Genomic DNA, 57,671 nt, shown 5'->3' with positions numbered 1-57,671 from the left:
TCAAAAAATCAACTATGATAAAGTGTTGCGTAAAATGATTGTAAATTGGACGCGTAACGAAGAACGTCCGAGCATTTTATTGCATAGCTGTTGTGCACCTTGTAGTACTTATACATTAGAATTTCTGACAGAACATGCAGATGTTGCAATTTATTTTGCAAATCCAAATATTCATCCGAAAAATGAATATTTGCGTCGTGCGCGTGTACAAGAACAGTTTGTAAAAGACTTTAACGAACGCACGGGTGCGGATGTAAAGTATATTGAAGCACCATACAAACCACACGAGTTTATGAAAATGGCAAAAACACGTGGTTTGACGGATGCACCAGAAGGCGGCACACGTTGCTCAGCTTGCTTTGGGATGCGTTTAGAAATGGTGGCAGAAGCGGCTGTCGAATTGGGATATGATTATTTTGGTAGTGCGATTACGCTGTCGCCGAAGAAGAATGCACAATTGATTAATGAAATTGGCTTGGATGTACAACAACTTTATGATGTGAACTATTTACCGAGTGATTTTAAGAAGAATAAAGGGTATGAACGTTCGATTACAATGTGTAATGACTATAATATTTTCCGCCAATGTTATTGTGGCTGCGTTTTTGCGGCACAACAACAAGGCATTGATTTTAAAGAAATCAATCAGCAAGCAAAAGCGTTTTTAGATGCGCTCGCAGATAAAGAAAAAGTCGAATCATAAATAGCGAAAGCACCACCTGACTCATAAGTTGGAGGTGCTTTTTCTTGATTCTCATTCAGTTGAAGTGCGCGCGGCTTCACGTGCTTGGACATCATCAATAATTGTATCTATTGTGACGTTCGCGAATACTTGCTCTAAGGCATGCTGTGCCATATAGAATATAGGTTCGATTGTTGCTTGGATATTACGTCCTACCTCACAATTAGGGTTTGGATTATCGTGCATATTAAAAAGTGTATCGTCTTTCACAGCATTAACGGCCTTATATATATCTAATAGAGTAATTTCCGTTAAATCTTTAGCGAGCCGTGCACCAGCGACACCTGGACGTACATCAATGAGTCCTGATTTTTTTAACATACCCATAATCTTTCGTATCATTGCGGGATTGGCATTAACGCTACCTGCAATATATTCTGACGACGCCACTTCATCTTTGGTTGTTTCTATTAAAGTTAAGATATGAATACCGATGGAAAACCTACTGCTGATAGACATAGAACCCCTCCTTTTATCTTTAGACATGTAATCTTTTTAGTTACAAGTTTAGTATAACGTAAAATGAAATAAGAATAAAATAGTTTTTTCTTGTTGACAATCTTCCGACCTGTAACTATAATGGTTACAAGTAAACAAATAAATTACAGGTAAAGCTGTTAGGAGGAAATAACATGAAATTAGGTATTATCGGAGCAAGTGGAAAAGTAGGTCATCTTGTGATGGAAGAAGCATTAGGTAGAGGACATGAGGTTACTGCGATCGTACGTAATAAAGCGAAAATTACTGATGATAATGTAGCAGTGATTGAGAAAGATATATTTGATTTAACAAAAGAAGATGTTCAAGGTTTTGACGTTATTGTGAATGCATTTGGTGCAGCTCCTGGTGAAGAACAAGCACACGTGGATGCTGGGAATGCATTAATTGAAGCCGTTAAAGGCACAAACGTTAGAATCATTGTTGTAGGTGGTGCAGGTAGCTTATACGTTGATGAAGCTAAGACAACACGTTTAGTCGATACACCTGACTTCCCAGATGAATATAAACCAACAGCTAAAGGACAAACACGTAACTTAGAAGCATTAGAAGCAACAACAGATGTGACATGGACATTCTTAAGTCCTGCAGCTATGTTTGATCCAGAAGGTAAAAGAACAGGTTCATATCAATTAGGTAAAGACAATGTGATAGGTAATTCAAAAGGCGATAGCTATATTAGCTATGCAGACTATGCAATTGCAATGGTAGATGAAGTGGAACAAGGTCAATTTTTGAATACACGTTTTGCAGTTGTAGGTGAAGCAGAGTAAGCAGATAAAGTACAACTAAATATTTCTGATAATGACTACTTATTTTTGTAATATAAGATAAGTAGTTTTTATTATGCTTATACTGCGAAAAATTTTTTAAATGGCATGATTAATGATAAAATAAAAAGATAAAAGAAGGAAAAATGACGTGATATAAGGTGTGTTCAATAATAAAAATACGTTCGTTTTCAGATGTCTTTTACTGTGAAAACGACAATGGAGTTTATTGTGTCGCCTTTCGCTGAGTGGCATGATATGAAATGTTGTTCGTCATTTCAAAATACGCTTAAAGGAGTGGAATCATATGAAATTATTAATAACTGGTGGCGCAGGTTTTATTGGCTCACATATTGCGAACTACTATTATGAAAAGTCTCATGAAGTATTTGTATTAGATAATCTAGTAAGTGGCTATAGAGAAAATATTCCGTTTATTGATGAGAAACATTTTTTTGAAGTAGATGTTTGTGACACAGCAAAGGTAGAAGAAATTATTAAAACATATCAATTTGATGTGGTCATTCATTTAGCAGCGGTGGTAAGTGTTGTTGATACAGTGAATGATCCCTTGATGTCGAGCGAAGTGAATATTAATGCAACCGTTAACTTATTAGAAATCAATCGTCTATACAATGCGCAACTGCGTAAATTTATCTTTGCATCTTCAGCGGCTGTATACGGTAACGATCCACAATTACCAAAATCGATCCACAGTATGATACAACCAGAGTCGCCTTACGCGATTCAAAAATATGCAGGGGAACAATATACGAAACTGTATCATCATCTGTATGGTTTACCAACGACAGCACTGCGCTTTTTTAATACATATGGACCTAAGCAAGACCCGAACTCACAATACGCAGGTGTTATTTCCATTATAAAGCGTAAGTTTGAAAATAATGAAACTTTTACGTTCTTTGGAGATGGGGAGCAAACAAGAGATTTTATGTATATTAAAGATTTGATTCAAGGGCTTGTGTGCGTGATTGATAATGACTGTACGAATGGTGAAGTGTTGAACGTAGGGACAGGTAAACAAACATCATTGAAAGATATTTTTCATGCTTTTGAAGCAAGCTATAATAAGAAGATTGAATATCGATTTGAACCAGAAAGAAAAGGTGATGTGAAGCATTCTGTTTCGGACATTACAGAATTAAAAGATATTGGCTATAATCCCCAATATACAATTAGCAGGGGCTTAGAAGAATATTTAAATAGTTAAAAGATGATATCAGGATGAGGTGTGCTCGTTTGAATAAAATAACAAAGATTTTATTGAATCAAATTAAACGAAAGTACAAGTTTGCTTCTGATCCGCTAAGAGCAAGGTTGAGAAGTGAACATGTCGATAAAGTGACAAAGTATGCATCGTATTATAAAAAAAATGCTGTTGTATCTACACACATTGTGTATCAGTCACGAGATGGGAAAAGTATGACTGACAGTCCGTACGCAGTCTTTTTATATTTACTTAAGCATGAGCAATATCAAGGATTCACACATTTTTGGGTGGTGGATTCTGAGCAGCAGAAGCGTGCATTTGAACAAGCATACAAGCATCAAGATAATGTGAAATTTATTTTAAAAGAAAGTGACGAATATTTGCATGTTTTAACGACTGCTAAATATCTTTTGAACAATTCAACATTCCCAGGATATTTCACTAAAAAAGAAGAACAAGTTTATGTGAATACGTGGCATGGTACGCCAATTAAAGCAATGGGGATAGATATTGAAGATAATTTACTTGGCTCTCAAAATGTTATTAGAAATTTCTTGAGTGCCGATATATTAGTAAGTCCAAATGCACATACAACATCTATTTTTAAGAGAGCTTTTACTTTAGAAGGGCTTTATAATGGGCGATTGTTAGAAATGGGTTATCCGCGTATTGATTTGACGTTGAATAGTGTTCGGAAGCAGGTTATTGATAAACTAAAAGCAGAAAATATTAATATGGGTGAGAAAAAAGTATTGTTATTTGCACCGACTTGGAGAGGTCAAGACGTCAACAATCCGGAAGATAGTATTGAAAGTATCTATCAAACGATTATGGAGCTTAAAGATACAACAACTTACCAAGTGTTAGTTAAAGTGCATCCGTTTGCGTACGAGATGGCGTTACAACATAAAGGGCTCTTACCATATTTGGTGCCAGATACATTTGATACAAACGAATTGTTGAGTGCTGTAGATTTGTTAGTGACTGATTATTCAAGTATTTTCTTCGATTACTTGGTAACTGATAAGCCAATTATTTTTTATGTTCCAGATTATGAAGAGTACAAGTATAATCGCGGTCTATATATTGATATTGATAAATTACCGGGTCCGTCTGTTGATAATGTAGCAGATTTGATTGTACAAATTCACAAAGCACAAAATAATGATCTGGACTATAAAGAGAATTATGAGAACTTTAAAAAGTTGTATGTCCCTTATGATGATGGACACGTAACTGAGAGGTTAGTTGAGTCAATCTTTAGTGACGAGAAAGTCGAAATGCAATATGCCAAAAAGCATATTCTAATGTATCCAGGTGGTATGAAGAACAATGGGATTACTACGTCAGCAATTAATTTACTTGAGAACATAGATTATGACAAATATGATGTGACGATTTTCTTGGGGAATAGCAAAAACGATGATGTCTTAAGTAATTTGGCGCAAGTGAATAAAAATGTGCGAATCATTTTAAGAAAAGGCCCATTACTGGCGACGACTGCTGAGACATATCAAAATACATTTATTAAAAATAGAGGTCTTCAATCTCAACTAGAAAAGAAATTGTATCCAAATGATGTGTACAAAAGAGAATTCAGAAAGATATTTGGTAATGCAAAATTTGACTATGTTATTGATTTCAGTGGTTATTCAATGTTCTGGTCTAAAATCTTACTAGGCACAGAATCTAAGAAAAAGTTAATCTTTTTGCATAGCGATATCCAAAGCGATATGAATCGAACAATCGATGGGAAGAAGCCGCATTATTTGAACTTGAAAGGTGTCATTTCCATGTACCCGCAGTTTGATCACCTTGTCAGCGTCTCAGAAGAAACATCTAAGTTGAATATGCGTAACTTGAGTCAACCGAATATCAGCAATAAATTCACTTCAGCTATGAACACTATCAATATTAACCGTATTGAAACACTTAAGAATGATGAGAGTGATTTCTTTATTAATCATGATCAAAAAGTGCTTGCAATTCTGAAAAACAATCAAATCAAAGGTATCGAGTTCAACGATACAGATTTTAAAGTGATGGCAATGGGACGTCTGTCTCCTGAGAAAGGGTTTGACATTTTAATTAAAAGCTTTAAGCAAGTTGTTCAACAAAATGCGGATGCTAAGTTGTATATTTTAGGAGAAGGTCCAATAAGAAAAGAATTGGAAAACTTAATCCGCTCCTTGAAGCTTGATAACAATGTCTATTTAGTAGGGCAAAAAAGTAATCCGTTTAATATTATGAAACAATGTGATTTATTTGTATTGTCTTCACATTATGAAGGTCAATCAATGGTGTTATTAGAAGCGATGACTATTGGAACCAAGGTACTTGCATCAGATATTCCTGCCAACCGTTATGTGCTCGATTCAGGTAAATACGGCATGCTGGTAGACAATACACCTGAACATGTAGGACGAGGTATTCTTGATTTTATGAATAATAAGGCACCAATATATGAAAAATTTGATGCGCAACAACATAATGAACAAGCTTTAAAACAATTTTATCAATTGCTGCGCTAAGCGGTGATGATATGAGACGAGGGGCTAGGACATTAAATAGAGAACACGATCCAAAGTGAGAAAAATGTTGTAAAAGACAGCGGCTGAGCAGAGGTGGGACAAAGGAATCTCTTTAGAAAAATGAGATGTCTGTCCTACCTCTTTTATGTGGATTTATATCATAAAGAATTGGAGAAAGTGTTTTACATTGAATTTGTGTGAATGGTATTCTTTGTATGTAAATATGAGAAGAGGTTTGTCTATGAAAAATCAACTAACTATGATTGTTCCATTTTATAACGCAGAATTATATATTGAAGCCTGTATCATGTCTATTGTTCAACAAACGAATCAAAATTTTGATTTATTACTATTGAGTGATGGATCAACAGATGCATCAGTTACGATTGCGAAGGGATTATTGGAACAGTACCAAAGACCTTATCAGTTGGTCACACTTGCACATAATCAGGGGCATAGTGAGGCACGTAATAAGGCGATGAAACAAGTTGATACGTCTTATTTTATGTTTTTAGATGCAGATGATACATTAGCACCTTATGCGGTTGATAGCTATTTAGTGTATTTGGATGGGACTTTAGATACGTTAATTGCACCTATTTCCTCTTTTACTGTGACGCCTCAGACGAATTATCACGTAGAAGACTTGCAAGTTAAACATGGAGAGATGCGTACGTCACCTGCTGTACTGTTGGAACATCAATCTGTATGCAATATTGTATTTAAGACGTCAATTGCTCATGAAAATCATTTACTGTTGAACACCTCCTTAAATATCTACTCGGATATCTCATTTTTAATTGATTATAGCTTGCATAGTCATCGTTTTGTGCGGTTGTCAGGCGTCTCATTTTATTATCAGGGTGAAGTCTATGATCCGTTTGCGTCATCACAGTTGACTGAACGTCCAATCAATGTTCGCTTTGATGACTATATCAGCAGCTTTAATGATGCATTTCAACGTACTCAGGGTCATCCAGAGATGCGTTATAGTGTGTTGGAAGCAATGCGTACATTTATTCGTCAGGAATTTGAACCAAGTTTATTTGATATTGAACAGCGTTATCAGACATATGGGCAACGGTTAGCACCGATTGTACGATTATTAAAACCAGTGTTAAAGAAAGAAAAGAATTTATTATTTCGTTTAGAGTTGTTATTACTGAGCAAAAAAACGGTGAAGCTTGCCCGTTTTGTGAATAAGAAAAGATATCAGAGCCGATTTATTAAGGATTTGTTGTTTTGTCCGAACAAGCGATCATATGCTAAATATATGTTATTTAATTCTGAGCGTGCCGTTAAAAATGATGTCATAGTATTTGAATCTTTTGGTGGAAAAACGTATAACGATAGTCCTAAATATATATATGAGTATATGAAACAGCGTTATCCAGACTACCAGTATTATTGGATTTTTCAAGACATCAATGACACAACATTGCCAAGTGATTGCCACAAAATAGAGAAGGGGAGTCCGGCATATTACGATATATTTAAAAAAGCACATATTTGGGTGTCGAATGCCCGCGTGCCATTATTTTTAAAGAAAAAATCTAATCAGTGTTATGTTCAAACATGGCATGGTACGCCGTTGAAGCGTTTGGCGAATGATATGTTAAAAGTTCGCATTCCGAATACGACGACGGTTGATTATAAGCAACATTTTTATTGGGCAACACGTCGATGGGATTATCTTGTTTCACCTAATGCCTATTCAACAGCAATATTTCAATCTGCCTTCTGGATGCAGCCAGACCAAATTCTAGAGGTTGGTTATCCAAGAAATGATGTCATTGTGAAGCGTCAAAATGATGAAGGATATCTGCAAACAATTCGTCAAAATCTAGGCATTCCTAAAGATAAAAAAGTTATTTTGTATGCTCCGACATGGCGTGATGATCAATATACTGATGCTGGATTGTATCAATTTGACCTCAAGTTAGACCTTGCAAAATTTAAGCAGGTACTCAGTGAGGATTACGTTATTTTATTGCGTCTCCATTATTTTATTGCGAATAAAATAAATTTATCCGGAATGGATGATTTTGCATATGATGTCTCAGAATATAAAGATGTTTCTGAGCTGTATTTAATTAGTGATGTATTAGTGACGGATTACTCTTCTGTAATGTTTGATTTTGGCATATTAAAGCGACCGCAACTGTTTTATGCATATGACGTAGATAATTATGACAAAGATTTGCGTGGTTTTTATATTGATTATTTGAAAGATTTACCGGGGCCTATTTATCAAACATCTGATGATTTATTACAAGGTTTACAGAATTTAAATAGTATACAAGTGGCGTATCAAAAACAAATTGAAGCTTTCTACCAACGTTTTTGTTCCTTAGAAAATGGTAAAGCTGCTGAATATATCGGTGAATTGATTCATCAGGAAATACAAAAGAATACTTAAAAAACGACCGCAATGTCGAGGCATTGTGGTCGTTTCCTTATAGAATTTATAACTTGAATTGTGTGCGAAACGCATTGATCACACTGTCTAAGTCATCAACGTTTAATGAGAAATAGAGCTTCATTTTTGGTTCTGTGCCAGAGGGTCTCACTGCGATAAATCCCTCTGAGAAAATCATTTTGATAAGGTCTGTTTGTGGTAAGTGGAGCTTTTGTGTACGACCAGTATTTACATCAAATGATTCACATGTACGATAGTTTTCGATATACAATGGTGTGAGATTTTCAATATTTATGGTTTCAAGTTGTTCGAATGTCTTCATAATTTCACGTATTTTTGTGCTACCTTCTGCACCAGCAAATGTCGGTGAAAGTGTCCGATCTTGATAATGTCCATACGTTTGATAGATGTCCATTAATACATCTTTAAATGTTTTATTTGCTTGCGTAAGTTGTTCTTTATATTTGATTAATAATGGTGCAACTTGAATGGCATCTTTATCTCTGGAGAAATCTTGTACCAAATAACCGTGACTTTCTTCATAGGCTAAGAGTAACTGAGTTGATGAGTGTTCTAGGTGTTTCAGCTGATCAGAAATGTATTTGAAGCCAGTTAAGACATTGATAACCTTGATGCCGAGTGATTTAGCGACTTTCTCACTTAAAGCACCTGTCACAACAGACTTAATTAGAAACAGATCTTGCGTGTGATTAGATAGCATATCATACCTCAATTTGATGAGGAGCAAGCCGATTTCATTTCCGTTAAAATAGCGTGTTGTACCGTCTGTGTATCTTTCAACAAAACCTAATCGATCAGCATCTGGATCGGTTGCAATAATCAATTGTGCATCTTCACGTTCTGCTAACACCTTAGTCACATCAAAGGTATCTTCAGATTCTGGATTGGCAGTATGCACCGTTGGAAAGTCACCATCAGGAGTCGATTGTGCCTGGGCGATGACATAATTTGTATAACCAACGTCGTCTAAAATGTTTGCTAGCAAAGGTAAGCTTGTTCCATGCAAACTTGTTAGAATTGTTTTGGTTGATGCTGTTGAAATGGTACCGACGAGATCTTTCACTTTTTGTCGATAAGCATGGGTCGTGGCTTCATTCAACGGCATGACAATATTTTGTTGTTGCAAGGTTGCCAATTCAGTTGTTGGGATATTTAATGGATCTTTTACTGAATCAATATATTGACTGAGTATCATTGATGGCTCTGTTAACAATTGTCCGCCATCTGAATCGTATACTTTAATACCATTATAATTTTTAGGATTATGGCTAGCCGTTATCATAATACCTGCTGTTGTTTGAAGATGTCGAACAGCAAATGATAGCTCTGGCGTAGATTTGAATGTATCTGGCAAAATTACGCGCGTACCATTTGTACCTAAAACTTTGGCAATCTCAATTGCAAATGCATGAGATAGGTGGCGTGTATCAAAATGAATCACGACTGTGGGATTAGCAGTGTATTGTTTTAAATATTTTGCTAATCCTAGTGCAAACTTTTGAATGGTAAATTTATTCAGGCGACCAGAGCCAAGGCCAAACGTACTTCGAATGCCTGCTGTACCAAAAGCTAAAACATCTGAAAAGCCTTCAGCAATTTCTTGTTCAGATTGTAAGCGGTAAAAAGGTTCAACGAGACTCTCAGAAAGTTTTGCTTCCCATTGTGCTCTCAAAATGTAAGCCTCCTTGCTTTATAGATTTAATGATTGAATATAACGTTTAATTTCAGCTTGCATCTCTTCATCTTTTAATGCGTATTCTATCGTTGTTTTAACAAAACCTATTTTTTCACCGACATCATAGCGCATCCCCTCAAAGTCATAAGCGTACACTTTTTCGTTTTGATTTAAACGCTCAATAGCATCTGTCAATTGGATCTCACCGCCACTGCCTTCCGTTTGTGTTGCGAGATAGTCAAAGATTTTTGGTGATAGTACATATCTTCCCATAATTGCAAGGTTAGATGGAGCAGTACCTTTTTCAGGTTTTTCAACAAACTTTGCGACGTCATATAGGCGACCATCTTGAGATTGTGGTGCGATAATACCATAACGGTGTGTTTCGGATTCTGGGACAGTTTGAACGCCAATTACGGATTGTCCTGTTCTTTCATACTGTGTCATCAATTGCTGAATAGCAGGTGTGTCTGATTCCACAATATCATCGCCTAGTAATACAGCGAAAGGCTCATTGCCAATGAATTGCTTTGCAGTGTAAATTGCGTCACCTAGCCCATTTTGTTCTTTTTGTCTGACATAGAAAATATTTGCAAGGTCAGTTGGATATTGAACTTTTTCAAGCAACTCTAACTTACCTTTTTCATAGAGTGTGGTTTCTAGTTCTTTTTGTATATCGAAATGGTCTTCAATGGCCCGTTTATGCTTACCTGTCACAATAATAATGTCTTCAATGCCCGCTTTAGCAGCCTCTTCAACAATATACTGAATCGTCGGTTTGTCTAAGATTGGAAGCATCTCTTTAGGCATGGCTTTTGTAGCAGGTAAAAATCGTGTGCCTAAACCTGCTGCAGGTATGATTGCTTTGCGTATTGTCACTTTGCTCACCTTTCTTTGTGAAATGTTCAATGCCAAAAACATTTTGGATTCCGACAGCCAAAATAAAGCGGCTCATTCATATCGTACCATATTATTGAGAGTTATAATGTCTGTAATTTAGATAATCGTTTATAGTTCTAATTGGCGCTCCATTTCATCAGCGACTTGTTGGACATGCGTACCAATAATAACTTGAGTCGCATGCTGACCATTCTTCAAAATACCCGCAGAACCTGCAGATTTGAGTTGTGCTTCGTTTATTTTCGTATTATCTGCCAGCTCAAGGCGTAAACGTGTTGCACAGTTTGTCAGAGATGTAATATTTTCTTTACCACCAAGTCCTTCAATAATTGTAGTAGCAGTTTGTGCGTATTTGCTTGCTGAAGGTGTAGATACAGTATCAGCAGAGTCAACTACTTGTGAAGTTGGAATGTTTGTACCACGTCCTGGTGTATTGAGATTGAATTTCACAATAAGGAAACGGAAGATGACATAGTACAATACAAAGAATACAAGTCCTTGAACAACGAGCATCAATGGATGGTTCGCAAATGGATTGATTAACGATAATACAAAGTCAATCAGTCCAGCACTGAATGCAAAGCCTGCTGTCCAATGGAATAATGCTGCGATAAAGAGAGATAATCCCGTTAAAAGTGCATGTACAACATATAATAATGGTGCAACAAACATAAAGACGAATTCAATAGGTTCTGTAATACCGACAATAAATGCTGAAATCGCACCGGCGAACATAATACTACCAACTTGTTTTTGGTATTTTGTTTGTGCTGTGTGGTACATTGCTAATGCCGCAGCTGGTATGCCGAACATCATAATTGGGAAGAAACCAGCCATATATCGACCTGTAATACCTTTTGTACCTGTTTGTGCTTGGAAGTTAGCAACATCATTGATACCGGCAATATCGAACCAGAACACCGCATTTAATGCATGATGTAAGCCGAGTGGAATGAGCAATCGGTTTGCGACACCATAGATACCAGCACCAACTGCGCCTAGGTCAATAATACTTTTACCGAATGCAACGAGCGCACTGTACACGAACGGCCAGATGAATAACAATACAAATGCTAAAATTACCGAGAATAAAGCCGTCATAATGGGCACGAGTCGTTTACCACTGAAAAAAGCAAAGGCATCTGGTAACTCCACAGCTGAGAACTTGTTGTAACAAGATGCGGCAATCAAGCCAACTGCGATACCTACAAAGACATTACCAAAGCCGATATTAGTGAAGCCCGGGTTGACAGCTTTTTCAGCAATACCTAAATAGACCGCTACGTTTTCAGGATCTAACATCTTATCAACAACTAAAAAACCAACAATGGCAGCAAGTGCTGTGGCGCCATCGTTTTTCTTTGCCATCCCGATGGCGACACCAATAGCGAAGAGAAGACCTAGATTTTCTAATACACCCATACCTGCGTTAAAGAAAAATGCATAGGCAGCATTTTGACCGATTGTAGCTGCAATGATATTCGCAATCGCAACTAGAATAGCGGCAGCGGGTAATACAGCTACAGGCAACATCAATGAGCGACCAATACGTTGTAAATAATTGAGCATAATCAATACCTCTTTTCATGAATGATATAAATTTGCGAATGGCTAAGTGTCATTTGTAATATTATATAATAATGCTCTAATTGGTGAAATATTATTTTTGAAGTATTTTTTAAAATTGTACTTTAATAACAAAAAAACCTACACAAACCTAATATTAGTTTATCAGGTTCGTGTAGGTTTCTGGCATTAGTCATTTAATTTGTTTTCAATCAGCCATCCAGAGAATAACAGCCCAACTGGAATGCCTAAAAAAGGTGTCATAATAGAGCTTGCAAAGAAGGTGATTAAAGCAGTGATGATGATATTCTTTGCATTAATCTTCATATTCAACAAATCGTAATATGCATTTGTAACGATATCTTTTAAACGCATGGTACTCACTCCTAAGCAGTTTATTTTATTAATTGATAATTTAATCATAAATAGTTCGCGTGGTAAAAACATCCGTCTTGCGATGGATATGAAGTGGGTCATTTAATGAGGGAGGTAATGATTTTTAAAACAGTTAGGCATCCAAACAATACAGTTAGGGAATATTAGTTTCTATGATTATTTAATCTGTTACATTATATGTAAACATTTTATATAAGAATAGGAGATGAGGGAATGAAAAAGCAGAGTCATATATTTTCGATTAGGAAGTCCGTATATGGAGCAGTATCAGTTATTGTAGCGACTGGTTTATTTATCGGGGAAGCGCATAGTGTACACGCGGATGAGATATCGCCTGAACCTTTAGAACAACAAGCATATGAGACAACCGCAATAGTGCAAACGGATGAAGCTGCAGTCGAATCAAGATATATTGCGAGTGAGATGACATCACAACAAGAAACGGGTCAAGCAAAGGAGAAGTTGGGTCAACAACAGGCTAAAGTGTATGCACCAATCGATACACGTCTTTCTGAAACAGTATCAGAGCGTGATTATAATCAAACAGTTGATGCTGCGAATGCCTCCTCAATGCCTGTTTCTGTATCAGAGAATAGGGAGATAGTTACATTACAGAAAAATGATATGCAATCTAACACGTCTACTATAGAAGTATCTGAAGAAGACGTCAAAGAAGCAGAAAAAGGACTTGCACAGAATACAAAAGCAGTAGAAGTGCATGAAAAGGAACAGGCGTCGATACAAGAGAATGGCGATAACAAGACAGCGGCAGCAACTTTAAAAAAAACAGCATCACCTGTTGTGACAGCAAATCCGGAACAACCACTCAATCAGCATCCTTTTGTATTTGTCCATGGTTTTATGGGGCTTGTTGGAGAGGTTGCGCCTAAAGGCATGAACTATTGGGGTGGTACGAAAGCGAATCTACAAGAACACTTGCGTAACAAAGGATATGAAATGTACGAAGCGAGTGTGAGTGCGTTAGCAAGTAATCATGAGCGTGCGGTAGATTTATATCATTACATTGTTGGAGGACGTGCAGATTACGGTGCAGCACATGCGGAGAAGTATGGACATGAACGTTATGGTAAAACTTACAAAGGCATCTATCCTGACTGGCAACCGGGGAATCCCATTCATTTGATAGGTCACAGTATGGGTGGGCAAACGATTCGTCTGCTAGAACATTATTTGCGAAACGGCAATCAAGAAGAATTGGTGTATCAACAGCAACATGGTGGAACGATTAGTCCTTTATATCAAGGAGGACATGAAGATATGGTGACATCCATCACAACAATAGCTACACCACATAATGGAACACATGCAGCAGATCAGTTAGGGAACACTCCTTTTATTCGTCATCTATTATATGGTTTTACACGTACATTTGGTAATCATGCAGGTACAATCGATTTAGGTATGTATCATTGGGGATTTAAGCAGCGTGTGGGTGAATCACTCATTGATTATGGTAAACGTGTTGCACAAAGTCAATTGTGGGATTCTGAAGATACGGCGTTGTATGACCTTACAACAGCTGGAGCTGAACAGTTGAATGAAAAGGTATCTGTGAATCCAAATATATATTACAAAACATTCAGTGGACAAGCGACACACAAAACACTATCGGGTAAGCATATGATTGATTTCGGTATGGCATTTGCGCACGTATTGACTGGAAACTTGATTGGTAGTGTGGCAGAAGAGATTTGGCGTCCGAATGATGGCTTAGTGTCTGTTGTTTCGGCACAGTATCCCAAAGGAGAAGCACATGTAGATGTAACCACTGATGCGCCACTTCAAAAAGGTGTGTGGCAAGTGATGCCAACGATGGCTGGCTGGGATCATAGTGATTTTATCGGTAATGATACGTTGGATTCTAAGCATAGTGCAAAGCAATTGACTGACTTTTACGATGAACTGACTGACTATTTAATGCGCATTGAAGCAGAAAAAGAGATAGCGACAGCATAACATAAGAACACCCATTTACGACGATTATATGGCAGCGTGAATGGGTGTTACATATTCGAGTAAGTGAAAACACAAGTGTTAGATTTTGCTCGAGTCTTAAATACTTATCTCATATCTTTTCTTAAATCCATTGAATGACGTCTTCAGCAGGACGGCGTGTTTTCGGGCGGGAAGGCTCTGCGTCTCGATAGCCAAATGCGACCATAACAGATGGCCAAAATTCATCTGTATCGAGATAACCTCTGTCTTCAAGGATTTTGGCAACGTTCTCGTATTGGAAGCCCTCAATAGGACATGAATCAATGCCTAAAAAGGCTGCGGATGTCATCATGTTGCCGAGTGGGATGTACGTTTGTTTACTCGCCCAATCCCATAAAGCACGATCATTGTCATAGACGCGTAAGTTGTCGCGCTGGAAGTTTGTTGTCTTTTCAACCATTGCCGATACCATTTCTTCTGACATATGTCTAATTTCACGCACATGGTATTGGAAATAAGGAGATTGAGGTGTTACGTTTTTACGTGCCAAAATAATGACAAAGTGGCTAGCTGTATCAAGTTGTCCCTGTGCGCCCCAGCTGATTGGTTTGAGTGCTTGGCGTAACTCTGGGTCTTGTATAACAAGAAATTTCCAAGGTTCTAAGCCAAGGGAGCTAGGCGAGAGACGACCTGTTTCTAAAATTGTCTCGAAGTCTTTGTCGTCAATTTTTTTATCGGCATCAAAGCGTTTGGATGCAAAGCGATAGTTAAAAGTATCCATTAATTGTTGGCGTTTATCAGTCATAAGACATGCTCCTTTGCAAAATATTATCGATAAATTAAGTATATCGAATCATATAAAAGTTTAAAAACAATCTGATTAGTCGGATAAGGAAGAGGGTATATTGCAGTTAAGACTGTTGATAAGGGGGTTAGAATATGAAGCAACAATGGTATCAACAGTTACCAATCGATGGTATCAAAATAGTCACACCAGTTAGTGGTGGCGATGTGAATCAAGCTTTTCGTATAGAAACGACAGAAGCAACATATTTTTTATTAGTGCAATCACAACAGTTTGCTGACTTTTATGCAGCAGAAATTGCAGGACTTAAAGCATTTGAAAAAGAGGGTATTACAGCTCCCAAAGTTATTGCGAATGGATGTATCGATGGAGATGCCTATCTACTATTAACGTATTTAGAAGAAGGTGCATCGGGCAGCCAGCAGGCATTAGGTCAACTTGTTGCAAAGTTACATCAAGTGAAGAATCCGAATGGTCAATTTGGCTTTAGCTTACCTTACAAAGGAAGTGCAATTAGTTTTGATAACCAGTGGCAGAATTCATGGCATGATTTATTTCTACATCAACGAGTTAACCCGCTAGTACAACGTATTGAAGCGGAGGGGCTATGGACTGCATATGATTCAGAACGCTTTCAACGCGTCTATGACATCATGATTTGTGTATTGCAAGTACATGAGAGCGAGCCATCTTTGTTACACGGAGATTTATGGGCAGGCAACTATATGTTTTTGACTGATGGAACACCTGCACTTTTTGATCCATCACCGCTATATGGAGATCGTGAGTTTGACTTGGGTGCAACCAAGGTGTTTGGAGGATTCTCATCAGATTTTTATGAAGCGTATCATCAGACGTATCCACTTAAAGACGGTGCACATGACCGCATTCAGTTTTACGAACTTTATTTGTTACTCGTGCATCTTGTTAAGTTTGGTACGATGTATTTATCAGCAGTGAGAGAGAAAATGGAGGAGATAACGGAATCTTTTTAGAAACTGAGATTCCGTTGTCCCACTAATATGATGTCATGACGTATCTTAGTGTATAAAAACTGATGTGGTAAATAGAAATAAGCCAATAAAATGATTTTTATTTAGTGGTAAAACAATCTTTGCAATAAATTTTTTGCATAGTTGTCCAGCTTTTTAAATTTGTTATGCCTTTTAATGCAGACACTTTTGTTTTAATGACTACCTCATCTTGTTTGGTTAGTTTCTTATTACAATTGCTACATTTTAATTCTACTAAAAACATAATGTGCGCTCCTTTAAATTGGATATTATTTGTTTCTATTATTTTTAAGCAAACTTAGAACTTCTGTTTCTTCTAATAATGATATGACATAATTTAGTATATTAAGTGTTTAAATTGCTAAAATTACTTTTACCGCATTGGGTATACTAAGTGACTTAAATGTAATAATATTAGTCTCGTTTATCACTTTTTATATAATCTCATGTTATCAATTTTTTAAAGGTTTGTTATTGATATTGCCTAACTGTTTAGTTTCAGCGCCTAAGTGTTTAAGATAGATAGTCTCGAGTGTTATATTACAACACAGGCGTGCATGTTATGTGTTACAATTTTGCTTTTAGTTTTAATGATTTGTGAGTACTCGTCATTATAATATCTATAAAATGATTGATTTGAGCATAATAAATAATAGTCACAAAAAACCCAAGAAAATGACATAAGCCATTATCTTGGGGGATGATTTCTTTATTAAATAAGTGCAAAAATTAATGGTAATCCGATAAATAATACGAGATAAATCGCTGTAAAAATCCATGACCAGCGTTTGTCAATCTGCATTGTTGAATGAAGTGTCACACCGAACAACCATGCCGAAACAAGTGTTACTAGATTGATAACACCCAATATCTCGTTATCTGGATTAAATGCATTGAGTGATGTAATGTTTACTTGTGTTGAATCAAGTCCTACAATCCATTGAATTATGAGTGCCACAAGCTGAATGGCATAGACAACAATTGCACGTAGTAGTACGGCTGAAAAGACACTTTTTGGACGTGTTTCAGATTTGAAAATCTTATCTATTATAAAAAGGACGAGGAAAATAAAACCAACTGAAATAAGTGCGCCTACAAAGCCACCGATCATAGCACCGTATTTTGTAAAGGTTGCAATTTGTTCAGCATCTGCACCTTGAACCGTACTGTTTTCTGAAATGAGTGCAGAAAAATCAGTGGTGAAACTAGTGATAGTAATAGTAGCCACGACTAACAACAAAAAGACAAGCATTTTCAGACCTACTTTAGGCTCGAATCGCTGTTTTGCAAAAATGTCAATATGTAGTAATTTAGAATAATCCATCAGTTTAACACTCCTTTATAAGTAATAAATCAATTATAGCATTACACGAGTGTCTTATAAAAAATTTTTAAAAGAATTTTCTATAAATTAATTATAAACAAAAAATCCATTATTTTAGATTAACTAGAGGTACGATACTTATCCAAACCTAATACAAAGGAAAATACATTGTAGGCAATTTTACTATTAAATGATTATTTAGGTAATGTATTTCACCTATAGATTTTTGAAAGAGAAGCATTCGTGAAAAGTCTGATATAGAGCGTTATACGAGGAAGCTAAATATAAGCATTTTTATTAAATGACTGTTATTTTCACGCCAGTCAGTTACTGCCTTTTACAGCATTTTCTTACTTGGGATAGCGTTTTCTGTTAATGTCCCAGCCCTGCTTTTTGGTTTAATAATATTCATTTTATTTCAGAATATTCAGCGTCAATTTATGTGACAAAAGTGATAACAATATTAAAGAAATTTTTTTGAAAGTATTTGTAATCGTATACAGATGTACGTTATAACTAATGTATAGGGAATGTATAAAAATTTTTAAAAAGTAACTAGGAGGTTATTCAGTTGAAAAAGCGTACGCTTATTATTTTATCGATTGTTGGTTTTGTCCTGTTATTAGGCATTGCTCTGGCAGTCAAAGTATTTGGTGATGGTAAAACAGAGAAGGATGGTTATAATACATATCAAGTGAAAGCAGATAATCCAATTCGTATAACAGGGAAAGTCTCTCCAAATACAATAAAAACATATCAAAATAATTCACAGCTTGGGGATTTTGTAAGTGTTCAAGTTGAGGATGGTCAGTATGTTCAACAAGGCACACCGTTAATTAATTATGCGATTGATTGGACACAGCGTCAATCGCTCGTTAATCAAGTGAATCAAGCAGAAGCGGATGGCGATCAAAATGCAATTAATAAAGCATGGCAACAATTGAATCGCTATGATGGTCAAGTGAACAACAGTATTTATGCAACATTCCCTGGGACAGTATCGCTACAAAACATCAAAAATGTAGGCGAGGGTGAAGCAATCTTACAATTAATTTCAGACGAACCTGAAATTCAAACAACAGTTTCTGAATATGACTTGGACAAAATTAAAGTAGGCGACAAGGTCAACATTCAAGTGAATAGTACAGGCAAAAAAGGAACAGGGAAGATTATTAAGATTAGCCAGTTGCCAACAAGCTATAAGCAAGAAGGTAGTGCAGCACAAGCGAGCGCTGCAGGTGTAAGCGCACAAGCAAGCAGCGGAGAAGGCGAAGAAAATGGCACGTCATTAACGACGAATAATCCAATTCAAAACAACCCATCTGGCGGTAACAGCAATGAAACATCGAAATATGAAGTGATAGTGGGAGATTTAGACTTTAAAGTACGCAATGGTTATTCAGTAGAGGCGGCTATTCCACAAGATACGTTGAAGCTACCTAAAGAAGTTTTGACTAAAGATAATTACGTATATGTGGTAGACAAACAAGGTAAAGCACATAAAACAAAAGTAGAGTATGATGAAGAAAATGGCACACTGATTGTTAAAAAAGGTGTGAAGAAAGGTGACAAGCTCATCAAAAATCCTGATAGCAAAGTGCAAGATGGCAAAAAAGTTGAGGTGTCTGAATGATAGAACTTGTAGATATCAATCGTCACTTTAAGAACGGTAACGAAACGAATCATATTTTGAAAGATATTAATTTACGCATTGAAGCGGGTGAATTTGTTGCCATCATGGGGCCTTCTGGTTCAGGTAAAAGTACATTGATTAATATTCTAGGTTTTATCGACAGAGGTTATGATGGTGATTATTTATTCGGCGGAGCTAACTACAAAACAAAATCGGATAATGCGCTTGCTGAAATTCGTAATGAAACGGTAGGATTCGTATTTCAGAACTTTAAGCTAATACAGAACAATACGATTTTAGAAAATGTTAGTATTCCATTGTTGTATGCGGGATTGGGTGCACGTGAACGTAAACAGCGTGTTATCGATATTTTGCATCGAGTAGGGCTGTACGACAAGGAGAACCTTGTGCCGAACAAGTTATCTGGTGGTCAGCAACAACGTGTAGCGATTGCACGGGCGATTGTTAACAAACCTAAGTTTATTATTGCCGATGAGCCAACAGGTGCCTTGGATTCCAAAACATCTCAAGATATTATGGAATTGTTTTTACAGCTGAACAAGGAAAGCCATACAACAATGATCGTCGTAACGCATGATCCAAAAGTAGCCGCACAAGCAGATCGTGTCATTCATATTTTAGACGGTCGTATTCAACGAGAAGAGGTGAATCAACATGAATAGTTTGGCGAATATCATTCATGTCTCACTTTTATCTATTATGAAGAACAAACGGCGTAATATTTTTACAATGATTGGGATTATTATTGGTATAGCAGCTGTTATTACGATTATGTCGTTAGGTAATGGTTTCAAGCAGTCAGCTAATAAAGAATTCAGTAATGCTGGTGCTTCAAAAGGGGCAGCACTTATTGATTATTTGCCTCAAGATTTTAATGCGACGAACAGAAATCCATTTACAGATGCAGATATTGACCTTGCGCGCCAAGTTAAAGGCGTAAAGGATGCACGCATCAAAGAAGATGATACATTCGGTCTTTCTTCTAAAGCAAGTACAGAGAAAAAAGAAGCGAATATTTCTGTTGTGAAAAAGAAAGCGGTAGAAAGTCCAGAGAAAGGATCGGGCTTTACAGAAGACGATAATATGATGGAAAGTCGGGTAGCGACGATTTCATCATCAGTGGCAGATGAACTTTTTAAAGGAGATGCAATAGGCAAGACGATTTATATCGATGGGATGGGTTTTGAAGTTGTAGGGATATCAAATCATGCACAAATTCAAAATATAGTGAACATCCCGACAAGAACGGTAAAACATTACTTGCCGAATCTTAAGTCTGGCTCTCCACAGCTCGAAATCTTGTTTGATGAGAAAGAAAATAAGAAGACCATCGCGAATGACGTTGCAGATAAGTTGAATCGCAGTGGTTCTGCATCGGGGTTTGGTGAATATCAATACACAGACTTAGAGGAAATGATGAAGAGTGTCGGCAAAATCTTTGACTCGATTACGTATTTCGTTGCTGCTGTGGCAGGTATCTCACTTTTCATTGCGGGTATCGGTGTTATGAATGTGATGTATATTTCTGTGGCAGAGCGTACCGAAGAAATTGCGATTCGTCGTGCTTTTGGTGCGAAGAGTCGCCATATTGAGTTTCAATTCTTAATTGAGAGTGTCATACTCTGTTTGATCGGTGGTATTATCGGTTTGATTCTCGGTATTTTAATCGCGTCACTTGTCGATGCATTGACACCAGAATATATTAAGAGTGCTGTGAGCCTTGGTTCTATTATACTTGCAGTGGGGGTTTCTACATTCATTGGTGTCGTATTCGGTTGGATTCCAGCACGTTCAGCATCTAAGAAAGAACTTATTGATATTATTAAATAAAGTGAATGTTAGATAATGTTTGCTATATCAATACGTAAATGAATAGCTTGCATGAATCTATGGGAGAGTGGACTGAAAATCAGTTTACTCTCTCAAATTATTTTTGACACATAATTGTACGAGTAATAACTCGCTTTGTGCAGTATAGATTGTAGTATAGTGAGAAAGAATAGAAGGAGAGGGTATTATGGTAAGACATCAATATTTTCATCACGTAGAGCATCGCAAACAACAGAAACATTCTAAGTCAACATTGTGGCTCTCACTAATCATTACACTATTATTTACAATTGTGGAGTTTGTCGGAGGACTTATTTCGAATTCTTTAGCGTTATTATCCGATTCATTTCATATGTTGAGTGATGTCGCTGCACTTGGATTATCCATGGTTGCTATCTATTTCGCAAGTCGTCCACCGACCTCACGATATACATTTGGCTTTTTGCGACTTGAAATATTGGCGGCATTTTTGAATGGTTTAGCACTGGTACTTATCTCATTGTGGATTTTTTATGAAGCGATTCTCCGTATAATCTATCCGAAATCTATTGATAGTACTTTGATGTTTGGTATAGCAACGATTGGGCTTCTCGTGAATATCGTTCTGACGATAATTCTCGTACGCTCACTTAAAGCGGAAAACAACATTAATATCCAAAGTGCGTTATGGCATTTTATGGGAGATTTATTGAATTCAGTGGGTGTGATTGTAGCAGTAGTTTTAATTCATTTGACGGGCATACAATTAATAGATCCAATCTTAAGTATGATCATTGCGCTTGTGATTTTGCGCGGAGGTTATAAAATTATGCGTAATACATGGCACATACTTATGGAAGCTGTACCTGAAGGATTGGATATTGATGAAATTATAAATGCGATGACTTCTGTTGAGGGTGTCTTAGATGTGCATGAGTTTCATCTATGGTCTATTACAACTGACCATCATTCAATGAGTGCGCATATTGTATTAGACAGTCGTTCTAGCGAAGATGCTTATCGGACAATAAATAAGCTGGAGCGATTGCTTAAGGAACAGTATCACTTGTCACACACCACATTGCAAATTGAGCACCTTGATGTGAACCATCTGGATGCACAATATTTTGAACATGTTCGAGCATCTCAATAAGCATATAAAATGAAAGTATGATTGGGAATGGGATAACGGAATCTCGTTTTTCTAAAAAGGTTCCGTTATGCCACCCTAGCTAGGCTGAGATAAGATTGTGAAAGGCGTGCTTAGGGTTTGAGTAGAATTCGAGCACTGCACAAAATTGATTTAAACCTAGGCAGTAGCTGATTGATACATGATGACATTTTCATCTTGTAACATATCTCATTATCCCTGCAGGCGTACTACTATGAAGTATTTATCAATAAGCCCAAGTTATGCTGAAACGCCTGCTTTTTGACTACTAGTATTAAGCGTGAAAAAGGCTTAAGAAAGCACTTTTTACTTCGATTATGTACATACCTTTATCTTATTTTTAATAGCGTTTTCTCAGCTACATTTTTAAATTATCGACGGTGTTTTATGTTGTATAAACGATAAAGAAGTGGGTGGATAGGCTTGATGAAGTCACCTACAAGTTCTTCAATATAACCACCGAATCCTTTTTTGAAATCGAGAACGCCGTAATCTTCAGCATCACGTGAGAAGACACCTGTCACACCGTAAAAGTTATAACGGGTATGTCCTTGTTCTAGGGCATAGCGAATCATTTCCCATTGCAAAGTGTAGTTCCCCATATATCTGTTGAAAGCAGGATTAGATCCACTGTACATGTAGACGAGCTCATGTTCATTCTCCACAAAGATAGCCCCTGCCAAATGAAGTATGTTGCCATGTTCTGCTTGGAGCGCTTGAGCTTCTGAATAACGTTTTTTAAGACTTTCACAAATAATTTCTTGTTCTTTCAATACATTGCGGCGCTTTTTGGATTTTGGTGCTTCATCTACAGCTTGTTGTAATGTAGTACGTCGGTGTTCAGCTTGTTTAAGTTCTATTTGTAAGTTTGCCATATGTTCATCTAAGTCGAGATATGCCAACTTCATCATACTTTTTGTCGGATACATATCTAAAAATTGTTCGATATAGTCTGGACTAAAAGTGGAGAAGCCATGTTTTTCTTCGGCCATTTTATATAGTGCATGGAACGTAGCTAACTCATCACGAGTAAGGTCACGAACTTGAACCCCCATATCACGAGACTTCTTGATACTACGAGCAGTATTATAGTCCATTGCCTTCAATAAATCTTGTTCTGTTTTACCTTTCAGAGGCAAGACAGATAGCCAACGCCCTTGACTTAGGTCACTGTATCCAGTTGTTAACCCTTGGTATTGGTAACCAAGTTTTGTTAGCTGTGATAACAATGATTGTTGATCATGTTGTACGATAATATGCCCATTATGATCGCGTTCATTTAGGGGAATATAAGGATCGATTAAGGCAAAAATGCAACGTCTCCAGCGAAGATAACGCGTTAACGATTCGAAAAAGTATTTCACTAATGTGGCGTTATTGTAATCCATTACAGGTCCTCTATGGCTATATACATAATTGAAAAAGCGCATAATTGGTGCAGCAGTAAATAAACCAGCTGCGATAACTTCGCCTGAGTGGTCTTTTACCCCAAGTAAATAAACAGTTTTACCGTGTTTGTGGCGATAACGATAATGTTCAATAGATTGCGAAAATTGCCTAAAATGTTGTTTGATGAAGTTACGATACTCCTGTTCCGTCAGTTCTGTAAATTGCAATGTATACACACCTTTGTTAATTGAATTTGTAAAAAGATAAAATTAAAACATATTATAGTTATTATTATAAACAACTTTTTGATTATTAGATAGTTGATATTGTGAAAGGGTGAAAATGTTAAGAGAATTGATAAATTTGTGGAAGCGTTTTAAAAATGGTAAAATAAAGGTGACATAGATAAGCAACAAGATTCAATAGTTAGCGCTATGATTATAGAGCACGTAACAACTGAGGAGGCATTGCTATGTATAATAAAATTCTTGTACCATATGACTTTGGCAACAGTTTTAACAATGTACCTGAACAACTCGTGAAGCTATCAAAAGCAGATGACACGAGCAGCATTGTAGTTTTCAATGTTGTTTCTGAAACAGAACTTGCGAATTATGTGCGTTATCAAGGTAAACATTTCGATGATGTTGTGAAAGAGAAGGAAGAAGAGCTTCAACCATTCTTAGATAAGTTAGATGAGTTGAACTTATCGTATGAAGTGAAGTTTAAAGCTGGCTCAGCAACAAAAGAAATTGTCGCTGAAATTGAAGAAGGCGGCTATGATGTGGTTGTTATGAGTAATAAACGTTCTGAAATGGATATTAAGCATGTGTTAGGACACGTTACACATAAAATTGCGAAACGTGTTAATATTCCAGTGCTTATCGTTAAATAACTATATTACCCGAAGTTGTGAGAGGACTGTTTAGGATATGCGTGAAGTCAGAGTGATGTGTAAAATAACTTTGATGTTTTATTGAATTACGGAGTTTTGCCCAAGGCGCTGCTTCTCGAATACTGACAGTCAGTTTCTCAGTACACAAATTCATTGTGTTTCGTTTTTATAACTATTATTGTTCATCATATATAAACTAAGCGTAGTAAAGGCTTCGTAATAGAAGTACTGATACTACGCTTTTATCATATCGTTTTCTAAACGGTCACGTAAGATAGCGACATGTTACAGGTTGTGTCTTTTGCGACATATAATAATATCTTCTTTAGTTATTACTACAATATTTGCAAGTTGCTAATACGCTACATGTTGTAGTATTTTGGAGTTCAATGACATACTTTCTTTAAAGGCTTCAAACTATTGTGAATCATGGTTGAAACATTTTCAGAATGGTAGGGTAGAAGCGACCTCATCAAGATTAATCACTGCTTTTGCAATATCATATCGTGACAATCAACTAAATATGTATCTCTTCGCTTGATTGTTTATTATAGATGCGTGCTAGTTTAAAAACTTACTATGTGAAAAAGTCATGTATTTGGTACCTTTTTATAGAATATTTTGATGTACAATAGTCTCAAGTGAGGTGGATCATATGGATATCAAACAAATGACGTATTTTGTTGAAGTTGTTAAAGAAGGTGGAATGACACGAGCAGCCGAGACATTATATATTGCACAGCCGACGATTAGTAAAGCCATCAAAGAACTGGAAGCGGAGTTAGGGGAACCGTTATTTGATCGTACCAAACGACAATTGAGCTTAACAGATGTTGGGCGAGTTTTTTATGATAAAGCAGCCGAGATTTTATTGTTATACAAAAATTTACCTAATGAAATCCAAAGTATCGTAAATGTTGAGACGGGGCACATCACAATCGGTTTGTCCGCTATTATGGACATGGCACGTTTTACAGAAGTACTGGGGTTGTTTCATCAACAATATCCCAATGTCACCTTTAGTCTGGTAGAGAACGGTGGTAAGACGATAGAAGCGCAGATTGATAGCGGTGAGATTAATTTGGGAGTGACATCCTTGCCGGTGGATAGTGCAAGATTTGATGCATTTCCGCTATATGGAGAGCGTTTTGAAGTTGTGATGCATCGCTCGCACCGTTTAGCACATAAGGAGACGGTTTCGTTATTAGAACTACAAGATGAAGATTTTATTTTGTTCAATGAAGATTTCTATTTGAATGACCGTATTGTAGAAGCATCAAGGAAAGCAGGTTTTGTACCGAATATTGTGTCACGCATTTCACAATGGCATTTTATTGAGCATTTGTTAACAGCAAAAATGGGCATTAGCATTTTGCCAGAAACGATTGGGCGTATTATTCGCCAAAACGATGATATACGTGTGATTCAGCTTCAAGATGAGATGTTGCACTGGGAAATGGGTGTTATCTGGAAGAAGGATACACCGCTCAATCATGCAGCAGAAACCTTTTTAGATTATGTTAATATTCACCTCCCATTAACTGAGGTACCTTATACAGATGACCTATAACTAAAAGTAATAGGTTCTATGAAAAACCTGTATTTTTATAATAGGTCAATAGAGACTATAATGGGTTTATCGAAACGAAGAGAGGTGAGTAGGATGACAGTAATGAAGTACTTGAATGTGATATGGCAAATTTCCCTGATTTACGGTATCACACGTCTAGGTAGTTGGCTTCAAACATTTTTCCATATCCCTTTAGCAGGAAGCATTGTAGGGTTGGTATTGTTCTATACTTTACTGCAACTCAAAATTGTTCGTGTTACATGGGTGAAAGATGGTGCAAGTTTCCTACTCGCGACAATGGTGTTTTTCTTCGTTCCATCTGTGATAGGTGTGATGGATGTTATCACTGAGATTGATATGAACTTTGTAGTCTTTTTCGCATTAGTTGTTATCGGAACATTGCTCGTTGCATTGACTTCAGGAATAGTGGCTGAAAAAATGACAATGGGTAAAGTATTCTCTAAAGAAGGATCTAACCGACATATATGACAACGCTACAGACGATTACAATGATTGCGCTCACAATTATAATGTATATCGTTGCGAAAAAACTCTATGACAAGTTCAAAACACCAATACTGAACCCCGCATTGGTAGCATCTCTTGGTGTGATAGCAATACTCCTTCTGTTCCATATAGACTATCATACCTACATGGTTGGCGGTAAATGGATTAATCATTTGCTGAGCTCTACTGTAGTGTGTCTGGCATATCCCCTGTATGTAAACAGACACAAGATTGTGAAAAACTTTAAGATTATTTTTATGAGTGTGGTAACGGCAGTTATATTGAACTTTTCCCTAATTTTTTTCTCTCTCAAACTGCTCGGTTATCACCGTGAAGAAATTGTGACATTACTGCCGCGTTCAATAACTGCTGCGGTGGGTATTCAAGTGTCACATCAACTCGGCGGTGAAGACACAATGACGATTATGTTTATCATCGCAACTGGCTTACTAGGAAGTATGTTGGGTGCCCTACTCATCCGTATGACGCATTTCGAGTCTGCTATTGCACGTGGTATGACATTTGGTAATGCCTCTCATGCTTTTGGGACTGCCCGAGCCCTAGAGATGGATATAGAGTCTGGCGCATTTAGTTCTATCGGCATGATATTGTCAGCCGTACTGAGCTCCATTATGCTTCCTGTATTATTAATGCTATTTTATTAATTCTATTCATTTACGTCATGGCATTCCCCCAAGGTGCTGTGGCGTTTTTTTATACCTCTAAAAAGTTAATATTCTGTTTTGGGGGAGCAGTAAATCTTTAAAAAGGCGAGAATTTATGAAGGTGATCATTCGTCACAGTTAGCTATGATTTAAAACAGCATTTCGTTACATTGAACTATGACAAATTAATGGATTTATTTGAGTGATATATGCAAGATAAAGTCATTTCTAAATTTATCCGTAGAAGTCTACAAGCTAGTGCGACGGATCTTAAATATAAAGCAATATGTTATTAGATAAAACTAAACATATGTCTATACTATGAGACTTTATTCATGCACATACAGACATTTTATTGCACATCTTTAAATGATTTTATGTTAAGATAAGCGTGCGAAATGACACTAATGGAGGTGTATGGTCAACATGAATGTGTTGTTGATGATATTAGCGATTGCAGTTATCGTGAGCTGGATCATTGCCATTCGTGCATTAAAGAGTAGTAATCAAGGCAATAGAGCAACGAACACCATGATTATCGCAGCTGTTCTAACAACGTTATTTTTGATGTTGTTATTTATTAGTCGTGGTTAAGAAATTGTATAGAGTGTAAGAGTGTGTGACTGGTTATTCAAGTATGCGCAATCTTACGCTTTTTTATTATTAAAATTAAATATTCTTATTCAAAAAAATTAGATGAAATTCAATTGATAAATGTAACTAAAGATGATACACTCTTATTGATAATGATTTTCAATTGCATTGTCGTTATCATCGTTTGTTTTAATAAAGGAGACAGAGTGATGCGCTATTTAATGAATGGTTATGTGTTGTTTGCAATACTCTGTGTTCTAACTGTGTGTTCTTTGTTTATCGGTGTAAGTAGTGTACCGATTCATGCACTTTTTTCACTAGATGAACATCAATTGAATATTTTGTTCTCCAGTCGTATACCTAGAACGATTAGTATCTTGATATCAGGAAGTACATTGGCACTTGCAGGTCTTATCATGCAACAAATGATGCAGAATAAGTTTGTGAGTCCAACAACAGCGGGGACGATGGAATGGGCAAAACTCGGCATTTTAATTTCATTGCTCTTTTTTCCATCACAACACATCCTTATCAAGCTTGCTTTCGCTGTAGCGTGTAGTCTAGCTGGAACATTTCTCTTTGTTCAAATGATTCAGCGTATTAAGTTCAAAGATGTCATCTTCGTCCCATTAATTGGGATTATGCTAGGTGGCATTGTATCGAGCTTTTCAACATTCATTGCACTGCGTACGAATGCGGTTCAAAGTATTAGCAATTGGTTGAATGGTAACTTTGCCATTATTACAAGTGGACGTTATGAAATCTTATATTTAAGCATACCACTGCTAATACTTACATATCTTTTCGCCAATCAGTTCACCATTGCAGGAATGGGGAGAGACTTTAGTAAGAACTTAGGTCTGAATTATGAAATGATTATGAACATTGGTTTGTTTATTACAGCGACGATTACAGCACTAGTTGTTGTGACGGTAGGAACATTACCATTTTTAGGTTTGATTGTACCGAATATCGTGTCGATTTTTCGCGGAGATCATTTGAAACATGCATTGCCGCATACAGCATTATTAGGAGCTATCTTTGTCATGATTTCAGATATTTTAGGTCGCGTCATTGTATACCCATATGAGATTAATATTGGTTTAACGATTGGTGTGTTTGGTACACTCATCTTTATCGTTCTACTAGTAAGGGGGCGACGTCATTATGTCCAATAATCCTTTGCGTAAGTTATTAATCTTAGGTGTTGTTACGATCATTGTGGCAGCGATGTACCTCTTAATCGGCATTGACTTCGAAATCTTTGACTATCAGATTACAAGTCGCTTGAGAAAGTTCTTCTTAATCATTCTTGTTGGGGCAGCGATTGCAGCTTCAACGGTCGTGTTCCAAGCTATTACAGTAAATCGATTACTGACACCCTCTATTATGGGATTAGATGCTGTGTATCTCTTCAGTAAGGTATTAATTTTGTTTGTATTTGGAACGGGTTCTGTGTTCATTACAAACCTTTACTTGAACTTTTTATTATCACTTGTAGCAATGGTTGTGTTTGCCTTACTGTTGTTCGAAGGTATCTTTAGAGTCGGTCAGTTTTCTGTATATTTCATCCTCTTAATTGGTGTGATACTCGGAACCTTTTTCCGGAGCTTGACAGGATTTCTAGAATTACTCATTAATCCGGAAGACTTCTTAGTTGTTCAGAGTAACATGTTTGCGAACTTTGATGCGTCTAACCCCCGATTAGTCATGGTATGTGGCGCGGTGTTGGTCGTGTTGCTCATCATTTCATTTTGGATGATACCGTACATGGATGTTTTATTACTTGGTCGTGCGCAAGCGATTAACTTAGGTATTCATTACAACCAACTGACGCGTTTGTTACTCGTTTTAGTGGCGCTAATGGTCGCTATTGCCACGTCATTAGTTGGACCGATTACCTTTCTAGGCTTATTGACTGTGAACTTAGCACATGAGTTGATGAAAACATTTGAACACAAATACATGTTACCAGCAACGATGTGTATCAGTTGGATTAGTTTATTTTTAGCACAGTGGATCGTAGAGAATCTCTTTGAAGCAACGACACAGGTGAGTATCTTGATTAACTTAATTGGTGGTATGTACTTTATTTACTTATTGATGAGAAGGAGGACGACAGCATGATTCGTATTCGCGGGTTGAACCAATCGATTGATAACAAACAGATCTTGACGGATATCAATGTTGATGTTCACAAGGGGCGGTTGACCTCACTCATCGGACCAAATGGTGCAGGGAAAAGTACCTTACTGTCAGCGATAAGTCGATTGAGCGATTATGATTCTGGGGATATTCAAATTGAAGGAAAACGCATTGAAGACTATAACAGTAATGACTTGGCGAAACAACTATCAATTTTGAAACAAACGAATCATACAGAATTAAATATCACAGTTGAGCAACTTGTGAACTTTGGGCGCTTTCCATACTCTAAAGGTTATTTGAAAAAAGAGGATAAAGAGAAGGTTAACGAAGCGATTTCACTGCTTAAGCTGGATGAGATTCGTCATCGCTATTTAAAAACGTTATCTGGTGGTCAATGTCAACGCGCCTATATTGCAATGACGATTGCTCAAGATACTGATTATATTTTGCTTGATGAACCATTGAATAACTTGGACATGAAACATTCCGTTCAAATTATGCAGACATTACGAGAGTTGGCAGCTTTTCATAATAAAACGATTGTCATCGTTATACATGATATTAACTTTGCGTCTGTTTATTCAGATGATATTGTGGCATTGAAAGATGGCAAGCTGATTAAGGCGGCAAACAAGCGAGAAGTGATTGATTCAGCAATACTGAAACAACTTTATGAAATGGATGTCAAAATTGAAACGATTCGGGGACAACAAATCTGTATTTACTTCGATGAAATACCGTGTATGTTTCATCAGATTCAAAATAAAACATTATCTGAAATAACAGGAGGAAAATGATGAAAAAGTTAGGATTATTTATCGTTTTAGCTATGATGCTTGTATTAGTAGCATGCGGAAATAGCAATGAAAGTGAGAAAAAATCAGAAAGTAAGGACAGTAGTGAGCCAAAAACAGTTGAAGTGAAAAATGATTTCATAATGTCGGGTGAAGCCAAAGATGGTAGCGAAGACAAGGAATACAAAGATACAGTTAAAGTGCCTGTAAATCCTGAAAGAGCAGTTGTTTTAGATTACGGTACGTTAGATGTTATGAAAGAGCTTGGATTACAAGACAAAGTATCAGCATTACCAAAAGGTGAAAATGGTACAACATTACCGGACTTCTTATCAGATTTCAAAGCAGATAAATATGAAAATACAGGTAACTTGAAAGAAGTTAACTATGATGCAGTTGCAAAAGTAAAACCACAAGTCATCTTCTTATCACCACGTACAGCGAACCAACAAGTGATTGATGAGTTGAAGAAAGCAGCACCAGATGCAGCACTTGTATATATGGGTGTAGACTATGACAATTATGTTGATTCAATGAAAACAAACGCTGAAACAATCGGTAAAATCTATGATAAATCAGATGAAGTGAAAAAACTGATTGATAAAATGGACAAAAAAATTGCTAGCATGAAAGAAAAAACAAAAGACTTAGATAAAACTGCAATGTACTTATTAGTGAATGAAGGCGAGTTATCAACATATGGCGCTGGAGATCGTTTCGGTAGTTTTATTTATAATACATTAGGTTTCAAACCTGCTGATGATAATGTTAAATCAAGCAAACATGGTCAAAACGTAACAAATGAATATGTGAGTGAGAAAAACCCAGATATTATCTTTGCGATGGATCGTGGACAAGCAATCGGTGGCCAATCAACGGCGAAACAAGTATTGAGTAATGATGTCGTTAAAGACGTTAAAGCTATTAAAAATGGTGATGTTGTAGAAGTGGATCCTAAATTATGGTACTTTGCTTCTGGTTCAGTCACTACAACAACAAAACAAGTAGATGAACTTGAAAAAGGTTTAAAATTAGATAAATAGTTATCGTCATAAAAGAAGGTAGGGCACTATGCTTTGCCTTCTTTTAGTTTATCTAGATTTTTGATATAGGGTGGAATAATATTGACTGAAGTATAGTACGTTTGGGCAAGCTTTTTAATTAATATAAGAGCGAGTAGAAGCGAGTCTAACGAATAATTTTGCTATAATGATAGTAATTGATAAGAAATGAGAGTGTGAGAGCGATGGCAAAGATTTTAGTTCTAACTGATGGTCATTCCTATACAACGCGTTATGTAGCATCATTACTAGCTGAAGGATATGAGGTTTATGTACAAGTTGCACCAGGAGTGACACAAACAACAGAAGGTCATACAAAAACAATTGACTTATTTGACTTAGCTGATGTGCAGCAAGCGGTGAAGAATATGGACTTTATTAGCATTATAGGCGATCCAGTCCATTCCTATACATCGTTGACACAAGGGAGTCGGCATGTTTGCGCGACGCTTGTATACCATAACCTAGCAGTAGCAATCAATCAGTCGAATGTGAAGCATATCATGGTAATTCAAACCAAAACATCTCCATTATTGAGAGAAGCGTTTGAACTTTTTGATTTTCCAATTACTTATAACACACTTCGTACGCAAACTTTGGATTTTAAACCAGGTATCTTATCTCAAGTCACACAAGATATTCATTCAGTTCGATCTATTCAAACGCTTAACATTCCCATAGGTATTACAATGGAGGGGGCTTTATCGCTGTATGGACGATTTTTAAGAACACTGCATGGGCGTCTTATCAATGGTGTATATGATGGTGAAAATTTCACCATCTTGTTGTCACCGTTCAATATTCCACTGATTAAAATGCGACACGCCAAACATAGTGAACGTACTTCAAGGGTCATTATGAATATAACAGGTGGTTTATTAGTTGGTTCGAGCGCACGTCAATCGCGCTTTGAAATTCGTCGGTTAGGTCATGATACAGCGGCGTGCATGATTGGGCTACACGACTTTGTGCCGAGACTGCCTTGGTGGCTATACCGTATTGTACAAGCACCTTTACATGTTATTGTGTCGCAATTGTTCCGCAAATACTGGGAGAAGTTTTAAATACAAAAAGCATTGTACTGTATAAAGGACATACGCGTACAATGCTTTTATATTATAAATTCTATTTTTGATTGTCATGAGATATTGTCGTTCTATATGGAAAGTTTCGACGGACAAAGCGATCTAAAATATTAACAAGTGTGTCTACGTCTTCTTTATCAATAGTCATTTCTTGCCCGACATAACAAGAAATATTTTGTACTTTGTGTTTTAATGCTTTGCCTGCCGGCGTTAGCGAGAGTTTCAAATTACGCTCGTCTTCATCATCACGGCTTTTCGTAATTAAGCCTTTAGTGACGAGCTTTTTAATTAAAGGTGTAAGTGTTCCAGAATTTAAATAAATACGGGTTCCGAGTTGTTTAATATTGAGGACTTCATCATCACCAAATGCAGAAAGAGTGATATACCCTGTGTAAGTGAGATCGTAGTCTTTAAGATGTGCGGTATAACTTTTAATGACTTCTTTAGAAGAGACATAGAATAGGAAACAAAGTTGCTGGTTTAAATTTCTATGATCATTGTTCAAGTGCATCCCTCCTTTACTTATATCTAGTATAACACTTAAAACTTGAATGGCTATGAACGATAAAATATAATTAAATAGCGTGTGATTAGATGAATTTCTAGTAAATAGAAAGGAAGTTAGCATAATGATAGTAAATAATGATTTTAATAATGTATTAATGGAGCGACGCTCTGTAAAAGTGTTTGATCCAGATGTTAAAATTCCACATGACGAAATGGATGAAATACTTCGTCGTGCAACGAAAGCACCATCTTCAATCAATATGCAACCATGGCGTTTTGTAGTTGTTGAGTCAGAAGAAGGTAAAGATAAGTTACGTGGATTAGTGCAATTAAATACGCGTCAGAATGATACATCTGCTGCAATGATTATTATATTTGGAGATATGTTGAACTACGAATATATAGAAGATATATATGGTGCGGCAGTCGAACAAGGTCTTATGCCACAAGAGGTGAAAGACGATTTGGTTAGTCGCTTTGTCGGTATGTATAAGCAACTTACACCTGCACAAATGAATGATATTGTTAAAGTGGATAGTAGTTTGGCGGCGATGCAGTTGATGCTTGTAGCACGTCAATTCGGTTATGATACGAATCCGATTGGTGGCTTTGATCATGAACATATTGCAGAAACATTTGGACTAGATCCTGAGCGTTATGTACCTGTTGTGATTGTAGCAATTGGTAAAGGCGTTGAAGAAGGAAAACGCACGTCACGTTTACCTGTAGAGAAAATCCGCAGTTATCATTAGAGATGCAATCTCATTGAAAAGTCATTAGGGACAATACCCCAGTCATCTAATGACTTTTTGTTTATGAAGAAATAACAAAGATTGCCATCGTTTGTCATAACATAGTAAGCTAGAATAGAGTACATAAAAGTTTGGAGTGAGTCTCATGTTTGTTGAAAAAACAGCACCACTTAATATTGAAAACTTAAAAAAAGAAATTGCGGCATATACCCATCAAACCTTAGAAGTGTCGGATAGTTTGGACAAGGTGTTACAATTCGTTGAGCTAGAGCATCTTTATAGTGCAGCGTTAGAAGAGATTAGTACGAAATTGCGCATTCTTGATGAAGATTTCCAAGTTAAAACGGCACATAATCCGATTCATCATATGGAGCGCCGTGTGAAAAAGTTACCAAGTCTTATCCAAAAGCTTAAACGCAAAGGTCTAGAGTTAAGTGCAGATGCAGCGAAAGCAAATATATATGATATTGCCGGTATTCGTGTGATATGCAATTATTTTGATGATATTTATACTGTTGAGCGCTTATTATTACAGCAGTCTGATGTCAATCTCTTAAGGCGTAAAGACTACGTAGAATCGCCAAAAGAGAATGGTTACAAGAGTTTACATCTTGTTGTGACAGTGCCATTATTTTTAACAGACGGTGTGGTTGAGACACCTGTAGAAGTGCAACTGCGTACGATTGGTATGGATATGTGGGCAAGCTTAGAGCATAAGTTACATTATAAATCTGTCAAGAATACAGATGATTATCATGAATTATTAAAAGAGTGTGCAGATGATATTGCCAATGTAGAAAGTAAAATGCAACGTGTGCATCTAGACATTCAGCATGATGAAAAATAGCGAAATCCCTCTCCAGCGAATAGGAACTGGAGGGGGATTTTGTCGTCATTCGATATGGAACAGGCTATATTGCTTATCTGGGAGTTTCTCAATAAATGGTTCAGGGTCTATAGCGTTAGCGTTGCCGATAGCTCCTTCCATACGTTGAAAGTGTAAATGAGGACCAGTAGTATATGCACCTGTGTTGCCTGAATGACCAATTACGTTGCCTTGTTTAACAACTTGACCGGCTTTAACATTGAAATGATTGAGGTGCGCATACCATTGATAATAGGTATTGTTATCTTCACGTATTTCAATGACTTTTCCAGCGTACTGGTTATGAAAAGTGCGTGTTACCACACCGTTAGAAGCAGCAAGAATAGGTGTATCTTCTGGTAGATGATAGTCAACGCCATAATGACGGTTGTCACCATTAAATGACAGCCCATTTTTATAACGTCCAAATGGTTGGGTTTGTCGATCCATTTGGAATAGGTGGCGTCCTTTGTCCTGATACCAATCTGAAGAGGATTTTAAAAATTGTTGCGTATGCGTATAGCCAAAGTATAGTATGATGGCGACTAATGCTATATAAAAAGTTATTTTGAATAAACGTTGCATATGTTTTCCTTTATCGTTTGTTATGACTAACGTCATGATTGTCGTATTTTGATGTGTACCATTGTAGATGGACATGTCATAAGATACAAGTAAACGGCTTGAATGACGCAGAAGAGCAGCGTAAAAAACAAGATTTAGGATAAACAACAAAAAAAGAGAGTGAACGAATCACTCTCTGTAATATCTATTATTCAAATTAGTGGATGTAGTTGTATCCAGCTGCTTGACTAGCAGATAAAGTACGTGTGCTTACTTGACCAACACCTGTATAGTTCATTTCTGAAACTGTTACAGAACCGTTAGCCGCAACGTTTTCAACGTAAGCAACGTGACCGTAACCACCAGCTGTTGTTTGCATAATTGCACCAGCTGCTGGTGTGTTGTTTACAGTGTAACCAGCTGAACGTGCTGCGTTTGCCCAGTTATTTGCATTGCCCCAAAGTGAACCAACACGACCACCTGAACGATTATATGCATAGTATGTACATTGTCCAGCAGTGTATAGGTTACCTTGACCACCACTTGTGTAAGTTAAGCCAGTTGCTACTGGTGCAGATGTAGTAGTCGTAGTTGCAGTTGTTGTATAGTTGTAGCTTGCATTGTTGTTTGTAGGTGCAGCTACAGGTTGTTGTGTATAGTTAGTGTTTGTTGTGTAAACATAAGGTACAGCATCTACATAGTTTGTTGATTGTGTATTGTAGTCGTAATTATTGTTTACAACTGGTGTAGCAACAGTTGTGTAGTTAGTTGCATAGCTGTAATCTACATTATCAAATGTATAGTAATAGTAGTCGTATGTACCGTTTTCATCAACTTCCCAGAATTTGTAGCTTTCGTTGTTGAACATTGTTGGATCCCAGTTACCATCTAAAGTGTGGTGTTTGTTACCATTTGCATCAACAGTTACGTAATCTCCTGTAACTTCTGAGTATGTAGTTGTATATTGTGAGTAAACGTTTAGTTGTTCAGCAGCAGATGCGTCACTTGCTGAAGCAACACCCAATGTAACTAAGCCTAAAGTAGCGATTGTAGCAGTAGTTAATTTTTTCATAATTAAAAAGTCTCCTCTGTTGTTTCGTTTTTCATATTGTCTGAAAGAATCATAGCATATAAAATATCCGAAATGAATAGCTGTAAACATTTTTACGTCTGAATGTAACATAATTGAAATAAAAGATAATGTGCCGACGTATTCTATATACGGTTGTCATGTGACGTTTAGATGAATTGAGTTATGCGAAAGGCTAATAGGGGAAGCCACACAAAAAAAGAGCCTCTAACAAAGAGACTCTTTTTTCAGTTGTAAAGTTTACTTTAAAAGCCCCAAGCACTTAAACCTTGTGCATTATATGCTCTCATAGCAGCTGCGATTTGTTGATCATAAGTGTTTGTTGGACCCCAACCTGGCATAGTTTGGAATAAACCTGATGCACCTGATGGGTTGTATGCGTTCAATTGACCGTTAGATTCACGTGCAATGATTGCTTCCCAAGTTGATGCAGATACACCTGTACGTGCTGCCATATCTTGTGCTGCACGTGAACCATAAGCACCTGCAGTGTTACCATTTGCTAATCTCACACTACCACCACTGTAAGAAGTTTGGCTAGTGTTGTAGTTATAGTTGTATGATGGCGCAGCTTGTGTAGCTGGTTGGTAAGAATAAGATTGTTGTTGTGTTTGAACGTATGATGCATTATTGTACTCTGATTGAGTCATTGCAACGTTGTTTACGTCAGCAATTGCAGTTGGTTGAACAATTGAAGTCGTACCGTTTGCATTGTATTCATAACCGAAATATACGCCGTCTGACCAGAAGTGGTAGTTCACACCGTCTAATGTGAATTTGTAGTCATAAGCACCAGCGTGAATAGCGTGTTCGCTTAATGAAGCGTCGTTATTTAAAGCTAATTGTGCTAATTCTGCTTTATTGATTTGTTCTTCTGCTGCGTGAGCGTCTGTTGTATGTGTAGCAACTCCTGTTGCACCGATTGCTAAAGCTAATGATGAAGCTAATAATGTCTTTTTCATAGTAAATAAGTCCTCCATAATAATTCCTTATTTTCTCTCATTTTCAAAAGTTGTATCAAAAAAATTTAACAACCACACTCTATCAAGCGAAAAGGTATTTGTAAATGTCCAGCAATTAACAAAAGATTACAGTATGATTACAATATGCGTTTTTGTAATATTTTTGTTATATAAATGGGCGCAAAATTTTGATGTGTGAAATGTAAAAAAGCTTTATATAAAAGGGATATGTATAAATATTTACAAAATCTATTGTATTACAAATGTTACATCTAACATTTAAACTGTAATGCAAAAATGTTTAAAATGAACGCTGTTATTGGGCATTTGTCAAAAGTGCAAAATCATCGTACATTGATTTATTGTTATGTTTCAGTAAGCAGTAAGAAGCATATCTTATTTCAAGTCATCACATTTTTCGTTCTAATATTGATAAGAAGAAATTTCATTCAGTATAATAGAAGTAACAGGGGTGAGAATATGAACGAAAAATTAGAACAATTGCAGTTACAAGCAGCAGAGTTAACGCGTAAAACACATGCACTAGGGATTCCAGTAATGATTGTTTTTGAGGGTGTACCAGCTTCAGGTAAGACACGCCTTGCGAACGAATTATTGCTCACATTGGATGCTAAGTATACACATTTTATTGCCACAAAGACGCCGTCTGATGAAGACTTACGTTACCAATTTTTACAAACATTTTGGGAAACATTGCCATCAAAAGGGGATATTAATATTTATTTCCGCAGTTGGTATGCACATTATATCGACTATAAAGTACATCATATCAAGCAAGAGGTATTGAAAGATTATGATACCCTATACCACGATATTCAGGCATTTGAGGATATGTTGATAAATGATCAGCATGAAGTCATTAAATATTATATCGATATAGATGAAGAAAAGCGTCAAGAACATATTGCACAGATGAAAGATAATCCACTGACGAATTGGAAAGCACAAGAATATGAAGACGTTGTTCCAGCAGATGTTTATCAAGATTCGTTTGCTACGTTATTAGATAAGAGTTGGAAAGTGATTGATTATACAGAACGTGAAGTAGCTGTTGAACATATGTATAACCATCTAATTAAGCGTCTGAAAAAAGCGATAAAACGAAAAGAACAAAGCAAACGTGATGTTGATGGTTGTTTTACAGAAGGTTTTGCAACAGATATGTTCAACCCATCGACGACAAAAATTAAGAAGCGCACATATGAAGAAGTTGTAGAATCATTGCAGTTGCGTTTGCGTGAGTTGCAATTTGCCTTGTATGAAAGAAAGATTCCGTTAGTACTTGTTTACGAAGGTATGGATGCGGCAGGTAAAGGCGGTAACATTAAGCGTGTACGCCAGTTGCTCGATCCAACAGGCTATGAAGTGAATACAACGAGTGCCCCAACAGATGTAGAGCTTAACCATCATTATTTATGGCGCTTTGCGAAAGTGATGCCGAAGAGTGGGCATATTAGCATCTTTGACCGTAGTTGGTATGGACGTGTACTTGTTGAGCGTGTAGAAGGTTTTGCGACACGTGATGAATGGTCGCGTGCGTATGAGGAGATTAATACGTTCGAAAAGATGTGGACGCATGATGGCGCTATTGTCTTGAAGTTTTTCTTATCATTGGATAAAGATGAACAATTGAAGCGTTTTGAGGATCGCCAAAAAGACCCGAACAAACAATGGAAGATTACTGATGAAGATTGGCGAAATCGTGAGAAGTGGGATGTATACTTGGAAGCGAGTCACGATATGATTGTTAAGACAGATACACCATATGCCCCATGGTTGATTGTGCCAGCAGATCATAAGAAAACGGCACGTATTCAAGTGTTGAAATATATTATCCAAAAGTGTGAGGAAAAGTTATGGGGTGTCAAACAATATTAAAAATTACAGCTATAGTAGCATTCTCAAAGTGACGTATATCTACTATAATATATACATGTAATATATTTATCGGAAATAGATTATATATAGAATGGTATGAGGATAGTTTATGTCACTAAACAATTATGAACAAACGATTATGACATTAGTAGACCATGACAACACACAACTCGAAGTTGTGACGATGGGAGATAGCAAGTCAGACCGTGCTGTTGTATTGATTCATGGTGCAATTATGACATATAAGATTATGACGGTTTTTGCTAAGTATTTACACGGTGTACGCTTGATTTTCATCAATTGCCCTGGACGTGGTGAGAGTACAGAACTAGATCGCATGTCTCATAGTTTAGTCGATTATGCAACGCGAATTAATGAAGCGCTTGTATCAATCGTGAACGATGCAAAGATTCAAGAAATGGCTATTATCGGCTACTCAATGGGTGGTTTGATTGCCACAAAACTTGCTGCTTATAACACGTTGCCAATCAAACATTTGGTGTATTTGAATAGTGCGGCTAAGATTGACTTCAAAGAATTACGTATATCCAAGCTTTTGATGGAATTGGTCAAAGATATGAATTCCGATAACCAAGATGGGATGATTAAAAGCATTCCTGAGCTTATATTAGATCAAGGTATTTCAAAAAAGCAGCAAAACACATTTAACTTTACAGAGTACTTTGCACCAGTTGATGCGATGGTCACTGATTTGTTGTATACATTGCGTTCAGATTATCTTGCTGACTTGGATGAGATTGCACAAATGCCTGATGTACTTTTTCTTTTAGGAGAAGATGACGTTATTTTTCCTAACAAAGACTCCAAAGAAACGATGGAAAAGTTTGAGGCATTAGGCGCGAATGTGCGCAGTGTTATTTATCCAGAAGTTGGGCATCTCGATTTCTTGCGCGTGTTGGATAAGCCACATGATGGTGAATTACGTAGTATTGAATCGAATATTAATGAGTGGCTTAGTATTGAGGAATCAGATGTAACAGAGTAATGAACGATAGATAGGGCGTGGCAATAAAGTCGAACAACAGATTTTATTGTCATGCCTTATTTTTTATGGCATATTTTGCAATTATCATAGAAGTTTATGTTGTCAATAATTGCTCTGGCAGTTACTCTTATACATAAGACAATTGGTAGGAGGAGTGATGATAATGTGGATCGATATTACACACACGCTATCTGATGCAATTGCCCCATGGCCGGGAGATACGCCATTTGCATTGCGTTTCTTCTCAACAAAAGATGACAATGGTGTTGCGAATATTGGCGAAATCTCTGGTAGTAATCATATAGGTACACATATCGATGCGGCAAAACATGTAGCGAATGACGGCTGGACGGTAGATCAACTTGATATACAACGTCTGATTGGCGATGCGACAATATTGACGTTTACAGAGACAACAACAATCACCCGAGATGATTTACAGCAATGTTCGATAAAAGGAACGATTGTATTGTTGAAGACACGCAATATCGCAAATCCTATGGTGTTTCCGTCTGACATCACAACATTAACAAGTGATGCCATTGATTACTTAGCAAATCTTGGTGTACAAGTATTAGGTGTTGATGTACCTTCAGTAGATCCGATTAATTCAGAAACGTTAGATAACCATCATCGTTTGGTACAGCATCACATGTATCATCTTGAAAACTTATGCTTAGACGATGTTACCGATGGATACTATCGTTTTATTGGTTTACCGCTTAAAATTAAGGGTGCTGATGCAGCTTATATACGTGCGGTTGTTGAAAAAAAGTAAGATAAAAGCTTTGACATTATAGAGAGATATGGAGAAAAGTTATATGACAAAGACAAAGTTAGATTTATCTCATTTATCATTTATTATTTTATTAGGGGCGATGACAGCGTTTGGTCCGATGTTATCAGATATGTATAGCCCTGCATTACCATTGGTTCAACAAGATCTAGGTACGTCGACATCCCAAGTTCAATTAACCTTATCTATTGCGATGATTGGAATTGCATTTGGGCAGTTTATCTTTGGTGTGATTGCTGATCGCGTACCTCGTAAAACATTAGTATTAACAATTTTAGCGTTAGTCATGATTGCTTCATTAGCCAGTGCGTTGAGTAGTAGTGTGAGTCTATTTATTATGGCGCGCCTTGTACAAGGGCTTGCAGGTGGTGGTGCGATTGTGATTGCACGTGCAACAGTTGGTGAATTGTATCAAGGCGAAATATTGAGCCGCTTCTTTACAGCATTGATGGTTGTAAATGGTATTATCTCTATTTTAGCACCATTAGTGAGTGCGCTTATATTAACAGTGACTGAATGGAGAGGGATCTTTGTAGCATTGGCAGTTATTGGTGCGGTGATGTTTTTAGCCGTACTCACGCACCCAAAGATGAAGACATTGAATGCAACATATCAAACGCATGATAACTTTGGAGATATTTTCAAAGATTTTGGACGTCTACTAAAAACGCCACACTTTTTAGTCCCAATGTTTTTACAAGGCGTTACATATGTGATGATTTTTAGCTATGGCGCAGGTGCACCATTCATCACACAAAATGTCTATGGATTATCGCCACAAAATTTTAGTATGCTAATGGTATTAACAGGTATTGGTTTGATTATTTCGAGTCAAGTGGCGAATATTTTATTACGCTTCTTCAATCAGTTGAGTGTGTTAGCTGGATTGATTGTTGTACAAGTGTTAGGCGCTGCGTTAGTAGTTGTAGTGTTATTATGCCATTTACCATTACCGGTTCTAATCGGAGGCTTTATACTGTGTGTGGCGCCGGTGACAGGCATTGGGCCAATTGCATTTTCACTCGCTATGCAAGCACGTACTGGTGGGAGTGGTAGTGCATCAAGTTTACTTGGATTGTTCCAATTTGTGCTTGGTAGTTCTATTGCACCATTGATTGGGATACAAGGGCCTGAAAGCGTTGTGCCATATAGCATCGTATTAAGTGTAACAATGATTTTATTACTCGTGTTGATGGTGCTCACTCGTATTTTATTAAAACCCGCACTGAATAAAGAATAGATAAAAGCCATATACTTTGACGAGATAAGTCAAAATATATGGCTTTTTCATTTACAGCAGGTCAGAAGGCATAATCTCTTCTAACTCAAAGTTTTCAATGGCTTGCATTGTTTTACTATTCAAGAATTGTTGAACAGGCTCTTGCCTCATTAAATAATCTTTACTTTCTGTGATGGACATGGGCTTATCTTGTGCTAAGTAGTTTGCCACAAGTACCATAAGTCCAAGTGCAAGGATGACTCTCCCAATTAAACGCATAATTGTCACTTCCTTTCTATGATGTGAATTTATTCTACGCGATATGGGGTTCAATTACATTAGTCTAGAGTAGCGAAAATATATCAAACTTTAGATGTAACTTGCTAAATTTTACAAAATAATCATATAAATCATCATACTTGCATCGTTTTATTCATAAAATGCGGGTGTTTTGGTAACATATCATTATAATACTATGAATGAATATTAATGTGGAAAGGGATGATAGAAAAGGTGGAGTTTGAAAGAAGAAGTCAGTATGGACTGCGTAAATTAAATATCGGAATGGTATCAGTTGTTTTCGGTACATTATTATGGATAGGGCATTCTAGCAATGTGCAAGCAGCGGAAGATGAAGGAATAACAAATATTTCAAATCAACCAGAGACAACGGCTAATACATCTAATAACGAAGCGGCTGAACCTCATCAAGAAGACGTAGCAAATACGGCAGTGTCAACAGAGCGCTCGAATGTATCGTCAGTGGAAGCACCAAGTAATGATTTGCAGGGGGCAACAAGTAGCACAGCAATAGAAACAGAGAGACAAGATAATGGGATAGAACGAAGCGACACACCAGACGAGATAAGTCCTTCAACAGGGTTTCGTAGCGCAAATGACACACATGTATCAATGGATATGGAACCTAAAGTACGTGAACAACTAGTAGATGGTGAGACACAACGTATTTATCAGAAACCGGTAGCAGTACTGAAAAATTCAAATAGTGCCCAGTCTATGGGAATGCAACGTGGCACGTATCAAGCGAGAGATAGCTTAGGAATTATTGTTCCAGCGAATACCAAGCTATACATTCAGCAAGCGGGGGCTGAGAGGTCGACAGATTTGCGTGTGAGTTTGATGACGAATGATGGTCACTACAACAAAAACAAAGTGATTCCGAAAACAGGGGAATGGGTGTCTATTGAGACAGGAATAGATAGTGCGGCATTTGTCTATATGCCAAGAGGACTTACGTATTTACCGAATGTAGTATATTATGTTGAGCAGCAAAAAGACAAAGCATTACCGACATATCGAAAAGGTCAAAATCAAGCAGCTTTTGAGCAGCAGTGGATTGATCAAGATTCAGCCTATGCGTATGTGGATGGTACGCATCATGCAATGTTAATACCACGTCAGGATAGAGAACATGTTCTATCAATGAAAACACAAACAAATAAAGCATCATTTAAGTCATTAGATGAGATGATAGACTATTATGAAGATGTGATCAGTCATTACAATCAATGGACAGGATTTGTTGATGATGCGATGTCAGTTAACTTTAACATTGGGAATAAATACTTTATTGTAGCGAATAAAAATGGCTTTGGTGCTGCCTATTGGTCTACAGATCATACAGGGACGAATAGTCCGTCCATTGCACCTTATTTACAACGTGGTTGGTTAGTGCTACACGAGATTGGCCATGGCTATGATGGTTGGATGAAGCAAGATGATCGTATGGGATTAGGCGAAGTTATCAACAATGTCTTGGCAAATCAATATGAGCAAACCATTCAGCACGAACAAAATGGCTGGTTGTATGGTAAAAATCAACAAGGGTTTCAGCAAGATATTCATGAAAAATTGCTATCATCAAACAATAAGTTGGAATTCAGTACGAGTGGCTTCAAAGGCAAATTAGATTTTATGACGCGTTTAGTTAGGTTGACGGGGATTGATGGTATGACACGTATGTACCAAGCGATAAGAGAACAAGCAGCACAAGGGAATACTGCAGTTGATGTACCTAAATGGGTGGCTAAAGATTGGTTAGCAGCACAGGGCGTGAATGGCTTGGCATATTTTGATCTGTATAATATTGACATTTCACGTCTTTTGAGAGACGAAGTGAATGCGTTTCGTCACTCATATGCTTATCCGTTAGCAATGCTTATTGAAGATGAGATAGAACGTCAAAAGTATATGGATCGTCTAGGTTTGGCGACAGCATACGAGCTAGTGAAATCAATAGACCTTAAAGATACACGTATTCAGACACAAGCAACTGTACACATGAATCTGCAAGGGCAACAACTTCGTGACAATGCGCAAGTTGTGTTGTTAGATGGGAATGAAAAAGTTGCAGAAGCGGTAGTTAATAATGGAATAGCACAATTTAAACATTTGCGTGTAGGTGTGTATCAAATAGTAGCCCCTGCAACATTGAATAATGGGCTACCAGAGCATGCGTATCTTGTAGTGCGTGAAAATGGTTCTAATCAAATCACTTTAAACTATCCATCAAGTGCGCAACCGCAACAATTCGTTTCACAACAAATTCTTTTGAAAGGACTTGGAGATGAGGTGTTTGCGCGCATGGTATATAAACCGCAAACGGGATATTTAAATTACCAAGAATATGCCAAAAAACCACATGAATATTTTTCTGATGAATATGCGCATGTGACTGTGCGTACCCGTGATGGTCGAGTGCTAGTAGACAAATCTATGATAGGTAATCAATCAGGTGAAGCAGTAACTATGTATCGAAAGTTACAAGTAGGAGATACAATCACTGTGACACATCGAGAGCCTCGTCAACGTCGTGTCGTTCAACGTATTGAAACGGGTGAAACAGTTGCAATGAAAGATGCGGATATGCAAACAGTCACTTATACACTGACGGATAAAGGTTTTATTGTGAATAATGAAACACAACAAGATGCAAATAGACGCTATGTTCAAACATTAGAAAAAGATGTGGAAGCTTGGTTAGCAAAGAAGGAATCACTCCCTGAAAGTGATATGCGTGTGCCGCTGTATCGACTTGTTCAAGCACTTCAGTTAGTTCATAGTCCGGAGAGTGAACGTCTGATTGCACGTTTGACTCCATACTTAGATCCACAGACACGTTTGGCATCACCGTATATCGAGGACGTTCGATATGGCGCGGGGCAGCTTCAAGGGACATCTGTAGCACGCGCTTCGTTAATGGTGACAGTACCATCAGGACAGACTTACCAAGTGACTGCTGATAATAACGGTAAATGGTCATTGGAACTTAGAGAGACTGAAAGGTTGAATATGTCAGGAGAAGTGACAGTTCAAGCGTACAAAGAAGGGTATAAACTTTCAGAGCTTGTACGTCAGACAATTGTGATGCCGCCTCCACCGTCAACGCCAGAGTTTGAACAGTTTGATGAAGTAAGAAATCGCATATTGGGGCATAGTGATGCGGGAGTACGTGTACAAGTTGGCTTGCCTAATGGTCAGATGTATACAGTACAAGCTGATGAACATGGGGCATGGTATATAACGTTGCCTGAAACTGTCGAATTACAGAATCAAGATATTGTGCGAGCTGTAGCATTGGATAAGGCTGGTCAAGTCTCAGATAGTGCACAGTTACAGATTAAGAGATTAAACGATGAAGCGCATACAATTGAGACACCGGTCGATAACGAAGTGAATGATGCTACACACAGTACAACATCACAGACGATAACGCCACCAGTGTCCATTGATGACAAACCCGTAACAACAGACGAGAACACTGAATCACTCGATGCTGAAATGCAACATTCAGATGTGGTTGAGGAGTCTGTCATAACGGCGGAACAGCCACCAGTAACGAAAACAAACATGAAACAACCGATTATAGCGTCAACTGGCGTCGTTATAGATTTGAAATCGCGTGTTCAAAAGGCACATTTGACGAAGGGTAACTCAGTAAGTTCATCATGGTATCAGTTAAAAGACGTTGGAATAAACGATAAGACTCCAATGATAATGACGAAAGAGCCACAAGAGATAAGCACGAAATATTTACGTAACCATACTGTTAATGATGAAAGGGCGTACCATGCATTGACGCAACAGCTAGATGATAAGTTGTCAAACAATCAAAAGGTATTGTTACCTGAGACAGGAAGACATGAAGGTGTCATATCGTCTCAACTGCATACAATTGGTAGCTGGTTAATTAGTATGTTGGGTGCACTGATAATTTTGGGCAGATTTAAATGGAATGCCAAAAAGCAGAGTGAATAATAAATATTTTATATCAGTAACGATTGTGAACATTTATCAAGTTATTTGGTATTCGTGTTGATGATTGCTGCAGTTATGCACTGACTCAGGAAGACAATTTACTTTGTTTTTCTGAGTTTTTTTGGTACGTTGAGCATGAACAATCAATTGAGAAATGAGGTTTTAGTATGTCAAACAAAAATCCATTAACACAATATTTTCATGACACATATGAACAACAATTACAACCTTATCCAGGGATTCAACGAGATATGACACCCGTACCAGATTGCGGTGAAACATCATACCGCGGTGCTGAGAAGTTGGTAGGCAAAAAAGCACTTGTAACAGGTGGTGATTCAGGTATTGGGCGTGCAGCTGCAATTGCTTATGCGAAAGAAGGCGCAGACGTGGCAATTGCATATCACCCAGATGAACAAGTAGACGCAGAAGAAGTGAAGCAAGTGATTGAAGCAGCTGGGCAAAAGGCGGTGTTATTACCAGGAGACTTACGTGTTGCAGATTATGCACGTCAAATGGTTAAAGATGCCTACGATCAGCTAGGTGGTTTAGATATCCTTGTATTGAATGCAGGAATGCAAAGCTTTGAATATGATATTCAAAAGTTAGACCCAAAACAATTAACAGATACATTTGAAGTGAATGTTTTTTCAACGGTATATTCAATTCAAGAGGCGCTTAATTATCTAGAGGCAGGCGCAAGTATTATCTTAACGTCATCTATCCAAGCGGTAAAACCGAGCCCACATTTATTGGATTATGCAATGACGAAATCATGTAATGTATCATTAGCCAAAGGATTAGCAGCTCAACTTGGGCCTAAAGGTATTCGTGTCAATGCAGTAGCACCTGGGCCAGTTTGGACGCCGTTACAAATATGTGGTGGTCAACCACAAGAGCGCATTCCAAACTTTGGTAAGAATCAACCATTACAACGTGCTGGACAGCCTGTTGAACTTGCGGACATCTATGTCTTACTAGCTTCTGAGAGTGGAAGTTTTATTACAGGACAAGTTTATGGTGTGACAGGTGGTTCACCAATCGTATAATATACGTCCACATCTTATATATGATAAATGTCATCTATCTTAGTTATTAGGTAGATGGCTTTTTTTCGTGCGATTGCGTAATAATGTGAGGAGGTTCAGTCTTGCAATGTAAGGAGACATCCTTTATTATAAAACGTAATTATTTCGATTTACAATAGAGGAGAGATATTATGTACGAATGGCTTATCATCGGTGGTGGCGTGCATGCAACGACAATTGCGCTACAATTACGTTATTTAGGGTTGCCAGCGAAACAGTTAAGAATAGTAGATCCTAATCATGCATTAATGGAAAACTTTAAAATGCAAACAACACGTTTGAGCATGCCATATTTGCGTTCACCACTTGTTCATCATTGTCATCCAGAACCTTTTGATCTGAAAAAATTTGCAAAAAAACATCAATATACACAAGCGATGATGGGACATTATCAACGCCCAAGATTAGATATGTTTTTCGACCACACAGATTATTGGATACAGCGATATGATTTATCATCTTGTCATATTCAGCAACGTGCGAGTGACATTGCGTATAGAGATGGACACTGGCATGTCCGCTTAGACAACGATACACTTTTGACTGCGCAACATGTCATCTTGGCTATGGGAACGCATCATACACCTTATATTCCAGATATGTATGTCAATCAACCAGATGTTCAACATATTCATCAGCCAGATTTTAATACACAAACAACTGCATCACATGTTGTTGGGAGCGGAATTTCAGCTGCACATTTAGTGTTGAAGTTGCTCGCTGAACAGCGCTCAACACCGATTCATTTGTGGTTGAAAAAGCCATTGGAAGTCTTTGATTTTGATGCAGATCCGGGTTGGTTAGGCCCTAAAAATTTACGCGGTTTTCACTGTGAGGAAGATTTGAAACAACGTATTGCTATCAACCGTCATGAACGCCATAAAGGATCGATGCCTAAAGAGATGTATATGAAACTCATGCGTGCTGAAAAAGAAGAGTGCTTAATGATTCACCAAACACCGGTTGATGCACTTGAGGCACACACAATTGTTAGCGATGGGAAGAAAGTAGTCTATGATGGTATTTATTTAGCAACTGGCTTCAAAATAGACTTAATGCAACAGCCACTGATCCAGTCGCTCGTACAGCGTCATGGTGCGAAGTTAGTTGAGGGCTTTCCTGTTATTAATACATCACTCGAATGGTTGCCAAAACTTTTTGTGTCAGGAATGCTTGCTGACCTTGAATTAGGACCGTTTGCACGCAATATTATGGGAGGGCGTATGGCGGCTCAACGTATAGGTGAAGTCTATCGACAAGCTCAAGATAACATCAAGAAAGTGATTTAAAGCAATAAGTGATGTTGATAAAAATAGAGAAGGACATGTCGTGATGTGCGTATAGTTTAAAGTTGGTTCAAGTAAACAGTAGAGAGAAACTATGCATTCCTAGTAGTAAAATTGAACAAGGTGAGTCTTTGGCAAGTTTACTAATCGGAGAGATAAAAGAGCACTTCAGCAGAACTTGTGGCACTACAGAAAAATTTGTTAATGCCTCATTGTAGTACCTTTGCAAAAATGATTATATAAGTAGCAAACTAAAAGTATCAACACATATCAATTAGCTACTGTTCATGTTTGACAACATCAAAAAGCGATTAAGTCCAGTTGCTATTGTTAAAAATTATGATAAAAAAGGCAGTTATGCGATAGAGCATTTTATGTGAAAAAAAGAATATTTTTAATTGGGTTACTTTATTTTATCATTGCTATCATCTCCGTTATAAATAGAAAGACAAAATTATGAATACATATTTAATTTAGCTCAATAAAATGGTAAAGAAAATGGAGTTTAAATAAAACCCAAAAGTAACATTATGTCTGTTTTATTGTGCGAACGACCAAAACGTGGGTGAACGGATAAACGCGTACAATGAGTTCCAATCAGAAAAGTGAAATGAGGTCTGAAATCTTAGTTTGTGAATATATATTAAAATAAGAAGATGCATCTAACAAGTAAAAAAATAACAGATGCATCATTCTCCTATGAGGTATAAAGCGTAATCATGGCAACAGATTTTTTGGGGAGATGTGTTACATAAGCACCATCATTAAAGTCGTGTTCATCCACATTCAAGTGTGGTGTATTACATTGACTCAGTTTATATCTTAGTGAATTTGGGAAATGATGTTTATCTCTAACGCGAGCGCAAATCATACTATCTGCATCGCCGTGGTCACTGTTGAGTATTTCTGTTGAGACAAGTGTTTTTGAAGTAGTATGTTTATCAGGTAGTGTGATATAAAAGACTTGTTCGATTGATTGTGCATTATACAAAAGTAAGTTATAGCTATATTTCGTACGTGTCAAAATATAATTTTCACCATAATAGCATGGATATACAGAGAAGTTAAGCATCATAATACCAAGAAAATAAATAGTTGTTTTATTTTCAATGCTATCAAAGAGTGCGACATGATGTTTTTGTGTCGGTGATTGTATTAGACCAATGGTAGCACCTGCAAGATAAGGTTGAACACTTAATAATTTTTTTAAAAACAAGCCAGTGTTACTCAGAACATCAGGTGTATAAAATACATCATAATTCAAAAAGATTGCCTTATCTTTCTTAATCTGGGTTTTCAAGAATCGATATAAAGATGTTTGTAGCTCACTATATGTTTGTTGTGTTGTAGCTTGATAATGTGTTTTAACTTTCTGGTAATCTAATACGAAATAGTCTGGATTAAGTTCATAGACAGTCTCGTCAATCGAATGACCTTCGAGAAAATAATCTGTAACATCTAAAGCAATCGCAATGCGTATACCATATATATTACGTTTAATACGTTTAATATCATTGACGTTAAAATGTTTTGAATCTAACAATAATAGTAACTTACTGTCATAAAATGGTGCAGCAGGTAGATGCGCACTTTCTAAAAAATGTAAGTCTTCAATTGCTTTAACGACGTAATGATAGCTTTGAATATCGTTTAACTTTATCGCAATAGAGAGCTTCATCTGAAACAACTTTCTCAACTTCAAGATAATCTTTTGCATATTATCTGTGATGATATGTTCAATAGGTTCATTAATATAGATATAAGATGTAGTTTTATAATTCATGAAGTCATTGTAGTAAAAGGTTGGTGTATGGATCATTCTGTCTATATTGTGGTAAAACCCGATGTCAACGAGATTAAAGAACGTCAAGGGAGGTTGGTCAATGGATGTATCATCAATAAAAATCGTTGTTTGATGTGTATCATTAGCTGAGTTAAGATATAAGCGTTTTAGAGTAGACATGTCCGATGTAATGTTCGGTACGTCTAATTCATATTCATCTAATGATAGAGACTTGTATTTTTTGGGTGTTATGCCCATGTATTTTTTGAAATTAATAATGTAGTTTGTTGGACTTGGATAGTGCCAAAATGCTGCAATAGTTTTAATTTTTGTGTCGTCAATTGAGAGTAGTTCTAAAGACTTCGCAATTTTTAGCGAAGCAGTATAGTCATAAAAGTTTATATTTAAATTCTGCTTAAACAGTGTCGATATATAGGATGGTGATACATTGAATTTTTTCGATAACACATCTAATGTAATACGTTCTTGTAAATGATTACGTATATAGTTAATCATTTGATGTAGCATATAATCTATGGAATGTGAACTTGTTGTATGTGTCAGATGTTTAAACCCTTTGAGGATATGTACTATAAGGTTTTGTGCGGGAGATTCATCTTGTTCACCAGCTTGGTAATACTTGAAGAGTAAGAATAAATCAGCGCGCAGTACGTCATGTTCTCGAATCGCAAAGTCAGCACTAAAAATATTGATGTCGATGGCTTTGAATAATCTGCTTGGCAAGAAAAATAACAAAGCATCGTGTGTATTAATTTCATAGAGATCCGATTCGTTAATTAAATAAACTTTTTCGTTGCTATATGTGGTACCTTCCTTTTTAATAACAGTTGCGTCTTGATTGAGTGGTAATACAAGTAGGATACCATCAAAGCAACGAGCAGGTTGCATCATGGGAGTGTCTAAATGATATATTTTTGGGAACACAGTTGTAACCTCCACACGTAATAAAGTTATGTTCATAAAATTTAATCCATATAATCGTATATGTACTATTAAATTTTATATACAATTTTTTTGATTTTGTCAAAAAATAATTGGAAATTAACATTAAAGGTGAAGAAAACATAAAATTAGTAGTAATGAAAGGGTTTTTAATAAAGCAATGTATTGCTATTAATGAGGTTTTGTACGATATAAACATTCTTTTCATAAAATGCGGGTAATAAATTTACCATAATATATATACTATCTTTATATAAGAAAGTGTAAGATTTAATTGTTATCAATTTATAAGAAAGTTGTTTTTAAAGTTATTTTTATAGAAGAAAATGAACAGATGGAAATCTCTAGTTTTTCATGAAAAATATCTCAAGACTTAGAAACAAGAAAATCATTTTGCGAATAAAAAAGTATATATTCTGAAGATGAACGCATGCTAGTTTGTTATATATTACATAAAAAAAGTTGTTAAATTCCTAAAGTGGAAATTAACAACTTTTACTATATGAAATGGTATAATTGTACCTTTATTTTAGTACATGATAAGTGATTAGCGTGTTTTATAGAGATACTGTGCAATGCGCAGTAAAACAATGCCATCTATTGTATTTAAGTCCCAACCAGTGATTTCATGAATTTTTTTAATGCGATAATTTAATGTGTTGCGATGAATGTAAAGATCATTTGCTGTTTTAACAAGCTTACCGTGGTTTCGGAAGTATGCTTCTACTGTTTCATTAAGATATTTATCGCCACCAAAAGAAGCAAGTTTTTTATAGTTTACAATTAATGAAGCTTCTTTGTCAGGAGAATACTTACGGATATTTTGACATATCACTTCGAATTCATAATCTTTATAAGTATAGAGGCCTTCTGTTTGGTTCATTGATAACACCAATTTTCTGAGTGACTGGGCTTCGTTATAAGATTGAATCAAACCTTGAATACCTATGTTGAAATCACCCACAGTAATAAGCGTTCGTTCAAAAATATCTAGAGAGATTGAATGAGCGATAAACTGTTTTAATTCTTCTAGTGTCTTACCACGATTTGAATTTGTTTTAAAAACAAAAAGTAAGTCTTGGGGTGTTAATTCTAGAATGTCATCATCGTAGAGTTGCCAATTGCTGAGCGTGTTTTTAATGGAACGAATCTTTGTTTTGCTAGTTGTATTAATGAATATAGATGCAACAGCTACTTTGGTATTCAAGCCAAGAAAGTCAATGATTTGTTTACGGCTGTAACTATGTGAGGTCATATCTTTATTGAATAGTATATTAGATAACATTTGTGTACGAGATAAAGAGCTTTTAAATTTAGCTGATCGCTCAATTTCTTGCTCGATAATAAATTCTGCAGTAACTTTCAGTAAACGAGAGGATTCTCGTACTTCTTCAGGTGTTCCTGAGATTATAAGTGCTCCATATGTCGTATCTTGATATTCGAAAGGTAAGATAACTGCTGGTGATTTCACCTTCCAAAAATTCATATCTTCTTCTTCTATTTCTATAGGTAGGTTACGTTGAATAGAATGTAGTGCAGCTTGATGTATATCACCAAGCTGACTTGAGTTTGATGATGCAATAATTTGACCGCTTTTATTAACTACTTGCACATCCTTTTTTATAATTGACGCGATTTTTTTAACAACCATTTGTGCCCAATGTTGATTTACCATTTCATTACTGCTCCCTCTGAAAATCCAAATCACCATTTTCTATGATGTTCCCTACATCTGGATTTGACTGGATCATCCTCTTAATACGTATCAATGTGGTTTATCAAATACGATTAACCAAAATTTTTAATTTACGTTAGACAATATATAACACACTTTAAACTTAATATAAATATTAATTATATTTTACCTCTTAATATTGTGCGTTTGAACAAAAATGTCCCAACTTATCTATATATGTTTGTGACTAATTGACACTATAATTGTGATTTTTAAAGCATATTGTCATATTTTTAAATATGCAATTATTATTTTTTATTAGTTTTTTAGAATGAAATAAATAGTCATTAAATTATAAGTTATATGTTAGCATTCTAAGTGTATTGTCCAATATAAATTTAAATTAGATTTGGACATTAATTACTTATAAAGGAGTAATAAAATGGCTAATAAAAAAACCACAAATTCACAGCATTTCGATTTTTTGCCTAACAAGCAAAACAAGTATTCGATTCGCAAATTCGCAGTTGGGACAGCCTCGATTTTAGTTGGGGCAACATTAGTATTTGGTGCGTATAATGATGTACAAGCTGAAGAACTAGATAATAAGGCAACTGAAGATTCAGCTTCAACAGAAGAAGCATCGATAGATGAAAAAACAACAGATGAGGAGACTGCAACAGAAGTAGATAGCCTAGCATCCGAGGAAGAAGCAACTAGCGAAGCGCCTACAGAGACAGATAAAACAACAGAAAAAGCAGCAACAGCAGATAAAGTGGACGATGCAACAGAAGCGGACACATCAGCTGAAGAAGCAACAGATGAAAAAGTGGAAGATACTGTAACAGCACCAGACACATCAGCTGAAGAACTATTAGCCGATACAACACCTGCTGTTGATACACAAGCTACAAGTGCGACAACATCTGCCGCAACAGAACAGCCTGAAAAAGCATCTGCAACTGATATTAAAACAGTAACTGATCAAGCATCAGCAGCGGATTACTTAGCAGCTGAAAAGAATATTTCATCGGAAGAAGCAAACAAAATTGTAAGTAACTTAAACGGTAACTTAACAGATGTAACACCCGAAGCATTACAACAAGCGCTTGTTGATTATTTAGCCAATGAGCAAAATAAGTATAATATTGATGGGACATTAGCAGCTGTACGTGAAGAAACAGCATTAACAAATGAAAATGTTGTGGTTGAGAAGCCATTAGCTACATCAATGTTACGTTCAGTACCAGCAACAGCAACACGCGCTGCAACTACAAATACAACAACACGTGCAGTAGATAGTGCGTTACAACAAGAGGCACAAAAAGACGCAATCTATGCGCCAGGTCAAAAAGGTCAACATCAGGGTTATGAAGGTAAAGCTTGGATTTATAGAGGTGGCAATATCAACAACCCTAATGAAGCTGGTGCTGAACCATTACCAAACACTAAAATTTACTTGCAATGGGTAAATGGCAAAGGTTTTGTATCGCCAGTTTATTACACAATAACAAATCCTGATGGTTCTTATGTATTTGATCTTTCACAACCAATAATCGATAGTACTGGTAAAGAACAAAAATTCCAATTAGCAGGTGATGATAACTTTGCCGTAAGAACTTGGGTAGAAAATCCAGATCCTAAAAAATATAATGTTATTAAACATGGTGACCAAAAATATGGTTTCCATACACGTGTAAGTCGTACAAATGAATCTTGGGATTTTACAGCTGGTATTAACCGTATAGTTAATGGTCAAGTACTAGTTCAAGAAAAAACAAATCAAAATGACTGGTTAATGAAGCCAAAAGATCAGTGGACAACATCGCCAAATGCAGATGGCATCTGGCCGAATGATGGTGCTTACGGTAAAGTATCAGGTACAGTATGGTATGAAACAAATGACCCATCTGGTTCTGACTCACGTGCATGGAAAAAAGACACGTGGGATGTAAATGCAACAGGTGTTAAAGTAGTGGCTTCATACGTTAATGACGAAGTAACACGTCAATTCGATGAGTGGAAAAAGAATAATAAAGGGTATACAATCGAGGATTTTAAAGCTGCACAAGCTGAGATTGTTAAAAAATACCAAGCTGAACATGGTGTAGGTTCTCACATTGCTGAAACAGTAGTAGGTACAGTTGATGAAAAAGGCGAATATTACATTCCGTTCAAAGGTCTATACGGCGTTAGTGCAACACAACAAAATAGTGGTGCGAAAATTTCTCATAAAGTGACAGATGATGAATATGGTCAATTAGTGAAAGATGAAGATGTAGCGCACAATAGTCTTTTACAGTGGAATGGAACTATTGGTCAAAAACATCGACATATTAACTCTGATTACATGTATATCACACCAATGATTGAGGATTATGCAATCTGGGGTAACAACTATCAAAATAATATGTTCACTTCAGCATCTACGGGTGCAGATATTTTTGATGCAAAAATGTTAGCAGCTGCAAACGGAGCGAATCAAAACTTTGCTGCATTAGCACCACAACCAATGCATGATATTTTGGTTTATGATTCTACTGACAACTTTGCGACACCAGGAGATACAGTTGAATCTAAATCAGGTGGTTTATTGCCATCGCATGAATACCAAGTTCAATGGTTTAAAGATGGTGTGGCAATCGGTGATCCAGTTTCTAAAGTCTCTGGCGTAGATGGAACACTTGATTCAGTACCAATTACAGTACCAGCAGACTTAGATAAAAATGCGACATATACATCAGCCATTTTCCTACCAAATACAAAAACAACTGAATTATCTGATGCACTTGCAGTAGATTCATTTACAGCAGTTGTTGATCAAAATATTATTCATGAACCGGCATATAAAGATACAACAGCAAAAGTGGGTGAAAAAGCATCTGTAACACCAACATTTACTAAGAAAAATGGTAATGAAGTTGCGACAAGTGATGTACCATTGGCAACAGATAACCCATTCAAGATTGATCCTAATGCAGAAAATGTTCCTGCGGGTATTAACATCGATCCAAAAACGGGTGAAATCACAATTACACCAACTAAAGACCAGGTGGGCAAAGACTTCACAGTACCAGTTATTGTTACTTATGCAGATGGTACAACCGATACAGTTGAAGCAAAATTTACTGTAAAAGAAGGTACACCTGATGCAGATAAGTATGATCCAAAAGCGACACCAGAAGTAGTAGAAAAAGGTGGCAAAGTCGACCTAACAGACAACGTTGATTTAACAAAACTACCAGAAGGAACAAAAGTTGCAGACGTAACACCAGCTGGAACGATTGATACAAATAAACCAGGTGATTACACAGGAAAAGTAGAAGTAACATATCCAGATGGTTCGAAAGACACAGTAGATGTGCCGGTAACAGTTAAGGCATCACAAGCTGACGAAAACGAACCAAAAGTGACACCAGAAGTGGTAGAAAAAGGTGGCAAAGTCGACCTAACAGACAACGTTGATTTAACAAAACTACCAGAAGGAACAAAAGTTGCAGACGTAACACCAGCTGGAACGATTGATACAAATAAACCAGGTGGTTACACAGGAAAAGTGGAAGTAACATATCCGGATGGTTCAAAAGATACAGTAGATGTGCCGGTAACAGTAAAAGAAGCGGCAAAAACACAAGCTGACGAAAACGAACCAAAAGTAACACCAGAAGTAGTAGAAAAAGGCGGCAAAGTCGACCTAACAGACAACGTTGACTTAACAAAATTACCAGAAGGAACAACAGTTAAAGATG

General features: G+C 36.8%; 47 protein-coding genes (1 of these 47 running past the window's edge). 31 read left to right on the top strand and 16 right to left on the bottom strand.

The features are described 5' to 3' along the window. A protein-coding gene (locus tag NXS11_RS09455) for an epoxyqueuosine reductase QueH (RefSeq protein WP_259200765.1) crosses the window boundary here: on the top strand, positions 1-703 show its 3' portion. Its footprint begins 38 nt before the window's first position; only the last 703 of its 741 coding nucleotides appear in the window; its start codon lies beyond the left edge, outside the window; its stop codon occupies positions 701-703. Between the two features lie 51 nt (positions 704-754). Here the strand turns inward: NXS11_RS09455 and NXS11_RS09450 are convergent, their stop codons facing one another. Continuing rightward, positions 755-1,201, bottom strand: a complete 447-nt coding sequence (locus NXS11_RS09450) for an Rrf2 family transcriptional regulator (RefSeq protein ID WP_259200764.1) — start codon at positions 1,199-1,201, stop codon at positions 755-757. A gap of 173 nt (positions 1,202-1,374) precedes the next feature. Here NXS11_RS09450 and NXS11_RS09445 point away from each other — a divergent pair, with 173 nt between their 5' ends. The 4 genes from NXS11_RS09445 to NXS11_RS09430 all read left to right on the top strand — a co-directional run bounded on the left by NXS11_RS09445 (position 1,375) and on the right by NXS11_RS09430 (position 8,191). After that, positions 1,375-2,013 (top strand): NAD(P)-dependent oxidoreductase, encoded by a 639-nt coding sequence (locus NXS11_RS09445; protein ID WP_259200763.1) that lies wholly within the window; start codon positions 1,375-1,377, stop codon positions 2,011-2,013. Between the two features lie 304 nt (positions 2,014-2,317). Next, positions 2,318-3,241, top strand: a complete 924-nt coding sequence (locus NXS11_RS09440) for an NAD-dependent epimerase/dehydratase family protein (RefSeq protein ID WP_259200762.1) — start codon at positions 2,318-2,320, stop codon at positions 3,239-3,241. A 29-nt stretch (positions 3,242-3,270) separates the two neighbouring features. Beyond that, complete coding sequence (locus NXS11_RS09435) at positions 3,271-5,772, top strand: glycosyltransferase (protein ID WP_259200761.1); 2,502 nt, start codon at positions 3,271-3,273, stop codon at positions 5,770-5,772. 241 nt (positions 5,773-6,013) lie between these two features. Further along, positions 6,014-8,191 (top strand): bifunctional glycosyltransferase/CDP-glycerol:glycerophosphate glycerophosphotransferase, encoded by a 2,178-nt coding sequence (locus NXS11_RS09430; RefSeq protein ID WP_259200760.1) that lies wholly within the window; start codon positions 6,014-6,016, stop codon positions 8,189-8,191. Positions 8,192-8,237: 46 nt separating this feature from the next. On the opposite strand, the gene NXS11_RS09425 is transcribed toward NXS11_RS09430, so the two are convergent. From NXS11_RS09425 to NXS11_RS09410, 4 genes are all read right to left on the bottom strand, one after another. Continuing rightward, a complete protein-coding gene (locus tag NXS11_RS09425) occupies positions 8,238-9,884 on the bottom strand; it encodes a phospho-sugar mutase (protein WP_259200759.1) in 1,647 nt (548 codons plus the stop codon). Between the two features lie 18 nt (positions 9,885-9,902). Continuing rightward, on the bottom strand, positions 9,903-10,808 hold the full coding sequence (galU, locus tag NXS11_RS09420) for a UTP--glucose-1-phosphate uridylyltransferase GalU (protein WP_259200758.1): 906 nt from the start codon (positions 10,806-10,808) through the stop codon (positions 9,903-9,905). Positions 10,809-10,895: 87 nt separating this feature from the next. Next, on the bottom strand, positions 10,896-12,356 hold the full coding sequence (gene nagE, locus NXS11_RS09415) for an N-acetylglucosamine-specific PTS transporter subunit IIBC (protein WP_259200757.1): 1,461 nt from the start codon (positions 12,354-12,356) through the stop codon (positions 10,896-10,898). Between the two features lie 186 nt (positions 12,357-12,542). After that, complete coding sequence (locus tag NXS11_RS09410) at positions 12,543-12,728, bottom strand: VraH family peptide resistance protein (RefSeq protein WP_259200756.1); 186 nt, start codon at positions 12,726-12,728, stop codon at positions 12,543-12,545. Between the two features lie 234 nt (positions 12,729-12,962). Here NXS11_RS09410 and lip point away from each other — a divergent pair, with 234 nt between their 5' ends. Beyond that, on the top strand, positions 12,963-14,726 hold the full coding sequence (gene lip / locus NXS11_RS09405) for a YSIRK-targeted triacylglycerol lipase (RefSeq protein ID WP_259200753.1): 1,764 nt from the start codon (positions 12,963-12,965) through the stop codon (positions 14,724-14,726). Positions 14,727-14,847: 121 nt separating this feature from the next. Here lip and NXS11_RS09400 read toward each other — a convergent pair whose 3' ends face one another. After that, positions 14,848-15,510 (bottom strand): NAD(P)H-dependent oxidoreductase, encoded by a 663-nt coding sequence (locus tag NXS11_RS09400; protein ID WP_259200752.1) that lies wholly within the window; start codon positions 15,508-15,510, stop codon positions 14,848-14,850. Positions 15,511-15,644: 134 nt separating this feature from the next. Here NXS11_RS09400 and NXS11_RS09395 point away from each other — a divergent pair, with 134 nt between their 5' ends. After that, positions 15,645-16,505, top strand: a complete 861-nt coding sequence (locus NXS11_RS09395; protein WP_259200751.1) for a fructosamine kinase family protein — start codon at positions 15,645-15,647, stop codon at positions 16,503-16,505. Positions 16,506-16,602: 97 nt separating this feature from the next. Here the strand turns inward: NXS11_RS09395 and NXS11_RS09390 are convergent, their stop codons facing one another. After that, the gene (locus NXS11_RS09390) at positions 16,603-16,767 is read right to left on the bottom strand and encodes a hypothetical protein (protein ID WP_259200750.1); all 165 of its coding nucleotides are present in this window, start codon (positions 16,765-16,767) and stop codon (positions 16,603-16,605) included. Positions 16,768-17,235: 468 nt separating this feature from the next. Further along, on the bottom strand, positions 17,236-17,847 hold the full coding sequence (locus NXS11_RS09385) for a YIP1 family protein (protein ID WP_259200749.1): 612 nt from the start codon (positions 17,845-17,847) through the stop codon (positions 17,236-17,238). A gap of 571 nt (positions 17,848-18,418) precedes the next feature. Between NXS11_RS09385 and NXS11_RS09380 the strand changes: the two genes are divergently transcribed. The 4 genes from NXS11_RS09380 (at position 18,419) to NXS11_RS09365 (ending at position 22,463) form a co-directional block, all read left to right on the top strand. After that, positions 18,419-19,480 carry an efflux RND transporter periplasmic adaptor subunit gene (locus NXS11_RS09380; protein ID WP_259200748.1) on the top strand — a complete coding sequence of 354 codons (1,062 nt, stop codon included), beginning with the start codon at positions 18,419-18,421 and terminating at the stop codon, positions 19,478-19,480. Further along, positions 19,477-20,163 carry an ABC transporter ATP-binding protein gene (locus tag NXS11_RS09375; RefSeq protein WP_259200747.1) on the top strand — a complete coding sequence of 229 codons (687 nt, stop codon included), beginning with the start codon at positions 19,477-19,479 and terminating at the stop codon, positions 20,161-20,163. Before NXS11_RS09380 ends, NXS11_RS09375 begins: the two co-directional genes overlap by 4 nt. Then, positions 20,156-21,331 (top strand): ABC transporter permease, encoded by a 1,176-nt coding sequence (locus tag NXS11_RS09370; RefSeq protein WP_259200746.1) that lies wholly within the window; start codon positions 20,156-20,158, stop codon positions 21,329-21,331. Before NXS11_RS09375 ends, NXS11_RS09370 begins: the two co-directional genes overlap by 8 nt. A 187-nt stretch (positions 21,332-21,518) precedes the next feature. Continuing rightward, a complete protein-coding gene (locus tag NXS11_RS09365; protein WP_259200745.1) occupies positions 21,519-22,463 on the top strand; it encodes a cation diffusion facilitator family transporter in 945 nt (314 codons plus the stop codon). A gap of 389 nt (positions 22,464-22,852) precedes the next feature. Here the strand turns inward: NXS11_RS09365 and NXS11_RS09360 are convergent, their stop codons facing one another. Further along, positions 22,853-24,097, bottom strand: coding sequence for an aminoacyltransferase (locus tag NXS11_RS09360; protein ID WP_259200744.1), 1,245 nt, complete (start codon positions 24,095-24,097; stop codon positions 22,853-22,855). A gap of 245 nt (positions 24,098-24,342) precedes the next feature. Here NXS11_RS09360 and NXS11_RS09355 point away from each other — a divergent pair, with 245 nt between their 5' ends. From NXS11_RS09355 to NXS11_RS09310, 10 genes are all read left to right on the top strand, one after another. After that, positions 24,343-24,765 carry a universal stress protein gene (locus tag NXS11_RS09355; RefSeq protein ID WP_259200743.1) on the top strand — a complete coding sequence of 141 codons (423 nt, stop codon included), beginning with the start codon at positions 24,343-24,345 and terminating at the stop codon, positions 24,763-24,765. Between the two features lie 655 nt (positions 24,766-25,420). Then, on the top strand, positions 25,421-26,335 hold the full coding sequence (gene cidR, locus NXS11_RS09350; protein WP_259200742.1) for a cidABC operon transcriptional activator CidR: 915 nt from the start codon (positions 25,421-25,423) through the stop codon (positions 26,333-26,335). A 93-nt stretch (positions 26,336-26,428) separates the two neighbouring features. Next, the gene (locus NXS11_RS09345) at positions 26,429-26,824 is read left to right on the top strand and encodes a CidA/LrgA family protein (protein ID WP_259200741.1); all 396 of its coding nucleotides are present in this window, start codon (positions 26,429-26,431) and stop codon (positions 26,822-26,824) included. Then, positions 26,821-27,507: an LrgB family protein gene (locus NXS11_RS09340; RefSeq protein WP_259200740.1), complete on the top strand. Its 687-nt coding sequence runs from the start codon at positions 26,821-26,823 to the stop codon at positions 27,505-27,507. The genes NXS11_RS09345 and NXS11_RS09340 overlap by 4 nt, the downstream gene beginning before the upstream one ends. Positions 27,508-27,924: 417 nt before the next feature. Continuing rightward, positions 27,925-28,101 (top strand): hypothetical protein, encoded by a 177-nt coding sequence (locus tag NXS11_RS09335; RefSeq protein ID WP_259200739.1) that lies wholly within the window; start codon positions 27,925-27,927, stop codon positions 28,099-28,101. A 209-nt stretch (positions 28,102-28,310) separates the two neighbouring features. Next, entirely contained in the window at positions 28,311-29,279 is a 969-nt protein-coding gene (locus NXS11_RS09330; protein WP_259200738.1) for an ABC transporter permease, read from the top strand. Beyond that, positions 29,269-30,228 carry an iron chelate uptake ABC transporter family permease subunit gene (locus NXS11_RS09325; protein WP_259200737.1) on the top strand — a complete coding sequence of 320 codons (960 nt, stop codon included), beginning with the start codon at positions 29,269-29,271 and terminating at the stop codon, positions 30,226-30,228. Before NXS11_RS09330 ends, NXS11_RS09325 begins: the two co-directional genes overlap by 11 nt. Then, positions 30,225-31,046: an iron ABC transporter ATP-binding protein gene (locus NXS11_RS09320; protein ID WP_259200736.1), complete on the top strand. Its 822-nt coding sequence runs from the start codon at positions 30,225-30,227 to the stop codon at positions 31,044-31,046. The genes NXS11_RS09325 and NXS11_RS09320 overlap by 4 nt, the downstream gene beginning before the upstream one ends. Beyond that, entirely contained in the window at positions 31,046-32,086 is a 1,041-nt protein-coding gene (locus tag NXS11_RS09315; RefSeq protein WP_259200734.1) for a ferrated catecholamine ABC transporter substrate-binding lipoprotein SstD, read from the top strand. The genes NXS11_RS09320 and NXS11_RS09315 overlap by 1 nt, the downstream gene beginning before the upstream one ends. A 203-nt stretch (positions 32,087-32,289) precedes the next feature. Further along, a complete protein-coding gene (locus NXS11_RS09310; RefSeq protein ID WP_259200733.1) occupies positions 32,290-33,168 on the top strand; it encodes a hypothetical protein in 879 nt (292 codons plus the stop codon). Between the two features lie 61 nt (positions 33,169-33,229). Here NXS11_RS09310 and NXS11_RS09305 read toward each other — a convergent pair whose 3' ends face one another. Then, positions 33,230-33,700: a MarR family winged helix-turn-helix transcriptional regulator gene (locus NXS11_RS09305; RefSeq protein ID WP_259200731.1), complete on the bottom strand. Its 471-nt coding sequence runs from the start codon at positions 33,698-33,700 to the stop codon at positions 33,230-33,232. A gap of 118 nt (positions 33,701-33,818) precedes the next feature. Here NXS11_RS09305 and NXS11_RS09300 point away from each other — a divergent pair, with 118 nt between their 5' ends. Together NXS11_RS09300 and NXS11_RS09295 are read left to right on the top strand one after the other, a co-directional pair. Then, entirely contained in the window at positions 33,819-34,448 is a 630-nt protein-coding gene (locus tag NXS11_RS09300; protein WP_259200730.1) for a nitroreductase family protein, read from the top strand. A 145-nt stretch (positions 34,449-34,593) separates the two neighbouring features. Next, positions 34,594-35,295 (top strand): GTP pyrophosphokinase, encoded by a 702-nt coding sequence (locus tag NXS11_RS09295; protein WP_259200729.1) that lies wholly within the window; start codon positions 34,594-34,596, stop codon positions 35,293-35,295. A gap of 45 nt (positions 35,296-35,340) precedes the next feature. Here NXS11_RS09295 and NXS11_RS09290 read toward each other — a convergent pair whose 3' ends face one another. From NXS11_RS09290 to NXS11_RS09280, 3 genes are all read right to left on the bottom strand, one after another. Next, entirely contained in the window at positions 35,341-35,973 is a 633-nt protein-coding gene (locus NXS11_RS09290; protein ID WP_259200728.1) for a M23 family metallopeptidase, read from the bottom strand. A 121-nt stretch (positions 35,974-36,094) separates the two neighbouring features. Beyond that, on the bottom strand, positions 36,095-36,949 hold the full coding sequence (locus NXS11_RS09285; RefSeq protein WP_259200727.1) for a CHAP domain-containing protein: 855 nt from the start codon (positions 36,947-36,949) through the stop codon (positions 36,095-36,097). Between the two features lie 263 nt (positions 36,950-37,212). Beyond that, positions 37,213-37,929 (bottom strand): transglycosylase SLT domain-containing protein, encoded by a 717-nt coding sequence (locus tag NXS11_RS09280; RefSeq protein ID WP_259200726.1) that lies wholly within the window; start codon positions 37,927-37,929, stop codon positions 37,213-37,215. 480 nt (positions 37,930-38,409) lie between these two features. Here NXS11_RS09280 and NXS11_RS09275 point away from each other — a divergent pair, with 480 nt between their 5' ends. The 4 genes from NXS11_RS09275 to NXS11_RS09260 all read left to right on the top strand — a co-directional run bounded on the left by NXS11_RS09275 (position 38,410) and on the right by NXS11_RS09260 (position 42,870). Further along, the gene (locus NXS11_RS09275) at positions 38,410-39,828 is read left to right on the top strand and encodes a phosphate--AMP phosphotransferase (RefSeq protein ID WP_259200725.1); all 1,419 of its coding nucleotides are present in this window, start codon (positions 38,410-38,412) and stop codon (positions 39,826-39,828) included. Between the two features lie 109 nt (positions 39,829-39,937). Next, on the top strand, positions 39,938-40,834 hold the full coding sequence (locus NXS11_RS09270) for an alpha/beta fold hydrolase (protein ID WP_259200724.1): 897 nt from the start codon (positions 39,938-39,940) through the stop codon (positions 40,832-40,834). A gap of 163 nt (positions 40,835-40,997) precedes the next feature. Then, complete coding sequence (locus NXS11_RS09265) at positions 40,998-41,612, top strand: cyclase family protein (RefSeq protein ID WP_259200723.1); 615 nt, start codon at positions 40,998-41,000, stop codon at positions 41,610-41,612. 43 nt (positions 41,613-41,655) lie between these two features. Next, positions 41,656-42,870, top strand: coding sequence for a Bcr/CflA family efflux MFS transporter (locus NXS11_RS09260; RefSeq protein WP_259200722.1), 1,215 nt, complete (start codon positions 41,656-41,658; stop codon positions 42,868-42,870). 51 nt (positions 42,871-42,921) lie between these two features. On the opposite strand, the gene NXS11_RS09255 is transcribed toward NXS11_RS09260, so the two are convergent. Beyond that, positions 42,922-43,128 carry a hypothetical protein gene (locus NXS11_RS09255; protein WP_259200721.1) on the bottom strand — a complete coding sequence of 69 codons (207 nt, stop codon included), beginning with the start codon at positions 43,126-43,128 and terminating at the stop codon, positions 42,922-42,924. Between the two features lie 222 nt (positions 43,129-43,350). On the opposite strand from NXS11_RS09255, the gene NXS11_RS09250 reads away from it, so the two are divergent. The 3 genes from NXS11_RS09250 to NXS11_RS09240 all read left to right on the top strand — a co-directional run bounded on the left by NXS11_RS09250 (position 43,351) and on the right by NXS11_RS09240 (position 49,504). Continuing rightward, a complete protein-coding gene (locus tag NXS11_RS09250; protein WP_259200720.1) occupies positions 43,351-47,127 on the top strand; it encodes a putative mucin/carbohydrate-binding domain-containing protein in 3,777 nt (1,258 codons plus the stop codon). A 167-nt stretch (positions 47,128-47,294) separates the two neighbouring features. Next, positions 47,295-48,176, top strand: coding sequence for an SDR family oxidoreductase (locus NXS11_RS09245; protein ID WP_259200719.1), 882 nt, complete (start codon positions 47,295-47,297; stop codon positions 48,174-48,176). A 170-nt stretch (positions 48,177-48,346) separates the two neighbouring features. Further along, on the top strand, positions 48,347-49,504 hold the full coding sequence (locus NXS11_RS09240; protein ID WP_259200718.1) for an FAD/NAD(P)-binding protein: 1,158 nt from the start codon (positions 48,347-48,349) through the stop codon (positions 49,502-49,504). Between the two features lie 694 nt (positions 49,505-50,198). Here NXS11_RS09240 and NXS11_RS09235 read toward each other — a convergent pair. Together NXS11_RS09235 and NXS11_RS09230 are read right to left on the bottom strand one after the other, a co-directional pair. Beyond that, the gene (locus NXS11_RS09235) at positions 50,199-52,196 is read right to left on the bottom strand and encodes a helix-turn-helix transcriptional regulator (RefSeq protein WP_259200716.1); all 1,998 of its coding nucleotides are present in this window, start codon (positions 52,194-52,196) and stop codon (positions 50,199-50,201) included. Between the two features lie 598 nt (positions 52,197-52,794). Further along, on the bottom strand, positions 52,795-53,922 hold the full coding sequence (locus NXS11_RS09230; RefSeq protein ID WP_259200715.1) for a sugar diacid recognition domain-containing protein: 1,128 nt from the start codon (positions 53,920-53,922) through the stop codon (positions 52,795-52,797). 442 nt (positions 53,923-54,364) lie between these two features. On the opposite strand from NXS11_RS09230, the gene NXS11_RS09225 reads away from it, so the two are divergent. Continuing rightward, positions 54,365-57,671 (top strand): Rib/alpha-like domain-containing protein (locus tag NXS11_RS09225; RefSeq protein ID WP_306345066.1); only part of this gene is annotated, 3,307 nt, incomplete at its 3' end.

Source organism: Staphylococcus americanisciuri (genome assembly GCF_024814435.1).
Lineage (GTDB): Bacteria > Bacillota > Bacilli > Staphylococcales > Staphylococcaceae > Staphylococcus > Staphylococcus americanisciuri.
This window is presented reverse-complemented; position numbering and strand designations above follow the sequence as displayed.

What these genes read in the sequence shown, in the direction of transcription:
- NXS11_RS09450 (WP_259200764.1), bottom strand. Translation starts at nt 1,201, where the DNA reads ATGTCTATCAGCAGTAGGTTTTCCATCGGTATTCATATCTTAACTTTA.
- NXS11_RS09445 (WP_259200763.1), top strand. Translation starts at nt 1,375, where the DNA reads ATGAAATTAGGTATTATCGGAGCAAGTGGAAAAGTAGGTCATCTTGTG.
- NXS11_RS09440 (WP_259200762.1), top strand. Translation starts at nt 2,318, where the DNA reads ATGAAATTATTAATAACTGGTGGCGCAGGTTTTATTGGCTCACATATT.
- NXS11_RS09430 (WP_259200760.1), top strand. Translation starts at nt 6,014, where the DNA reads ATGAAAAATCAACTAACTATGATTGTTCCATTTTATAACGCAGAATTA.
- galU (WP_259200758.1), bottom strand. Translation starts at nt 10,808, where the DNA reads ATGTTTTTGGCATTGAACATTTCACAAAGAAAGGTGAGCAAAGTGACA.
- nagE (WP_259200757.1), bottom strand. Translation starts at nt 12,356, where the DNA reads ATGCTCAATTATTTACAACGTATTGGTCGCTCATTGATGTTGCCTGTA.
- NXS11_RS09410 (WP_259200756.1), bottom strand. Translation starts at nt 12,728, where the DNA reads ATGCGTTTAAAAGATATCGTTACAAATGCATATTACGATTTGTTGAAT.
- lip (WP_259200753.1), top strand. Translation starts at nt 12,963, where the DNA reads ATGAAAAAGCAGAGTCATATATTTTCGATTAGGAAGTCCGTATATGGA.
- NXS11_RS09400 (WP_259200752.1), bottom strand. Translation starts at nt 15,510, where the DNA reads ATGACTGATAAACGCCAACAATTAATGGATACTTTTAACTATCGCTTT.
- NXS11_RS09395 (WP_259200751.1), top strand. Translation starts at nt 15,645, where the DNA reads ATGAAGCAACAATGGTATCAACAGTTACCAATCGATGGTATCAAAATA.
- NXS11_RS09390 (WP_259200750.1), bottom strand. Translation starts at nt 16,767, where the DNA reads ATGTTTTTAGTAGAATTAAAATGTAGCAATTGTAATAAGAAACTAACC.
- NXS11_RS09385 (WP_259200749.1), bottom strand. Translation starts at nt 17,847, where the DNA reads ATGGATTATTCTAAATTACTACATATTGACATTTTTGCAAAACAGCGA.
- NXS11_RS09375 (WP_259200747.1), top strand. Translation starts at nt 19,477, where the DNA reads ATGATAGAACTTGTAGATATCAATCGTCACTTTAAGAACGGTAACGAA.
- NXS11_RS09370 (WP_259200746.1), top strand. Translation starts at nt 20,156, where the DNA reads ATGAATAGTTTGGCGAATATCATTCATGTCTCACTTTTATCTATTATG.
- NXS11_RS09365 (WP_259200745.1), top strand. Translation starts at nt 21,519, where the DNA reads ATGGTAAGACATCAATATTTTCATCACGTAGAGCATCGCAAACAACAG.
- NXS11_RS09355 (WP_259200743.1), top strand. Translation starts at nt 24,343, where the DNA reads ATGTATAATAAAATTCTTGTACCATATGACTTTGGCAACAGTTTTAAC.
- cidR (WP_259200742.1), top strand. Translation starts at nt 25,421, where the DNA reads ATGGATATCAAACAAATGACGTATTTTGTTGAAGTTGTTAAAGAAGGT.
- NXS11_RS09345 (WP_259200741.1), top strand. Translation starts at nt 26,429, where the DNA reads ATGACAGTAATGAAGTACTTGAATGTGATATGGCAAATTTCCCTGATT.
- NXS11_RS09340 (WP_259200740.1), top strand. Translation starts at nt 26,821, where the DNA reads ATGACAACGCTACAGACGATTACAATGATTGCGCTCACAATTATAATG.
- NXS11_RS09335 (WP_259200739.1), top strand. Translation starts at nt 27,925, where the DNA reads ATGGTCAACATGAATGTGTTGTTGATGATATTAGCGATTGCAGTTATC.
- NXS11_RS09330 (WP_259200738.1), top strand. Translation starts at nt 28,311, where the DNA reads ATGCGCTATTTAATGAATGGTTATGTGTTGTTTGCAATACTCTGTGTT.
- NXS11_RS09325 (WP_259200737.1), top strand. Translation starts at nt 29,269, where the DNA reads ATGTCCAATAATCCTTTGCGTAAGTTATTAATCTTAGGTGTTGTTACG.
- NXS11_RS09320 (WP_259200736.1), top strand. Translation starts at nt 30,225, where the DNA reads ATGATTCGTATTCGCGGGTTGAACCAATCGATTGATAACAAACAGATC.
- NXS11_RS09315 (WP_259200734.1), top strand. Translation starts at nt 31,046, where the DNA reads ATGAAAAAGTTAGGATTATTTATCGTTTTAGCTATGATGCTTGTATTA.
- NXS11_RS09310 (WP_259200733.1), top strand. Translation starts at nt 32,290, where the DNA reads ATGGCAAAGATTTTAGTTCTAACTGATGGTCATTCCTATACAACGCGT.
- NXS11_RS09305 (WP_259200731.1), bottom strand. Translation starts at nt 33,700, where the DNA reads ATGCACTTGAACAATGATCATAGAAATTTAAACCAGCAACTTTGTTTC.
- NXS11_RS09300 (WP_259200730.1), top strand. Translation starts at nt 33,819, where the DNA reads ATGATAGTAAATAATGATTTTAATAATGTATTAATGGAGCGACGCTCT.
- NXS11_RS09295 (WP_259200729.1), top strand. Translation starts at nt 34,594, where the DNA reads ATGTTTGTTGAAAAAACAGCACCACTTAATATTGAAAACTTAAAAAAA.
- NXS11_RS09290 (WP_259200728.1), bottom strand. Translation starts at nt 35,973, where the DNA reads ATGTCCATCTACAATGGTACACATCAAAATACGACAATCATGACGTTA.
- NXS11_RS09285 (WP_259200727.1), bottom strand. Translation starts at nt 36,949, where the DNA reads ATGAAAAAATTAACTACTGCTACAATCGCTACTTTAGGCTTAGTTACA.
- NXS11_RS09280 (WP_259200726.1), bottom strand. Translation starts at nt 37,929, where the DNA reads ATGAAAAAGACATTATTAGCTTCATCATTAGCTTTAGCAATCGGTGCA.
- NXS11_RS09275 (WP_259200725.1), top strand. Translation starts at nt 38,410, where the DNA reads ATGAACGAAAAATTAGAACAATTGCAGTTACAAGCAGCAGAGTTAACG.
- NXS11_RS09270 (WP_259200724.1), top strand. Translation starts at nt 39,938, where the DNA reads ATGTCACTAAACAATTATGAACAAACGATTATGACATTAGTAGACCAT.
- NXS11_RS09265 (WP_259200723.1), top strand. Translation starts at nt 40,998, where the DNA reads ATGTGGATCGATATTACACACACGCTATCTGATGCAATTGCCCCATGG.
- NXS11_RS09260 (WP_259200722.1), top strand. Translation starts at nt 41,656, where the DNA reads ATGACAAAGACAAAGTTAGATTTATCTCATTTATCATTTATTATTTTA.
- NXS11_RS09255 (WP_259200721.1), bottom strand. Translation starts at nt 43,128, where the DNA reads ATGCGTTTAATTGGGAGAGTCATCCTTGCACTTGGACTTATGGTACTT.
- NXS11_RS09250 (WP_259200720.1), top strand. Translation starts at nt 43,351, where the DNA reads ATGATAGAAAAGGTGGAGTTTGAAAGAAGAAGTCAGTATGGACTGCGT.
- NXS11_RS09245 (WP_259200719.1), top strand. Translation starts at nt 47,295, where the DNA reads ATGTCAAACAAAAATCCATTAACACAATATTTTCATGACACATATGAA.
- NXS11_RS09240 (WP_259200718.1), top strand. Translation starts at nt 48,347, where the DNA reads ATGTACGAATGGCTTATCATCGGTGGTGGCGTGCATGCAACGACAATT.
- NXS11_RS09235 (WP_259200716.1), bottom strand. Translation starts at nt 52,196, where the DNA reads ATGATGCAACCTGCTCGTTGCTTTGATGGTATCCTACTTGTATTACCA.
- NXS11_RS09230 (WP_259200715.1), bottom strand. Translation starts at nt 53,922, where the DNA reads ATGGTAAATCAACATTGGGCACAAATGGTTGTTAAAAAAATCGCGTCA.